At 71.3% G+C, this 56,267-nt stretch carries 50 protein-coding genes and 3 pseudogenes (1 of these 53 running past the window's edge); 24 read left to right on the top strand and 29 right to left on the bottom strand.

Annotated elements, in window-relative coordinates:
• The 9 genes from ABZ453_RS27650 to ABZ453_RS27610 form a co-directional block, all read right to left on the bottom strand.
• On the bottom strand, positions 1-431 hold the start of the coding sequence (locus ABZ453_RS27650; protein ID WP_359018781.1) for an aldehyde dehydrogenase family protein. 1,027 nt of this gene lie to the left of the window's left edge; 431 of the gene's 1,458 nt are visible here — the first part of the coding sequence; it begins with the start codon at positions 429-431; its stop codon lies off the left edge, out of view.
• The gene (locus ABZ453_RS27645) at positions 428-1,963 is read right to left on the bottom strand and encodes a GMC family oxidoreductase N-terminal domain-containing protein (RefSeq protein ID WP_359018779.1); all 1,536 of its coding nucleotides are present in this window, start codon (positions 1,961-1,963) and stop codon (positions 428-430) included. The genes ABZ453_RS27650 and ABZ453_RS27645 overlap by 4 nt, the downstream gene beginning before the upstream one ends.
• 136 nt (positions 1,964-2,099) lie before the next feature.
• Positions 2,100-3,053, bottom strand: coding sequence for a helix-turn-helix domain-containing protein (locus tag ABZ453_RS27640; protein ID WP_359018777.1), 954 nt, complete (start codon positions 3,051-3,053; stop codon positions 2,100-2,102).
• Positions 3,054-3,061: 8 nt separating this feature from the next.
• Positions 3,062-4,057, bottom strand: coding sequence for a 3,4-dihydroxyphenylacetate 2,3-dioxygenase (gene hpaD, locus ABZ453_RS27635; RefSeq protein WP_359018775.1), 996 nt, complete (start codon positions 4,055-4,057; stop codon positions 3,062-3,064).
• A complete protein-coding gene (gene hpaE / locus ABZ453_RS27630) occupies positions 4,054-5,535 on the bottom strand; it encodes a 5-carboxymethyl-2-hydroxymuconate semialdehyde dehydrogenase (RefSeq protein ID WP_359018773.1) in 1,482 nt (493 codons plus the stop codon). The genes hpaD and hpaE overlap by 4 nt, the downstream gene beginning before the upstream one ends.
• 2 nt (positions 5,536-5,537) lie before the next feature.
• Positions 5,538-6,473 (bottom strand): 4-hydroxy-tetrahydrodipicolinate synthase, encoded by a 936-nt coding sequence (gene dapA, locus ABZ453_RS27625; protein ID WP_359018771.1) that lies wholly within the window; start codon positions 6,471-6,473, stop codon positions 5,538-5,540.
• On the bottom strand, positions 6,470-7,900 hold the full coding sequence (locus ABZ453_RS27620) for a fumarylacetoacetate hydrolase family protein (protein WP_359018769.1): 1,431 nt from the start codon (positions 7,898-7,900) through the stop codon (positions 6,470-6,472). The genes dapA and ABZ453_RS27620 overlap by 4 nt, the downstream gene beginning before the upstream one ends.
• Positions 7,901-7,936: 36 nt before the next feature.
• Positions 7,937-8,728, bottom strand: a complete 792-nt coding sequence (locus ABZ453_RS27615) for a molybdenum cofactor biosynthesis F family protein (protein WP_359018767.1) — start codon at positions 8,726-8,728, stop codon at positions 7,937-7,939.
• 9 nt (positions 8,729-8,737) lie between these two features.
• A complete protein-coding gene (locus tag ABZ453_RS27610; RefSeq protein ID WP_359018765.1) occupies positions 8,738-9,562 on the bottom strand; it encodes an SDR family oxidoreductase in 825 nt (274 codons plus the stop codon).
• A 290-nt stretch (positions 9,563-9,852) separates the two neighbouring features.
• Between ABZ453_RS27610 and ABZ453_RS27605 the strand changes: the two genes are divergently transcribed.
• The 3 genes from ABZ453_RS27605 to ABZ453_RS27595 all read left to right on the top strand — a co-directional run bounded on the left by ABZ453_RS27605 (position 9,853) and on the right by ABZ453_RS27595 (position 13,826).
• A complete protein-coding gene (locus ABZ453_RS27605; protein ID WP_359018763.1) occupies positions 9,853-10,977 on the top strand; it encodes an ABC transporter permease in 1,125 nt (374 codons plus the stop codon).
• Positions 10,978-11,034: 57 nt separating this feature from the next.
• On the top strand, positions 11,035-12,141 hold the full coding sequence (locus ABZ453_RS27600) for a sugar ABC transporter substrate-binding protein (protein ID WP_359018761.1): 1,107 nt from the start codon (positions 11,035-11,037) through the stop codon (positions 12,139-12,141).
• A gap of 98 nt (positions 12,142-12,239) precedes the next feature.
• Positions 12,240-13,826 (top strand): sugar ABC transporter ATP-binding protein, encoded by a 1,587-nt coding sequence (locus tag ABZ453_RS27595; protein WP_359018759.1) that lies wholly within the window; start codon positions 12,240-12,242, stop codon positions 13,824-13,826.
• A gap of 21 nt (positions 13,827-13,847) precedes the next feature.
• Here ABZ453_RS27595 and ABZ453_RS27590 read toward each other — a convergent pair whose 3' ends face one another.
• Complete coding sequence (locus ABZ453_RS27590) at positions 13,848-14,846, bottom strand: helix-turn-helix domain-containing protein (protein ID WP_359018757.1); 999 nt, start codon at positions 14,844-14,846, stop codon at positions 13,848-13,850.
• 193 nt (positions 14,847-15,039) lie between these two features.
• Here ABZ453_RS27590 and ABZ453_RS27585 point away from each other — a divergent pair, with 193 nt between their 5' ends.
• The 3 genes and pseudogenes from ABZ453_RS27585 to ABZ453_RS27575 form a co-directional block, all read left to right on the top strand.
• Positions 15,040-15,426, top strand: a complete 387-nt coding sequence (locus ABZ453_RS27585; RefSeq protein WP_359018901.1) for a nuclear transport factor 2 family protein — start codon at positions 15,040-15,042, stop codon at positions 15,424-15,426.
• Positions 15,427-15,472: 46 nt separating this feature from the next.
• Complete coding sequence (locus ABZ453_RS27580) at positions 15,473-16,168, top strand: GntR family transcriptional regulator (protein ID WP_359018755.1); 696 nt, start codon at positions 15,473-15,475, stop codon at positions 16,166-16,168.
• Between the two features lie 425 nt (positions 16,169-16,593).
• A pseudogene (locus tag ABZ453_RS27575) lies at positions 16,594-16,728 on the top strand (ectoine hydroxylase); the annotation flags it as partial.
• Between the two features lie 73 nt (positions 16,729-16,801).
• Here ABZ453_RS27575 and ABZ453_RS27570 read toward each other — a convergent pair.
• The 4 genes from ABZ453_RS27570 to ABZ453_RS27555 all read right to left on the bottom strand — a co-directional run bounded on the left by ABZ453_RS27570 (position 16,802) and on the right by ABZ453_RS27555 (position 21,041).
• Positions 16,802-17,866, bottom strand: a complete 1,065-nt coding sequence (locus tag ABZ453_RS27570) for a maleylpyruvate isomerase family mycothiol-dependent enzyme (RefSeq protein ID WP_359018753.1) — start codon at positions 17,864-17,866, stop codon at positions 16,802-16,804.
• 86 nt (positions 17,867-17,952) lie between these two features.
• Complete coding sequence (locus ABZ453_RS27565) at positions 17,953-19,002, bottom strand: aminotransferase class V-fold PLP-dependent enzyme (RefSeq protein WP_359018751.1); 1,050 nt, start codon at positions 19,000-19,002, stop codon at positions 17,953-17,955.
• A 95-nt stretch (positions 19,003-19,097) separates the two neighbouring features.
• On the bottom strand, positions 19,098-19,814 hold the full coding sequence (locus ABZ453_RS27560; RefSeq protein ID WP_359018749.1) for a DsbA family oxidoreductase: 717 nt from the start codon (positions 19,812-19,814) through the stop codon (positions 19,098-19,100).
• A gap of 249 nt (positions 19,815-20,063) precedes the next feature.
• The gene (locus ABZ453_RS27555) at positions 20,064-21,041 is read right to left on the bottom strand and encodes a helix-turn-helix domain-containing protein (protein ID WP_359018747.1); all 978 of its coding nucleotides are present in this window, start codon (positions 21,039-21,041) and stop codon (positions 20,064-20,066) included.
• Positions 21,042-21,111: 70 nt separating this feature from the next.
• Here ABZ453_RS27555 and ABZ453_RS27550 point away from each other — a divergent pair, with 70 nt between their 5' ends.
• On the top strand, positions 21,112-22,500 hold the full coding sequence (locus ABZ453_RS27550) for an MFS transporter (RefSeq protein ID WP_359018745.1): 1,389 nt from the start codon (positions 21,112-21,114) through the stop codon (positions 22,498-22,500).
• On the opposite strand, the gene ABZ453_RS27545 is transcribed toward ABZ453_RS27550, so the two are convergent.
• Complete coding sequence (locus ABZ453_RS27545; RefSeq protein ID WP_359018743.1) at positions 22,460-23,068, bottom strand: DUF1349 domain-containing protein; 609 nt, start codon at positions 23,066-23,068, stop codon at positions 22,460-22,462. The two genes, ABZ453_RS27550 and ABZ453_RS27545, sit on opposite strands and share 41 nt — an antisense overlap.
• Before the next feature lie 26 nt (positions 23,069-23,094).
• On the bottom strand, positions 23,095-24,624 hold the full coding sequence (locus ABZ453_RS27540) for an aldehyde dehydrogenase (NADP(+)) (RefSeq protein ID WP_359018741.1): 1,530 nt from the start codon (positions 24,622-24,624) through the stop codon (positions 23,095-23,097).
• A gap of 130 nt (positions 24,625-24,754) precedes the next feature.
• Here ABZ453_RS27540 and ABZ453_RS27535 point away from each other — a divergent pair, with 130 nt between their 5' ends.
• The 3 genes from ABZ453_RS27535 to ABZ453_RS27525 all read left to right on the top strand — a co-directional run bounded on the left by ABZ453_RS27535 (position 24,755) and on the right by ABZ453_RS27525 (position 27,543).
• The gene (locus tag ABZ453_RS27535; RefSeq protein ID WP_359018739.1) at positions 24,755-25,528 is read left to right on the top strand and encodes an IclR family transcriptional regulator; all 774 of its coding nucleotides are present in this window, start codon (positions 24,755-24,757) and stop codon (positions 25,526-25,528) included.
• 18 nt (positions 25,529-25,546) lie between these two features.
• On the top strand, positions 25,547-26,017 hold the full coding sequence (locus ABZ453_RS27530) for a GNAT family N-acetyltransferase (protein WP_359018736.1): 471 nt from the start codon (positions 25,547-25,549) through the stop codon (positions 26,015-26,017).
• Between the two features lie 77 nt (positions 26,018-26,094).
• Positions 26,095-27,543 (top strand): penicillin-binding transpeptidase domain-containing protein, encoded by a 1,449-nt coding sequence (locus ABZ453_RS27525; protein ID WP_359018899.1) that lies wholly within the window; start codon positions 26,095-26,097, stop codon positions 27,541-27,543.
• Positions 27,544-27,582: 39 nt separating this feature from the next.
• On the opposite strand, the gene ABZ453_RS27520 is transcribed toward ABZ453_RS27525, so the two are convergent.
• A complete protein-coding gene (locus tag ABZ453_RS27520) occupies positions 27,583-29,034 on the bottom strand; it encodes an NCS2 family permease (protein WP_359018734.1) in 1,452 nt (483 codons plus the stop codon).
• A gap of 230 nt (positions 29,035-29,264) precedes the next feature.
• Between ABZ453_RS27520 and ABZ453_RS27515 the strand changes: the two genes are divergently transcribed.
• The 3 genes and pseudogenes from ABZ453_RS27515 to ABZ453_RS27505 all read left to right on the top strand — a co-directional run.
• Complete coding sequence (locus tag ABZ453_RS27515; protein WP_359018732.1) at positions 29,265-29,831, top strand: SigE family RNA polymerase sigma factor; 567 nt, start codon at positions 29,265-29,267, stop codon at positions 29,829-29,831.
• Positions 29,828-30,679 (top strand): hypothetical protein, encoded by an 852-nt coding sequence (locus ABZ453_RS27510; RefSeq protein ID WP_359018730.1) that lies wholly within the window; start codon positions 29,828-29,830, stop codon positions 30,677-30,679. Before ABZ453_RS27515 ends, ABZ453_RS27510 begins: the two co-directional genes overlap by 4 nt.
• A gap of 54 nt (positions 30,680-30,733) precedes the next feature.
• Positions 30,734-30,979 (top strand): annotated as a pseudogene (locus ABZ453_RS27505) (polysaccharide lyase family protein); the annotation flags it as partial.
• 199 nt (positions 30,980-31,178) lie between these two features.
• Here the strand turns inward: ABZ453_RS27505 and ABZ453_RS27500 are convergent.
• A pseudogene (locus tag ABZ453_RS27500) lies at positions 31,179-31,346 on the bottom strand (pectate lyase); the annotation flags it as partial.
• Positions 31,347-31,458: 112 nt separating this feature from the next.
• On the opposite strand from ABZ453_RS27500, the gene ABZ453_RS27495 reads away from it, so the two are divergent.
• Entirely contained in the window at positions 31,459-33,555 is a 2,097-nt protein-coding gene (locus ABZ453_RS27495; protein WP_359018728.1) for a family 43 glycosylhydrolase, read from the top strand.
• On the opposite strand, the gene ABZ453_RS27490 is transcribed toward ABZ453_RS27495, so the two are convergent.
• The 5 genes from ABZ453_RS27490 to ABZ453_RS27470 form a co-directional block, all read right to left on the bottom strand.
• Positions 33,548-34,345, bottom strand: coding sequence for an HAD family acid phosphatase (locus ABZ453_RS27490; RefSeq protein WP_359018726.1), 798 nt, complete (start codon positions 34,343-34,345; stop codon positions 33,548-33,550). The two genes, ABZ453_RS27495 and ABZ453_RS27490, sit on opposite strands and share 8 nt — an antisense overlap.
• Positions 34,346-34,566: 221 nt before the next feature.
• Complete coding sequence (gene araD, locus ABZ453_RS27485; RefSeq protein ID WP_359018724.1) at positions 34,567-36,303, bottom strand: L-arabinonate dehydratase; 1,737 nt, start codon at positions 36,301-36,303, stop codon at positions 34,567-34,569.
• Positions 36,300-37,211, bottom strand: a complete 912-nt coding sequence (locus ABZ453_RS27480; protein WP_359018722.1) for a dihydrodipicolinate synthase family protein — start codon at positions 37,209-37,211, stop codon at positions 36,300-36,302. Before ABZ453_RS27480 ends, araD begins: the two co-directional genes overlap by 4 nt.
• Positions 37,208-37,864: a GntR family transcriptional regulator gene (locus tag ABZ453_RS27475; protein WP_359018720.1), complete on the bottom strand. Its 657-nt coding sequence runs from the start codon at positions 37,862-37,864 to the stop codon at positions 37,208-37,210. The genes ABZ453_RS27480 and ABZ453_RS27475 overlap by 4 nt, the downstream gene beginning before the upstream one ends.
• 152 nt (positions 37,865-38,016) lie before the next feature.
• Positions 38,017-38,352, bottom strand: a complete 336-nt coding sequence (locus ABZ453_RS27470; protein ID WP_359018897.1) for a DUF6010 family protein — start codon at positions 38,350-38,352, stop codon at positions 38,017-38,019.
• Positions 38,353-38,404: 52 nt separating this feature from the next.
• Between ABZ453_RS27470 and ABZ453_RS27465 the strand changes: the two genes are divergently transcribed.
• Positions 38,405-39,640 (top strand): MFS transporter, encoded by a 1,236-nt coding sequence (locus ABZ453_RS27465; protein WP_359018718.1) that lies wholly within the window; start codon positions 38,405-38,407, stop codon positions 39,638-39,640.
• A gap of 508 nt (positions 39,641-40,148) precedes the next feature.
• Here ABZ453_RS27465 and ABZ453_RS27460 read toward each other — a convergent pair.
• Positions 40,149-41,312 (bottom strand): hypothetical protein, encoded by a 1,164-nt coding sequence (locus tag ABZ453_RS27460; protein WP_359018716.1) that lies wholly within the window; start codon positions 41,310-41,312, stop codon positions 40,149-40,151.
• Positions 41,309-42,250 carry a 5-dehydro-4-deoxyglucarate dehydratase gene (locus ABZ453_RS27455; protein ID WP_359018714.1) on the bottom strand — a complete coding sequence of 314 codons (942 nt, stop codon included), beginning with the start codon at positions 42,248-42,250 and terminating at the stop codon, positions 41,309-41,311. The genes ABZ453_RS27460 and ABZ453_RS27455 overlap by 4 nt, the downstream gene beginning before the upstream one ends.
• A gap of 220 nt (positions 42,251-42,470) precedes the next feature.
• On the opposite strand from ABZ453_RS27455, the gene ABZ453_RS27450 reads away from it, so the two are divergent.
• The 8 genes from ABZ453_RS27450 to ABZ453_RS27415 all read left to right on the top strand — a co-directional run bounded on the left by ABZ453_RS27450 (position 42,471) and on the right by ABZ453_RS27415 (position 50,168).
• Positions 42,471-43,280 (top strand): NAD(P)-dependent oxidoreductase, encoded by an 810-nt coding sequence (locus ABZ453_RS27450; protein ID WP_359018712.1) that lies wholly within the window; start codon positions 42,471-42,473, stop codon positions 43,278-43,280.
• A gap of 302 nt (positions 43,281-43,582) precedes the next feature.
• On the top strand, positions 43,583-44,350 hold the full coding sequence (locus ABZ453_RS27445; protein ID WP_359018710.1) for a DeoR/GlpR family DNA-binding transcription regulator: 768 nt from the start codon (positions 43,583-43,585) through the stop codon (positions 44,348-44,350).
• A 91-nt stretch (positions 44,351-44,441) separates the two neighbouring features.
• Positions 44,442-45,815 (top strand): sugar ABC transporter substrate-binding protein, encoded by a 1,374-nt coding sequence (locus ABZ453_RS27440; protein ID WP_359018708.1) that lies wholly within the window; start codon positions 44,442-44,444, stop codon positions 45,813-45,815.
• Positions 45,812-46,750, top strand: coding sequence for a sugar ABC transporter permease (locus ABZ453_RS27435; protein WP_359018706.1), 939 nt, complete (start codon positions 45,812-45,814; stop codon positions 46,748-46,750). Before ABZ453_RS27440 ends, ABZ453_RS27435 begins: the two co-directional genes overlap by 4 nt.
• Positions 46,747-47,598, top strand: a complete 852-nt coding sequence (locus ABZ453_RS27430) for a carbohydrate ABC transporter permease (protein ID WP_356761285.1) — start codon at positions 46,747-46,749, stop codon at positions 47,596-47,598. The genes ABZ453_RS27435 and ABZ453_RS27430 overlap by 4 nt, the downstream gene beginning before the upstream one ends.
• Positions 47,595-48,593: a zinc-dependent alcohol dehydrogenase family protein gene (locus ABZ453_RS27425; RefSeq protein ID WP_359018703.1), complete on the top strand. Its 999-nt coding sequence runs from the start codon at positions 47,595-47,597 to the stop codon at positions 48,591-48,593. Before ABZ453_RS27430 ends, ABZ453_RS27425 begins: the two co-directional genes overlap by 4 nt.
• Positions 48,594-48,658: 65 nt before the next feature.
• Entirely contained in the window at positions 48,659-48,892 is a 234-nt protein-coding gene (locus ABZ453_RS27420) for a hypothetical protein (protein WP_359018701.1), read from the top strand.
• A 73-nt stretch (positions 48,893-48,965) separates the two neighbouring features.
• On the top strand, positions 48,966-50,168 hold the full coding sequence (locus ABZ453_RS27415) for a TerD family protein (protein ID WP_359018895.1): 1,203 nt from the start codon (positions 48,966-48,968) through the stop codon (positions 50,166-50,168).
• Positions 50,169-50,238: 70 nt separating this feature from the next.
• Here ABZ453_RS27415 and ABZ453_RS27410 read toward each other — a convergent pair whose 3' ends face one another.
• Positions 50,239-50,814, bottom strand: coding sequence for a helix-turn-helix domain-containing protein (locus ABZ453_RS27410; RefSeq protein ID WP_359018699.1), 576 nt, complete (start codon positions 50,812-50,814; stop codon positions 50,239-50,241).
• 161 nt (positions 50,815-50,975) lie between these two features.
• Here ABZ453_RS27410 and ABZ453_RS27405 point away from each other — a divergent pair, with 161 nt between their 5' ends.
• Complete coding sequence (locus tag ABZ453_RS27405; RefSeq protein WP_359018697.1) at positions 50,976-52,406, top strand: MFS transporter; 1,431 nt, start codon at positions 50,976-50,978, stop codon at positions 52,404-52,406.
• A 13-nt stretch (positions 52,407-52,419) separates the two neighbouring features.
• Here the strand turns inward: ABZ453_RS27405 and ABZ453_RS27400 are convergent, their stop codons facing one another.
• From ABZ453_RS27400 to ABZ453_RS27390, 3 genes are all read right to left on the bottom strand, one after another.
• Positions 52,420-53,436, bottom strand: coding sequence for a 1-aminocyclopropane-1-carboxylate deaminase (locus ABZ453_RS27400; RefSeq protein WP_359018695.1), 1,017 nt, complete (start codon positions 53,434-53,436; stop codon positions 52,420-52,422).
• Positions 53,437-53,455: 19 nt separating this feature from the next.
• Entirely contained in the window at positions 53,456-54,151 is a 696-nt protein-coding gene (locus ABZ453_RS27395; RefSeq protein WP_359018693.1) for a GntR family transcriptional regulator, read from the bottom strand.
• Between the two features lie 84 nt (positions 54,152-54,235).
• The gene (locus tag ABZ453_RS27390) at positions 54,236-55,816 is read right to left on the bottom strand and encodes a TROVE domain-containing protein (protein WP_359018691.1); all 1,581 of its coding nucleotides are present in this window, start codon (positions 55,814-55,816) and stop codon (positions 54,236-54,238) included.
• Between the last annotated feature and the right edge of the window lie 451 nt (positions 55,817-56,267).

The following is a 56,267-nucleotide window of genomic DNA, read 5'->3' as shown; positions in this document are numbered from 1 at the left end:
GTGTAGTGGAAGACGCCCGGGACGGAGACGGGCTCCGTATCGCCGGAGATCTTGGTGACCCATCCGGCGAAGTAGCGGAAGTGCTCGGCGGCGCCGGCGACGCTGACGGCCTTCGCGATACCGATCGGCTGGCCCTGGTCGCGGGTCTCCAGGGCGGCGAGTTCCTCGGCGTGTTCCTCGATCAGGTCGCCGATCCGCCAGAGAATGCGGGCCCGCCCGGCGGGGGTGAGGCCCGCCCACCGTGGGTCGTGCAGGGCGGCGCGGGCCGCGGCCACCGCCGCGTCGGCGTCGGTGCCGTCGGCCTCGGAACAGCGCGCGTGCGGCTCGCCCGTCGCGGGGTCGAGGGTTTCGAACTCCGCGCCGGAGGCGGCGGGCCGCCACTGTCCGGCGATGAACAGGGTGCGCGCGGGGCTGGTGCTCAGGGTGCTCAAGACGGGTCTCCCAGGACGAAGGCGGCGCAGCGCTCGCCGATCATGACGGTGGGTGCGTGGGTGTTGCCGGAGGTGATGGCCGGCATGACCGAGGCGTCGGCGACCCGCAGCCCCGGCATGCCGTGCACGCGCAGGTGCGGGTCGACCACCGCGTCGGGGCCGGTGCCCATGCGGCAGGTGCCGACCTGATGGTGGTAGGTGAGCAGGTTGCGCTTGATGTAGGCCGTGATCCCGGCCCGGGTGACGACCCCGGGGCCGGGGCCGATCTCACGCCCCCGCCAGCGGTCCAGGGCCTGCTGGGCGCCGATCTCCCGGACCTGTTCGACCGCGGTGACCATCGCCCTCAGGTCGTACGGATCCGCGTAGTAGCGCGGGTCGAGGACGGGGGGCTCGGTGGGGTCGGTGGAGCGGAGTCGGAGGCGGCCGCGGCTCAGCGGGCGGATGGTGCCGGCGAGGACGGTGTAGCCGTCCCCCTCCTCCGGCACGTCCTCACCGGCCACGGGCAGCGGTGTGTGGGACATCAGCGGCTGGAGGTCGGGGGCGGGCAGCGCGGGGTCGGTCTTCGCGAAGTACTGCGCCTCCAGCTTGTTGGCGGTGCCCGGCGGCACCGGGCGGGACGACTCCCACACCACCGGGGTCAGCGCGTGGTCGTGCAGATTGGCGCCCACCCCGGGAAGGTCGGCGAGCACGTCGACGCCCAGGGCACGCAGCTCGTCCGCCGGGCCGATCCCGCTGAGGAGGAGGAGCTGGGCCGAGCCGATGGTGCCGCCGGACAGGATCACGTCGCCGGTACAGCGCACCGGGGTGACCCGGCCGGCCAGCAGCACCTCCACCCCGCGGGCCCGGCCGCCCTCGACGAGCACTCGGGCGACCGGGGAGCCGGTCAGCACCGTCAGCAGTGGGCTGTCGAGCACCGGCCGGACGAAGGCCGTCCAGGCGCTGACCCGTCTGCCGTCGCGGATGGTGCGGTGCAGCAGGCCCGCGCCGAGGCTGTCCTCGGCGTTGCAGTCGTCGTTGCGCGGGATGCCGTACTGCTCGCACGCCGCCACGAAGGCGACGGAGACCGGGTTGGGCGCGTGGTTGCGGGTGACCGGCAGCGGGCCGCCGGTGCCGTGGAAGCGGGAGGGCCCGTCCTCGAAGTCCTCCGAACGCCTGAAGTACGGGAGGACCTCGTCGTACGACCAGCCCGTGGCCCCGTGCACCTTGGCCCAGTCGTCGTAGTCGGAGCGGTGGCCGCGGACGTAGATCATGCCGTTGAGGGCGCTGGAGCCGCCGAGCACTCTGCCGCGCGGCCAGAACACCCGGGTACCGTCGGCGTGCTGCTGGGGTTCGGTGACGTAGGCGTAGTCCTCGGAGGTGTTCCACAACTCCCACATGCGGCCCGGATCGTGGATGGCCGGGTTGACGTCGCGGCCGCCGGCCTCGATCAGCAGGACCGTCCGGCCGGCGTCCGCGAGTCTGCGTGCGACGACGCAGCCGGCGGATCCGGCACCGACCACGATGTGGTCGTAGGTATCGCGTGCGGCTTCCATGCGGGAAGGGTGCGGCGCGGCGGCCGGTTCCGCTTGTGGCGCGGTGCACGGAGAAGTTGCGATGCCGTGCACGGGGACGGTGCGGTGCCGTGCGCGGCGCAGATGCGGTGCCGTGCGCGGGCGGTGACGGCGTCGGCTACGCGGACAGGAGCGCGCGTGCCTCACGCGGGCTGATGCCGTACGCCGTCTTGAACACATGACTGAAGTGGGCCGGGTCCGCGAAGCCCCACCGGCCGCCGATGGCGCTGATGGGCACATGGGCCAGCGCCGGGTCGGTGAGGTCCCCGTGGCAGCGGGCGAGCCGGCGCTCCCGGAGCCGGCCGGAGACCGTTTCCCCCTGCTCCGCCAGGAGTTTGTACAGGTAGCGGCGTGAGATGCGGTGGGCGGCCGCGATCCGGTCGGGGTCCAGCGTCGGATCGGCGAGGTGCTGTTCCATGTACGCGAGGATGCGGCCCGTGAGGAGCGCCGGACCCTCGTCGCCCGGGTCCGGGACGGCACCGGCGTGCTCCGCGAGGAGGGTGCCGACGACGTCCACCACGTTCTCGGCCAGCCGGGACGTACCGACGCTCTCCAGTTCGTCCACCTGCCGGGCCAGCCCGCTCAGGAACGGACGCACCAGCGTGCCCATTCCCTCCCGGCAGGACACGGTGGTCGCCGTCATGCGCCGCAGGTCGCGCTCGGGCAGCCGCAGCATGGCCCGCGGGAACATCAGCACGAGGTTGCGGGAGCGCCGGTCGGTGTCGAGGGCGTACGGGTACCGGGTGTCGTAGACCGCCAGCTCCCCCGGCGTCAGCTCGGCCTGACGGCCCGCCTGGGTGATCACGCAGTGCCCGGCGAGCAGCAGGCTGACCTTGACCACGTCGGGGGCGTCCGAGCCGATGAGGCGCCGGGTCCGGGCCACACGGTGCGCCTCGGCCGTCACGACCGAGACCTGCACCGCGCCGACCCTGGCGGTGCGCAGTTCGGCCCGGAAGTCGGAGCAGTCACCCGGCAGCGCTTCCAGCGGGACGAAGCTCCGGCTGACGACGTCACGCCAGAAGTCGAGCCGTCGGTCGGCCGTGCCGTCGGGGGGCGTGGTGATGGGCGTCATACGACGGTTCAGCCCAGTCCGTCGGCGCCGACCTGTACGGCGGATTCGTCGAGCAGGCCGTCGGTGACGGGCTGGAGGGTGCCGTCCAGGTCGAGGACGGGGGTGGCTTCCTTGTACCAGGACTCGATGACGGCGTTGCCCCAGAAGTCGCGGCGGCGGTCGTCGTGGACGTTCCAGCGGTAGGTCTCGTGGTCGGGGTCGCCGGTGTAGTAGTCGGAGGTGTAGATCTCGACGCGGTGGCCGTCGGGGTCACGCAGGTAGAGGTAGAAGGCGTTGGAGACGCCGTGCCGGCCCGGTCCGCGTTCGATGTGGTGTTCCTTGCGTACCGAGCCGAACAGGTCTGCGGCGCGCAGGATCTGGTGGGACTCGTGGGTGGCGATGCCGAGGTGGTGCAGGCGGGGTCCGGGGCCGCAGGTGAAGGCGACGTCGTGGACGGTCTGTTTGCGGTACATCCAGGCCGCGTACAGCTCGTGCTCGTCGCCCTCGATGGTCTCCGAGCAGCCGAAGCCGAGGGATGTGTAGTGGTCGTAGGCGGCGGGGATGTCGGGGGTGCAGATGTTGAAGTGGTCCAGGCGGGCGACCTCCGCGCCGCGGCGCAGGTCGTAGCGCTGGATGAGGCGTTCGGCTCGCTCGATGTCATGGAAGAACTCGACGGGGAAGCCGAGGGGGTCGACGACGCGGACGGCGTCGCCGACGCCGGGGGTGCCCTCGCCCTCGGCCACCCGCCTGACCGGCCGGCCCAGCCCGGTGAAGAACCGCTCCGCCTTGTCCACGTCCTCCGGGGTGCGCACCCGGTAGGCGAAGTGGTCGAGCGCGGCCACGGCGCCCTTTCTCAACACCACGGAGTGGTGGGTGAGTTCGTCGGTGCCGCGCAGGCAGAGGGTGCCGGGGTCCTCGTACTGGACGTGGAAGCCGAGCATGTCGACCCAGAACCAGCGGGCCGCGCCGAGATCGGTGACGGCCAGCTGGGCGTAGGCGGAGCGGATGACGTCGGGTGCGGTCATGAGGCGGCCCCGAAGCGGGGGGTGTGCACATGGCCGAGGGCGACGTGCACGATCTTCGACTCGGTGTAGAAGTCGATGGAGTGGGCGCCGCCCTCGCGGCCGACACCGGACGCCTTGACCCCGCCGAAGGGGGTGCGCAGGTCGCGGACGTTGTGGGAGTTGAGCCAGATCATGCCGGACTCGACGGCGTGGGCGATGCGGTGGCCGCGTTTGAGGTCGGAGGTCCAGATGTAGGCGGCCAGCCCGAACTGGGTGGCGTTGGCCAGCTCGATCGCCTCGGCCTCGGTGTCGAAGGGGGCGACGGCGACGACGGGGCCGAAGATCTCCTCCTGGAAGATGCGGGCGTCGCGTTCGACGTCGGCGAAGACGGTCGGCTGGAGGTAGTTGCCCTCGCTCAGGTGGCCGGGGCGGGTGCCGCCGGCGACGAGACGTGCCTCCTTGCGCCCGGTCTCGACGTAGTTCAGGACGCGTTGGTAGTGCTCGGGGTGGACGAGTGCGCCGACCTCGGTGGCCGGGTCGGCGGGCAGCCCGACACGGACGTTCGCGGCCCGCTCGGCCAGACGGCGGGTGAACTCCTCGTACAGCGGGCGCTCGACCAGAACCCGGGAACCGGCGGTGCAGCGCTCGCCGTTGAGGGAGAACACCCCGAACACGACGGAGTCCAGGGCGGCTTCCAGATCGGTGTCGGCGAAGACGACGACCGGGGACTTGCCGCCCAGCTCCATCGACACCGTCTTGAGGTGCTGGGCGGAGGAGCGGATGATGTGCCGGCCGGTGTCGGTGGACCCGGTGAAGGAGATCAGCGGTACGTCCGGGTGGTCGACCAGGGCCTGGCCGGCCTCCTCGCCGATGCCGTGGACGATGTTGACCACACCCGCGGGCACGCCTGCCTCCGCGAAGATCTCCGGCCACAGGGAGGCGGACAGTGGGGTCCACTCGGCGGGCTTGAGGACCAGCGTGCAGCCGGAGGCGAGTGCCGGGGCCAGCTTCCAGCTCTCCAGCATGAACGGAGTGTTCCACGGCGTGATCAGCCCGGCCACCCCGACCGGAGTGCGCACGACGTAGGAGAACTGCTCCTCGCCCTGCCGGAAGGCCTCCTCGCCGAGCGCGACGATCACGTCCGCGAAGTAGCGGAAGTTCTCCGCCGCCCGGCGTGCCTGGCCCTTGGCCTGGGTGATGGGCAGGCCGGTGTCGTAGGTCTCGAAGGCGGCCAGGCGGTCGTGGCGGGCCTCGACCGCGTCCGCGATCCGGTACAGCACGTCCGCGCGCTCGCGGTTCGAGATACCCGACCAGGCCGGGAAAGCGGCCCGTGCGGCGGTCACGGCCCTCTCGACGTCGGCCGCCGAACCACGCGCGGCCTGCGCGTACACGGTGTTGGACACCGGATCGGCGACGTCGAACGTACGGCCGTCCGCCGCGTCGACGAGGTCGCCGCCGACCCAGTGCGAGATGGCCGAGGGCAGGTTCTCGACGGTCATGTTCAGGCTCCGATCTGCTGGGTGAGGTCGCCGCCCTCGGCGAGCAGCCCTCGGACACGGGGCAGTCCCGCCTCGGTCTGGACGATCAGCGGCGGGCGCACATACGGGGAGGCGATACGGCCCTGCTGCGCCAGCACCCACTTGACCGGTGCCGGATTGGTCTCCACGAACAGCAGGTCCACCAGCGGGTGCAACCGGTAGTGCAGATCACGGGCCGCGTCCATGCTCTCGGCGTCTCCCGCCTCCCACAGTTCGTACATCCGCGCCACCGCGCCCGGCGCCAGATTCGCCACCGCCGAGACGAACCCCGCACCGCCCAGCGCCAGAAGCGGCAGACACAGCAACTCGATCCCGGACCACACCAGAAGAGAGCGTCCGCACGCGTGCAGCACCCGCGAGAAATGCTCGAAGTCCTTCGTGGTCTCCTTCACCCCGACGAAGTTCTCGAAGTCGGTGAACAGCCGCCTGACCGTCTCCGGGGCGATGTCCACGGCCGTACGCGAGGGCACGTTGTAGGCGACGACCGGCAGGTCCGGGAACTCCCGGGCCACCGTCGCGTACCACTGGTACAGCGCCTCCTGTGTGGGCCGCGCGTAGTACGGCGTGATCACCAACGCCGCGTCCGCCCCCAACTCCTGTGCTGCGGCGGTGAGTTCCAGGGTCTCGTCGAGCTTGTGCGAACCCGTGCCGGGCAGGAACGGTACCCGGTCCCCGATCACCTCCACCGCCGTACGCATCCCCGCGATCCGCTCCGCGACGCTCTGCGCGCTCGGCTCACCCGTGGATCCGCCGAGCGAGACACCATGCGAACCGGACTCCAGCTGAAAGCGGATCAGACCGGCCAGACTCTCGTGGTCGACGGCCCCGTCCGCCGTGAACGGGGTCACGACCGGGGCGATCGAGCCGCGGATGAGCGACGGATCACTGCGGAACTTCACTTCGCCTCTCCCTTGCACCAGTTTTCATAGGCCTGCCGCCAGGCCGGACCCAGCGGATACAGACCGTCGACGCTCTCGCCCGCGGCGACCTGCCCGGCGATGAACCGCTCCTGCCGCTCCTGCTCCCGGCAGTCCGCGACCAACTCGGCGGCCAGCTCCGGCGGTACGACGACCACACCGTCGTCGTCGCCCACGATCAGGTCACCGGGCTGGACGAGAGCCCCGCCGCAGGCGACCGGCACGCCCGTGTCCCAGGGCACATGCCGGCGGCCGAGGACGGAGGGGTGACTGCCCGCGGCGTAGACCGGCAGGCCCAGGCCGGCGACGGCGGCGCTGTCGCGGACGGCGCCGTCGGTCACCACCCCGGCCGCGCCCCGCCGCTGGGCACGCAGGGCGAGAATGTCGCCCAGAGTTCCGGCGGAGGCGTCCCTGCGGGCGTCCATCACCAGGACATGCCCCGGGCGCAGTTCCTCGATCGCCCGCTTCTGGGCGTTCATACCGGTGCCGTACCGCTGGAACAGATCCTCGCGCAGCGGCAGATAGCGCAACGTGTGCGCGACCCCCGCCATGCGGGTGCCGGGTACGGCCGGGCGCACGCCGTCGATCGACATGTGCGGCAGACCGCGCCCCCGCAACTGTGCGCTCAGCGTTGCCACCGCCACCGACCGCAGTCCCGCAGCGAGGTCTTCGTCGAGCACGGGTCCGGGCACGTACGCGCTCCCGTACGCCCCCTCCCGCTCGGCCCGATCGACCCTGGGCATCGCCCCCCAGGGGGCGAGCGGGGGGCCGTCGGTGATCGGAGTGCGCAGCCGTCCGGTCGTCGACTCCCCGCCGGTGACCTCGACTTCCACCACATCACCTGGCGAGACGACCGACGCCCCCGCGGGGGTGCCGGTGAGGATCACATCGCCCGGCTCCAGGGTGACCAGCCGCGAGAGGTCCGCGATCAGGTGCCCGAAGGGGAACAGCAGCGTGTCCGTCGTGTCGTCCTGCACGAGCTCGCCGTTGACCCAGGTCCGCAACCGCAGGGCGGCGGGGTCGAGTCCGGCGGCGTCCAGCAGACGCGGCCCGATCGGGGTGAAGCCGTCCGCCCCTTTCGAGCGGAGGTTGGAGCCGCGGTCCGCGTACCGCAGGTCGTACACGCCCGCGTCGTTCGCCGCCGTCACCCACCGGACGTACGACCAGCCGTCCTCGGGGCGTACCCGGCCGGCCCGGGTGCCGATGACGAGGGCGATCTCGCCCTCGAAGCTCATGAGTTCGCAGCCGTCCGGGCGGACGACCGCCTCTCCGGTGCCGGCCAGCGAGGACGGCGGCTTGAGGAAGTAGGAGGGATGGTTCGGTATCCGCCCGCGCTCCTTCGCGCGGCTGGGATAGTTCAGATGGACCGCGATGATCTTCGATGGGGTGCTGCCCAGTGGATGCGTCATCAGGCACCTTCAGCGGTCGTGGTCGAGGGCACGCGTTCAGACGGGCTGCTCGTCGGGGTAGGTCGCCCGGCCGAGGGGGACGATGACGGCACCGCCCGGCGCCACCTTGGCCCGGCCGTCCGCGCCGAGACCGAAGAACGTGCCGGTGGTGCGCAGGGCGCGCAGGTCGTACAGCCAGGTCGCCGCGACCGGGATCAGGAACTCCCGGAACGTGAAGACGTAGAGGTCGTCCCCCAGGCCCCAGGTGTCGGCCAGGTCCACGTCGCCGTGTCCGCGCTGCTCGCCGACCAGGCACTGCCAGGCGTAGCGCTCGCTGGACAGGTACACGTGCTCGTACAGGTGGTTCGGGCTGTAGCGGTAGAGCGCGCGCAGCCCGATCAGGTCCCGGCTGGGCGCCGGCTCGGCGCCCCTCGGCGACGAGCCGGTCAGTACGCCGGGGGTGAAGACCTGCCCCACCCGGGGGCGGCCGGGTGAGGGCGCGTCGGCGATGAGGGACTCCGCCGTCAGGGTCCGCCCGGTGTTGCGGTTGATCACGAGGACGACGGCACGCAGCGGGCGGTCCTCGTCGGTGACCGTCAGGTAGTGGACGCCGTCGCGCACCTCGACCGCCTCGTACCAGTCGGTGCCCTGCCGGCCCGCCCCGTCCCGCCAGGACACCTCCTGTCCGGTGCGCAGGTCCAGGTACAGTGCCCCGCCGTCGGCCTGGGCGATCGAGAGCGAGGTGCCGGCCAGCGCCTCGGTACGGGGCAGCCGATTGGCGTCGATGCCTGCCGCGAAGTCGTCCATGGCCTTCCAGTCGGAAGGTACGGCGGCGGTCATGTCGGTCATGAGAGTTCCTCAGTCCGCGAAGGCCAGCGTGGGCAGGTCCACACAGGTGGCGCCGCCGTCGGCCACGACCACGGCGCCCGTCATCACAGAGGCCTCGCGCGAGGCCAGGAACGCCACCAGGTCGGCGATCTCCTCGGGTTCGGCCGGGCGGCGCAGCGGCACGTCCTTGGTCACCAGCCGGTAGGCGTCCTCGCGGTCGATGCCGTACCGGGCGCCCAGGCCGTCCATCTGCTCGTCGGCCATCGGTGTGCGCACCCAGCCAGGGCACACCGCGTTGACCCGTACCCCTTGGTGGCCGTAGTCGCGGGCGACCGACCGGACCAGTCCGATCAGGGCGTGCTTCGTCGTCACGTACCCGGCCACGCCGGGGCCGGCGAACAGGCCCGCGATCGAGGACAGCACCACCGCGTTGCCCCCGCTCGCCATCAGGTGCGGCAGCGTCTCGCGGAGGGTGACGAAGGCGCTGTCCAGGTTGGCGCTCATGCTGTAACGCCACGCGTCGTCGTCGGTGTCGGCGACGGCTCCCGGGTGGTGACCGCCCGCGGAGGCCACCACCACGTCGAGCCGGCCGTACACCTCCAGCGCGGAGTCGATCACCCGGCGCATGTCCTCCTTGACGGCCGCGTCTCCCGCCACCACCAGGGCTCTGTCCCCGAGTTGCCCGGCGACCTTCCGCAGCGGCCCTTCGCGCCGTCCGCTGAGCACGACGCGGGCGCCCTCGGCGGCAAGGCGCCGGCAGACGGCCGCGCCGATCCCGGTACCCGCGCCGGTCACCAGCGCGACGGCGTCGGTGAAACGGGCGGCGTGGCCCGGGTGAGGTGGGGCTGCGGACATGGGTCCTCCTGGTGGGGCGAACGGCCCGGCGGGACACGGGGGGAGATGGGCCCACCCTAGGTACGCCGTGACGGGGACGGTGATCGGTGCCGCGGTTCGTGCATTGGCCGACAAGGCCTGGCGCCCCACAGACAAGTCGGCGGGGGCCGGCCTGGCGCAGCCTCGTAGCACCGAGGCCGGTCCAGCCCGGCCGATGGTCCGCAGCGGCCCGGCCACTGGATCAGGTCGTACCTGGCATCGGATTTTTGTCCGGTTCGGGCTGCCCGGCCGGATGAGAGATGAGGACGGACGTGACCACCGACGACATGGCCCAGCGCGGTACGGCGGAGCCCGGCGTCGAGCCGGGGCGACGGCTGCCGGAGCAGAGCCGGCGGCCGAGCCGCTCCCCTCTGCGCACACTGCAGCGGCTGGCCCGCGCGCCGTCCGTCAGCGTCATCGGAGCGACGCTCGTGCTCGTGTTCGCCATCGGCGCGCTGCACCCGACGTACCTCCGGAGCAACCAGTTGCTCGACACCCTTCAGGCCTCCGTCTACGTCGGCCTGATCGCGGGGGGCATGGCCTACCTCGTATCCATGCGGGAGATCGACCTGTCCGTCGGATCGATGTTCGGGCTGTGCCTGATCTCGGTCGCCATGCTCATCCAGTCCGGTTTCAACAGCTGGCTCGCGGCGGCCGTCGGGATCGCCCTGGGCGGTGTGCTCGGCGCCGTCAACGCGGTGATCGTGGCGACCATGCGGATTCCCACGATCGTCGCCACGCTGGCCACCCTGTCGGTCTTCCGCGGCCTGGCGATCGGTCTGACGGACGGCAACCAGGTGGTCAACCTCCCCATCGGGGACTCGTTCTTCTCCGTCGTCGGCGGCAAGGTCCTCGGCATCCCGTTCAGCGTCCTGGTGCTGCTGGTGGTCGCTGTGGTGGTCGGCGTGGCGCTGCACCACACCCCGTTCGGGTACCGGGTGCTGGCCATCGGGTCCAACCCCGAGGCGGCCGAGTTCTCCGGCATCTCGATCGCCCGGGTCCGCACGCAGGTGCTCGTTCTCGTCGGCCTGCTCGTCGGCGTCGCGGCGGTGCTGGGCCTGGCGTTCTTCACCTCCGGCGACCCGAACATCGGCAGCGGCTTCGAGTTGCAGGCGATCGCGGCGGCGGTCATCGGCGGTACCCCGCTGCGCGGCGGCAGCGCGACCGTGCTCGGCGCGGTGGTCGGCGCCATCCTCCTCAACGTGGTGGCGACCGGCCTGTCCTACTTCAGCGTGCCGGCCAACTGGAGTGCCTTCGCGACCGGCCTGGTGATCCTGCTCGCGGTCGGCATCGACAGCCTCGTGCGTCGCCGCCGTGCGGCCCGCCGGACCGCCAAGCCCCGGTCCGCCGAACCCCGGTCCGCCGAACCCCGGTCCACCGAGTCGGCCACCAGCTGAGCCCAGCGGCAGTCTTCCGCCCGCTGCCCACCCTCCGAAGGAGTCACTATGAAACCGTTGAGCAGAGCCGCGGGCACCCGTCGCCGGCGCACGGTGGCCGCCGGCGCGCTGTCCATGGCGTCGCTGCTGGTGATGAGCGCCTGTAGCAGCAGCGACTCGGGGTCGTCCCAGAGCGGTGCCGCGGGCGGCAGCTGCGGCACCGCCGACAAGAAGCTGAACATGGCCTTCGTCTACGCCGACACCACGCAGAACCCGTTCCAGGAGATGGCGCTGGGAGCCAAGGCGGCCGCCGACGACGACGGCAACGTCAAGCTCCAGCTGTCCGCACCCACCGGCATCGACGGACCCAAGGAGGTGTCGCTGTTCCAGGCCGTCGCGCGTACCGCGACCGACGGGGTGGCCTACGAGACGGTCACACCCGACCTGTTCGTCCGGCCGCTCAACTCGGCCACGGACGCCGACGTGCCCGTCATCGCCGTGGACGCCGCGCCGCCGCCCGGGACCAAGGTCAAGACGTTCGTCGCGAACAGCAACACCAAGCTCGGCGAACTGCTCGGGGACGCGTACGTGGCGCAGCACCCGAAGGCCGACGGCCAGATCGTGCTGGGCAACGACATCCCGTCGCTGCAGTTGCTCGTGCAGCGGCTCGACGGGCTCCAGTCGGTGCTGAGGGCCAAACTGCCGAACGCGAAAGTGGTCGGGCCGCTGGACTCCAAGTCCTCGCCCACCGACAACTTCAACGCGTGGAAGAGCATCGTGCAGGCGCACCCCGACGCGACCGCGTTCATCGGGGTGGGCGGCCAGGACGGCGTGTCGCTGCCGCTGATCGGCAAGCAGACCGGCCGCAGCTACCTGGCCGGCTCCGCGGACCTGCCGCCGGAGGCTGTGCAGGCGGTCAAGGACGGCAAGATCTTCGCGCTGTCCTCACCGGAGCACTGGATGAAGGGCTACATCGCCATGCATCTGCTGATCCAGGCCAAGCGCACCTGCAAGCCGGTGCCCGAGGGCTGGTGGAACTCCGGCAACCTGCTGGTCGACAAGTCCAACGTCGACAGCATCCTGGCCCGTCAGAAGAGCCCTGAGTCGCGCAGGGCCTGGTTCAAGAAGGAGATCGACAAGCAGCTGGCCGACCCGCCGCTGGCCCCGCTGGGCAAGGCCGACTGACATCACCCGTGCGGGTCCGGTGCGCCGGCCCCGCACGGCCTCACGCACAGCTCACAGCTCACAGCTCACAGCTCACAGCTCACAGGAGGACCGCCGACATGAACGTGCTCGAAACGTCCGGCGTGCACCGGTCGTACGGCGGGGTGGTGGCGCTGCGCCCCACGGACTTCGCGGTGGCGCCGGGCACCGTGCACGCGCTACTCGGTGAGAACGGCGCCGGCAAGTCCACGCTGGTGAAGATCCTCGCCGGAGCGGTCGAGCCGGACAGCGGCCGGATCCTGCTCGACGGTGAGCAGGTGCGGTTCCGCGACACCGCCGACGCGGCCCGGCACGGTGTCGCCGTGGTGTCCCAGGAACTGAACCTGTTCCCTGACCTGGACGTCCTGGCGAACCTGTTCACCAAGCGGGAGCGGTTGCGCCGTGGTGTGCTGTTCGACCGGCGCGCGATGGCCGCCCAGGCCGGGCCGGTCCTCGCCGAGCTCGGTCTCGATGTCCCGCTGCGCGCCCCCGTCGGCGACCTGACCCTCGCACAGCGGCAGTTGGTCGAGATCGCCAAGGCCCTGCTGACCGAGCCGCGCGTGCTCATCCTCGACGAGCCGACCTCCGCCCTCGACGACCACGGCAGCCGGCGCCTGCTCGACGTACTCGACGTGCTGCGCCGACGGCAGGTGGCGGTCGTCTTCGTCTCGCACCTCCTCGAAGAGGTCATGCACCTCAGCGACCGGGTCACCATCCTGCGGGACGGAGAGGTGGTGCTGGCCGGGGCCGACCGGGCCGGCCTCACCATCGACGGCATCGTCCGGGCCATGCTGGGCGACCGGCTCCTCGCGGAGGAGGCTTCCGCCTGGCAGGACCACGGCGCAGCACCAGCACCAGCACCAGCACCAGCACCAGCACCAGCACCAGCACCAGCGGCGGTACCGGTCCCCGTTCCGGATCCGGATCCGGATCCGGCCGCAAGCCTGGAGGTGCACGGTGTCACGGTGCCCGGCGTGCTCGACGGCGTCGGTCTCACCGCGCGGGTCGGCGAGATCGTGGGGCTGGCCGGGGTCGCCGGGGCGGGCCACCAGACGCTGCTGGAAGTCGTCTCCGGGGTCCGCTCACCGTCCGCCGCCACGCTGCGACTGCCCGGCCAGGCCGGGGCCGGGGCTCCGCCGCACGGTCTGCGGCAGGCGGTACGCCGGGGCGTGGCCGTGGTCTCGGGCGACCGCCGGCTCGGGCTGATGCCGGACAAACCGATCTGGCAGAACATCGCGCAGGTGCGCTCGGTCGCCCTGGCCCGCGACGGCGCCGTGGTGCGCCGGTCGGAGCTGCGCCGGCGGGCGGCCGACCGGGTCGCCCGGCTGGCGGTCCGCACCTCCGGTGTCGAACAGGCCGCCGGGCTGCTCTCCGGCGGAAACCAGCAGAAGGTGGTCCTGGCGAAGTGGCTGGAGGCGTCACCGTCCACCCTGCTGCTCGACGACCCGACCCGCGGCGTCGACGTCGGCGCCAAGGCCGAGATGCACGAGCTGATCCGGAGCGCCTGCCAGGACGCCGTGGTGCTGCTGTGCTCGACCGATCTCGACGAGCTGGTCTCGCTCTGCCACCGGGTCCTGGTGTTCCGGCACGGCAGGGTGGCCGCCGAGCTGTCCGGTCCTGAACTGACCCGGCACCGTCTGCTCACCGAGATGAACACGGCCGACTGAACGACGCCGTCACCCCCGGGCTCACACCCCTAAGCCCACGGCCTCCGCCGTGATCGCCGCGGTCGCGAACGGGTCCCGGCTCAGCCGGTACTCGCGGGGCGACACCCCGTACGCGGCCTTGAAGATCCGACTGAAGTGGGCCGCGTCGAGGAAGCCCCAGTGCGCGCCGATGGCACTCACCGCCTGGTCGCGGCTGGCCGGCGCGACCAGGTCGCGGCGGCACTGCTCCAGCCGCCTCTCCCGGATCACCCGGGAGACCGAGGTGCCCTCGGCCCGGAACAGCTTGTGCAGATAGCCGACGGAAATGTGGCAGGCCGCCGCGACCGTCTCCGGATCAAGGTCCGGGTCGTCCAGCCGGTCCTCGATGAAGCAGTGCATCTTGGCCATGAGGGTGCGCCGGGGGTCGGTCGGCCGATGCCCGAGGACGGTGAGCAGGTCGGCGTAGAGCGTGCCGAGCAGGTCGATGACGTTGTCGGCCAGCCGCGCCGACTGGGCCCCGCCGATCTCGTCCAGCCGCTCGGCCAGATTCACCAGCAGCGGGGCCACCAGTGCGCCGATCCCGGTGCGGCCGGACACCTGGCGGGCGGTGAGCCGGCTGACCGCGTCGTAGCCCAGGCGGAGGTCGCGGTGCGGGAACATCAGCACGAGCAGTCGGCAGTTGTCGTCGAAGGACACCTCGTACGGTCGGCTGGTGTCGTAGAGCGCCAGGTCACCGGGGAGGAGCGAGGCCTGGCGGCCCTCCTGGGAGACCAGCACGTAGCCGCGCAACGGCATGCTCAGCTTGTAGTACGGCGTCTCGGTCCGGGCGATCTGCTGTTCGGTGCGCAGCGCGCGGTGCGGGCCGGCGGTCACCCGGCACACCGCCACGCTGCCCAGGAGGTCGGCGGAGATCTCGCCGCAGAAGGTGGCGGGATCGGAGAAGGTGAAATCGAGTGGGACGAAAGCCTCGGCGACGGCCGCGCGCCAGGCCTCCTCACGCTCTCGGGCAGAGACATCAGCGGTTCTCACCAGCACAGTCATGGCTACCTCACGTCCCATGAGGCCGGAGTCGGATCATAGGATCGTATGCGATATCACCTAGGATTAACACCCCCGAAGCAGTTCACCCGACGACAAGCACCGGCGCCGGTGGCACAAGCCGACGGACGCGGGCGGCCCGACACTCGGAGCACGAGGTGCCCGCACACCGGACGAGGACGGCGACGTGACCGACATGACTCCCCTGCAGATCATCGAAGACCACTACGCCGCGTCGGCGCGGGGCGATCTGGACGGCATGGTCGCCCCCTTCGCCCCGGACGTGGAGTGGACGGAGATGGCCGGCTTTCCGTACGCGGGCACCTACCACGGTCCCGCCGCCGTGCGGGAGGCGGTGTTCGAGCGGCTGGGCGTGGACTGGGCGGGCTACGAGGCGGTGCCGGAGCAGTTGGTGGACGACGGCGAGAGCGTGGTCGCGTTCGGCACCTACTCGGGCACCTACCGGGCGACCGGAAAGGCGATGCGGGCCCGGTTCGTGCACCACTGGACGGTACGCGACGGCCGAGTGGTCCGGTTCGAGCAGTTCACCGACACCCACCTGGTCCGCGCGGCGATGAGCTGACCGGCCGACCCCCGTCACACGGTGTAATTCATATATGATTTACCCCATGACCGCCCGTCAGCCGGACGCCGGCTCACCGCCTCCGAAGTCCGCCTCCCGGGTCGAGTTCGCCTACACCACCATCCGGGAACGCATCACCAGTGGCGTCTACGGCCCCGGCTACCGGCTCGTTCTCGACGAGTTGGCGCGCGAGCTGGGGGTCAGCCCGGTCCCCGTCCGCGAAGCGGTACGCCGGCTGGAGGCCGAGGGATACGTGGACTTCCAGCGCAACGTCGGCGCCCGGGTCGCCACGTTCGACAAGCAGGAGTTCGTGCAGACCCTCCATGTGGTCGCGCTGCTGGAGGGGTACGCCACCGCGCTGGCCGCCCCCCGCATGCGGCGCACCGACCTCGCCCGGGCCCGGAAGATCAACGGCCGGCTGCGGACGTCGCTCGACGACCTCGACCCGATCCTGTTCTCCGCACTGAACCGCGATTTCCACTTCACCATCTACGAGCGCTGCCCGAACCACCATGTGCGGGGGCTGCTGGAAGCCCAGTGGGCCCGGCTGGACACCATCCGCCGCTCGGTGTTCCTCTACGTCCCCGGCCGGTCCGCCTCCTCGGTCGCGGAGCACGCCGAACTGCTCGACCTCATCGCCGCCGGCGCCCCGGCGGAGCGCATCGAGCAGAAGGCCCGTGCGCACAAGCTGCACACCGGCGCGGCGGTGTCCGAAGCCGACGGCGGCACACCGCCGGCCTGACCGAGGCGGGCCGCCCTCCCGCCGGACCGCTTCCGCCTCGTCGGCGCGGCGAAGGTTCTCGGCAGCCCGGTTTCCTCACCGCCGGCATACGGCCCGGTGCCGTCGGGTGCTCGGCGCCCGCTCTGCGCATCCGGCTGTACGCGTCAGCGAACACGCGGCGAACCAGGCCCTGTTCGTGACCACGCGGCACACCACCGGCGCCGGTCCGGACGGCACGCCCCGCCAGGTGCCGCCCGGCCTGCGGGTCAGCGGCGACCGGCCAAAGACCGACCACTCGGCGTGGGCCCGCCACCCGATGCCGTCGTACGGGCCGCCGACACCGCACTCCTTCTGCCACTTCGCGTACGCCTTGAGGGTGACCGTCCCACAGGATCCGTACCCGGCCAGCGGTTTCCTACCGCCGGTACGTTACGCGCCCCGGTGCCGACGTAACCCCATTCCCCCGCAGCAACGTCTTCATCGTGTTCAACAGCGTGGACAACCCGGCGGTCGAGCCCTTTGCGGCGCCCGTACGGCGACCGGAGTTCATCGGAGCACGGGACTTCACCCCGGTGCGCTGACGCGTCGTTGGACGCAACGAGTCGGCCCGGCCCCTGAGAGGGGGCCGGGCCGATCCGTGTCACACCGCGCCCGCTACAACCAGGACAGCGACGCGGCCCGTTCCAGCACGTTCCGTACGGCCTCCTCGTCGCCCGTGGTGCCGCGCGGGACATCGTCCGGTGCGTACCGGCCGCCCACCAGGAGGCAGAAGTCGACCGGATCCAGGGTGAGTTCGGCTCCCACGGGCTCGTCCTCGGAGCCCAGCACCCACTGTTCGCCCCCGGTCACCGCGAACAGCACCGGGGGCGCGGTGGGTCCGAGGGCGAGGCCGAGGATGCGGACGGCCAGCCGCACCAGTTGCCCCAGGTGGTCGGCGGGCGGGGGCGGCACGGCCAGGCCCAGGGCGCGTCCGATGTCGTCGGTGTGGATCCACGTCTCGAAGGCCCGCACCAGGAAGTGCTCGGCGACGGGCAGCCGGACGCCCATCAACGTCGTTGCCCGCGCCGCCAGTTCGGGGTCGTGGGCCTCCGGTGCGGCGAGCAGCGCGGCGGCCTGCGCGGACCAGTCGGCGACCGTCTCGGCGGGTGTACGGCCGTACTCGTGCGCGATGACCTCGGAGGTACGACGGTTCCAGGCGCCCGCCCAGTCCGCCTCGCCCTCGCCCTCGCCCTCGACGGGCGTGCCCGGGACGCGCGGCCCGATGCCCAGGCGCCCGGCGAGCGGCTCGTCGGCGGCCAGGAGATGGGCGAGGGTCGCGTGCACGTCCCAGTCGTGCACGACCGGCATCGACCAACGGCCCTCCGCCTCGGACAGCAGCGCCTTCAGCCCGGCGACCGCGGCGGCGTAGGGGACGGCGTGCCCCGCCACCCGGGGCAGTACGGGGCGGGCGCGCAGGGCCGCGGACAGCACACCGGAGAGGTCCTGCGCGGACTCGGCGTACAGGTCGGCGGTGGGCGCGGCGTCCGGCTGCCCGTCCGCGCCGCTGCCCACGGGCCCGTCCAGGAGCCGTACCGTCTCCCGCAGCCGTTCCGCCTCGGCCGCGCAGGTCCCGCACTCGGCCAGATGGTCGGCGACCGTCTGACGCTCCTCGGGCGGGAGGGTGCCGAAGGCCCAGGCCGCGAGCAGGTCGCGGACCCTCTCGTGGTCGTCCTCGGTCACCCTGCGCCTCCTGTCGCCGGCAAGCAGTCTGCCGCCATCATGCGCCCCTTGCGAGCGCCGGGTCCGGCGGGTCGGCCAAAGAGTCGTCAGCCGGACAGGGAGTCCAGCAGACGGTCCACGTCGGCGGGGGTGTTGTAGAGGTGGAACGCGGCGCGCAGATGTCCGGCGCGGTCGGAGACCTCGACTCCGGCGGCGCTCAACTCCGGCTGTCGATGGCCGAGTCCGGGTACGGAGACGATGGGTGAGCCCGGGGCGGGGACGGGTTCGTGGCCGAGGGCGGCGAGGCCGGTGCGGAAGCGGTCGGCGAGGGCGAGGTCGTGGGCGCGGATGGTGTCCACGCCGAGTTCCTCGAGGAGTTCGAAGGAGCGGCGGGCGCCGGCGTAGGAGAAGAGAGCGGGGCTCTCGTCGAACCGCCGCGCGGAGTGGGCGAGTTCGTCGATGGGGCCGTAGCACGCGTCCCAGGGGCGTTCGCCCGCCACCCAGCCGGCGAACAGCGGGGTGAGTCCGCCGAGGTCCTCCGGGACGACCAGGAAGGCCACACCGCGCGGGCACACGAGCCACTTGAAGGCGACGCAGGCGCAGTAGTCGTATGTGTCGGCGTCGAGGTCCAGCCAGCCGACGGCCTGGGAGGCGTCGACATAGGTGCGTGCGCCGTACTCGCGTGCCGCCTGCCGGATCGCGGGCAGGTCGGCGATCCGGCCGTCGGCGGACTGGGCCGCGCTCACGGCCACCAGGGCGGTGCCGGGGCGGACGGACTCGGCGACGCGCTCCAGCGGCACGGCGCGGACCTTGAGGTCGGGGCGGACGTGGAAGGGGTTCACCACGGAGCTGAAGTCGCCCTCCGCGGTGAGGACTTCGGCGCCCTCGGGAAGGGAGGCGGCGATCAGTCCGCTGTATACGGCGACCGAGGCGCCGGCCGCGACGCGGTGCGGCGGTACGCCGGCGAGCCGCGCGAAGCAGGCGCGGCTCGCCTCCACGTCCCCGAACATGTCGGTCGGCTCGCCCGCGGCCGAGGCCGCCACGGCGGTGCGCAGGGCGGCGACGGTGCGGGCGGGTACCAGGCCGGTGCTGGCGGTGTTTAGATAGGTGTTCTTCGGGGCGAACTCGGCTCGGACGAGGCTCTCGAAGGTCTCCATGGGTCCACTGTGGGCCCGGGAGAGGTCCCGGTCCATTGCCGCATTGTGCGTGGGTTCGCGAAGGAACCCTTATGGATCGCGGCTGACCTGGTGTTTCAGTGCTGAGGCACCGCGCAGCCGTCGGGGCCGCAGGCGTCCGCGTCACCCTGGTCGATCAGCTTCAGCGGTGAGCGCTCGCCCCAGGCCTGGGTCAGCGCCTGGGCGAAGACCTCGGCGGGCTGGGCGCCGGAGACGCCGTACTTGCGGTCGAGGACGAAGAAGGGGACGCCGTTCGCGCCGAGCTGGGCGGCCTCGCGTTCGTCGGCGCGGACGTCGTCGGCGTAGGCGGTGGGGTCGGCGAGGACCTTGCGGGTGTCGCCGGCGTCCAGGCCGGCCTCGACGGCCAGCTCGACGAGCCGCTCGTCGCCCTCGGTGAACAGGGAGCGCTCCTCGGCGAAGTTCGCCTTGTAGAGGATCTGGATCAGCTCGTACTGCCTGCCCTGTTCCTTGGCGAAGTGGAGCAGGCGGTGCATGTCGAAGGTGTTGCCGTGGTCGCGGCCGCGAGTGCGGTACGCCAGGCCCTCGGCGGCGGCCTGGGCGCCGAGGTTGTCCTCGCCGGCCTCGGCCTGTGCCTCGCTCATGCCGTACTTCTTGGAGAGCATGGAGATCACGGTCTGCACGTCGCCCTTGGCGCGGCCCGGGTCCAGCTCGAAGGAGCGGTGCACCACCTCGACCTGGTCACGGTGCGGGAAGGCCTCGAGCGCCTTCTCGAAACGGGCCTTGCCGACATAGCACCAGGGGCACGCTATGTCCGACCAGATCTCGACCTTCATGTTCTCTCCAGCAGCTACGGGTGTGTACGGAGGCCGCCTCCGCCCGATCCCTGAACATTCAAGCAGCGGGGATCATTCCCGGGGTGCCTTCGGCTGCTCCAGCGCGTACCGCGGCGAGGGGTGTCTGTCCTCGGTCGGGGGTTCCGCCGGTTGTGCGGTGCTCGGCGTTGACGCCCGCCGCTGCGGGCGGACACCCCCCGCCACGTCCCCTTCCCGCCGTACGCGGCTGCTGGCGCGTCGCGGTTGCCGTCACGCGGCTGTGTCCGACGGCACGCGGCTGAACTGCGCCCGGTACGCCGTCGGGGTCAGGCCGGTGCGGCGGGTTATGTGGGTGCGGAGGGAGTCGGCGGTGCCGAGGCCGCAGGAGCGGGCCAGGCTGTCCATGGGGAGGGTAGTGGTCTCCAGGAGTTCCTTGGCGCGTTCGATGCGCTGGTGGAGGAGCCACTGGAGGGGGCTCACGCCGCTCTCCGCGTGGAAGCGCCGGGTGAGGGTGCGGACGCTGACGCCGGCGTGGCGCGCCAGGTCGGTGAGGGTGAGGGGCTTGTCGAGGTTCCGCATGGCCCAGCCCCGGGTGTCGGCGCAGGCCGTGCCGCGTTCCGGCGGCAGTGGGGTCTGCGTGAACTGGGTCTGGCCCCCGGGCCGTACAGGGGCGACCAGGGCGCGGCGGGCCACCTCGTTGGCGACGGCGGCGCCGTAGTCCGTGCGGATGACGTGCAGGCACAGGTCGATGCCGGCCGCGTACCCGGACGCCGTGACGTACGGCCCGTCCTGGACGTACAGCACGTCCGGCTGCAGGTCGACCTGCGGGTACCGCCTGCGCAGTTCCTCGGCGTGCGCCCAGTACGTCGTGGCCCTGCGCCCGTGCAGCAGGCCCGCCTCGGCGAGCTGGAAGGCGCCGGTGCACAGGGACGCGATCCGCTTGCCGCCGTCGGCCGCCTCACGGACGGCGGCGACGATGCGCGCGTCCGGCTCGTAGGGCGCGCCGGTGCCGGCGACGACCACGGTGTCCGCCTCACGCACCGCCTCCAGTCCGTGGGGCACGTACAGGTCGAGCCCTCCGCCGGTCGGGACGGGCCCCGGCTCGGCGGCGCAGATGACCACGTCGTAGCCCGGCCGCCCGGCCACCTCGACCTTACCGAAGAGCATCTCCGGGATGGCCAGGTTGAACAGCGAGACGGGCGAGGGCGCGATCACGGCGATGCGGTGCGGGGCGAGCCGCTCGGTCATGGCCAGAACCTCCGGACACCTGGCATTCGGGCCACTACTGTACGACGGCACACCCCCGCAGCATGGACGCATGTCGACCGACCAGACCCTCAGTGGTGAGCAAATCACCCGTATCGAAGGCGAGTTGGCGCCCAAGAGGCCCTCCCCCGCCCTCACCCTCACGGCCGCGCTCCTCGGCTTCGCGCTGATCACCCTCGACGCGTCCGTGGTGAACGTGGCCCTGCCCGCGATCGGTTCGGACTTCGGCGGCGGGATGTCCGCACTGCAGTGGGTGGTGGACGCGTACACCCTCGCCTTCGCCGCCCTGATGCTCTCCACCGGCGCCTTCGCGGACCGGGCCGGCGCGAGCCGCGCGTACGCGCTCGGCACCTCGGTGTTCACCGTGGCGTCGGTGGCCTGCGGACTGGCACCGGGCCTGCCGACGCTGATCGGGGCTCGGGTGGTGCAGGGCGCGGCGGCCGCGGTCGTCCTGCCGGCGTCGCTGGCACTGGTGCGACAGGCGTACGCGGACCCGGCGCGGCGGACCCGGGCTGTCGCGGCCTGGGGAGCCGGCGGTTCGGCGGCGCTGGCGCTCGGCCCGCTGGCGGGCGGTGCGCTGACCACGGCGTGGGACTGGCGGGCGATCTTCTTCGTCAACCTGCCGGTCGGCGCGGCCATTCTGCTGCTGCTTCTGAAGGCCCCGCGGTCACCGCGCCGTCCGGCCCCGCTGGACCTGCCCGGACAGGCGACCGCGGTGGTGGGTCTCACCGCTCTGACGTTCGCCGTGATCGAGGGCGGTCCTGCCGGGTGGGCGGCGCTGGGGGTGGTCGTCGCCGCCGCCGTCGCGTTCCCGCGGATCGAGGCCCGCACGGCGCATCCGGTCGTGCCGCTCGGTCTGTTCCGCAACCGGACCGTGGCCGTGACCGTGGCGGCGGGGGCCGCGGTCAGTGTGGCCTTCTACAGCATGGTGTTCGTCTTCTCGCTCTTCTTCCAGCAGGTGCAGCACCGTTCCCCGCTCTCCGCCGGGCTGATGTTCCTGCCGATGACGGGCCTGATCGGGGTGACCAACCTCCTGTCGGGCAAGCTGGCGGGCCGGTACGGCCCCCGGCTGCCGATGCTGGTCGGCCAGGGACTGGCGGCGGCGGGCTCGCTGCTTCTGCTGTACGTCGACGAGGGCACGCCCGCGTCCCTGGTGGCCGTGCTCCTCGTACCGCTGGCGCTGGGCTGCGCACTGACGGTTCCGCCGCTGACCGCCGCCATGATGGACGCCGTGCCCGCCGAACGGGCGGGGCTGGCGGCCGGGGTGCTCAACTCGGCGCGTCAGGTGGCCGGCGGCCTCGGGATCGCGGTGTTCGGGGCGCTGGTGGCGGGAGACTTCACGGGCGGGATGCGGCTGAGCCTGGTGATCGGGGCGTGCGTGCTCCTGCTGACCTTCGGACTCAGCTTCCGTCTCGCAGGTCGCGCGGCCAGTTCGGCCTGAACTCGAGGTGGTCGTAGGTCACCACGCACCCCTCCCCCATCGGCGACTGGGTCATGAAGCCGACCAGGGCCGCGTCCGTCTCCTTCTCGCCGCCCAGGGTGAACAGACGGACGAAGGTCCAGCGCCTGCCGTCGCGGGAGGCGTGGAAGGCGAAGGCGCGTCCGGTGCGGCTCACCCGGAGCCACACCGAACTGCCCTCGACGGTGAAGGAGTTGGCGTCGTCGGAGTGGCCCCGGGTGACCACCGTGCAGACGGTGGGCACGTCCGGGGAGTACTCCAGGCACAGCTTGGCCCAGGCCCGTTCGCCGACATGGACGTAGAGAACTCCCGCGTCGAACGCCCCGGCGAAGCCGACGGTGACCCGGGCTATCAGCTGGAAGTCCCCCTCCGGCCAGCCGAGCAGCCTCGGCGCGTCGGAGGCCGGCTCCAGCGCCTCCCCGGTGGGCGGGACGAACCGGTCCTGCCGGGGCCCGGCCCATCCGGTGAGCACTCCGTCCTCGTAGGACCAGTTGCCCTCGGGACCGTATGTGCGCAGGGCGAAGGGGAGTTCGGGAAGTTCGACGTCCATCCGGCGATTGTGTCAGGTGGGGTCGCTCACCGTTCGAGGCGGCCGTCGTAGCGGCGCGGGAGACCGAGCGGGTTGTCGTCCCGCAGCTCGGGCGGCAGCAGCGCCTCGGGCGCGCCCTGGTAGACAACCGGCCGCATCCAGCGCTCGATCGCCGTACCGCCGACGGACGTGGACGTCGAGGTGGTCGCCGGGTACGGGCCGCCGTGGTGCTGGGCCGGGGCGACGGCGACGCCCGTCGGCCAGCCGTTGACCAGCACGCGCCCGGCGAGCGGCGTCAGCTCGGCCAGCAGCTCCGCGCCGCGGCCCTCCCCGGCCGCCTCCTCGCTCGAGAGGTGGACCGTCGCCGTGAGGTTGCCGGGCAGCCGGGACAGCACGGACTGGACCTCGGCCTCGTCCTCGTAGCGGGCCACGACCGTCACCGGCCCGAAGCACTCCTCCAGGAGCAGGTCGTAGGCCCCCTCCTCGGCCAGCTTGTCCGCCGGCACCGTCAGGAAGCCCGCGCTCACCGTGTGCTCGCCGCCCGCGCCCGGGGTCACCGGCGACTCGACCTCGGGCAGTTCCGCACGCTCGGACACACCGGCGATGAAGTTGTCCCGCATCCGGTGGTCGAGCAGCACGCCCGGGTCGGTGTCGCTGACCGCGTCCGTGAGCGACTTCAGCAGCCGGTCCCCGGCCGCGCCGTTCGGTGCCAGCACCAGGCCGGGCTTCACACAGAACTGGCCGACCCCGAGCGTCATGGAGCCGGCGAGTCCGGTGCCGATCGTCTCGGCCCGCTCGGCCGCCGCCGCCTCGGTCACGACGACGGGGTTCAGCGAGCCCAGCTCACCGTGGAAGGGGATCGGGTTGGGACGGGCCGCGGCCGCGTCGAAGAGGGCACGGCCGCCTCGTACGGAACCGGTGAAGCCGGCCGCGGCGACCAGCGGGTGCTTGACCAGCTCGACGCCCGCCTCGAAGCCGTGGACCAGGCCGACGACGCCCTCGGGGATGCCGTGCGCCGCGGCGGCCCGGCGCAGCACCTTGGCGACCAGCTCGGACAGGCCCGGGTGGTCGGGGTGCGCCTTGACGACGACCGGGCAGCCGGCGGCCAGCGCGCTCGCGGTGTCACCGCCGGCGACGGAGAAGGCGAAGGGGAAGTTGGAGGCCGAGTAGACGGCGACGACGCCCAGGGGGACCTTGTAGCGGCGCAGGTCCGGGATGGGCGGGGTCGCGGTGTCGTCGGGGTGGTTGATGATCACGTCGAGGAAGGCGCCCTCGTCGACGATGTCCGCGAAGGCCCGCAGCTGGAAGCAGGTGCGGGCGAGTTCGCCGGTGAGCCGGACCGGGCCGAGCGCGGTCTCCGCGTCGGCGGTCTCCACGAGGCCGTCCCTGGCCGCCTCGAGCTGCTCCGCGGCGGTGCGCAGGAACGCCGAGCGGACGGCGCGGTCGGCGAGGGAGGCGCGTGCCGCGTGGGCGGCGCGGACGGTGGCGTCGACCTCCTGTGCTGTGGCCTCCACCGCAACCTGTTCACGCTGCTTCCCGGTTCGGGGGTCGACACTCCAGACTGGTGCTGCTGCCACCGCGGGTCCCTCCAGGTATATCCGGGTCATTCACCAGGGTCGTTCGATATACTGAACGCTGTCTCTGATGATGAATATGCTGTTGGAGACTATATCTTCGGTTTCTCGTCCAACGAAGGGGTCAAGGGCGATGTCGGCAGCCGAGACAAACGGCGGGGCGCAGGTCAAGTCCGCGGTGCGGACCGTGGAACTGCTCGAATACTTCGCCGGTCGTCCCGGCATGCACTCACTCGCGTCGGTCCAGGAGGCCGTCGGGTATCCCAAGTCCAGCCTCTACATGCTTCTGCGCACGCTGGTGGAGCTGGGCTGGGTGGAGACGGACGCGACGGGCACGCGGTACGGCATCGGGGTGCGGGCGCTGCTGGTCGGCACGTCGTACATCGACGGCGACGAAGTGGTCGCGGCGGCCCGGCCCACGCTGGACCGGCTCTCGGACGACACCACGGAGACCATCCACCTGGCGCGGCTGGACGGCACCAACGTCGTCTACCTGGCCACCCGCCAGTCGCAGCACTACCTGCGCCCCTTCACGCGCGTGGGCCGCCGCCTCCCGGCGCACTCGACCTCCCTGGGCAAGGCGCTGCTGAGCACCTACACCGACGAGCAGGTCCGCAAGATGCTCCCGGAGACGCTGCCGGCGCTCACCGAGAACACCATCACCGACCGGGAGAGGCTCATCGAGGAGCTGCACCAGGTGCGGGAGCAGGGCATCGCCGTCGACCGCGAGGAGAACACGCTGGGGCTGCGCTGCTTCGGCGTGGCGATCCCCTACCGCACCCCGGCCCGTGACGCGATCAGCTGCTCGGTTCCGGTGGCCCGTCTCACCCCCGCCCACGAACAGATGGTCAAGGACGCCCTGTTCGACGCCCGCGACCGACTCACCCTGGCGACCAGGAGGCTCTGACACCTAGGCTCGGGGCCCATGGATGTCGTACTGCGGGACGTGCACGACAGTGATCTGCCGGTCTTCTTCCGGCAGATGAACGATCCCGAGGCTCTGTGGACGGCCGCGTTCACGCCGAAGGATCCCGCCGACCGGGAGGCGTTCGACGCCCACTGGAAACGGGTGCGGGCCTCCGCGGACGTGCTGCGGACCATCCTGGTCGACGGTGACGTGGTGGGCAGCGCGGCGGTGTACGGGGAGCCGGGCGAGCGTGAGGTCACCTACTGGGTGGACCGGGCGTACTGGGGGCGCGGGGTGGCCACGGCGGCGCTGAGGGGGCTGCTGGCCGAGGTGCCGGAGCGGCCGCTGTACGCCCGCGCGGCGGCGGACAACACCGGATCGCGGCGCGTGCTGGAGAAGTGCGGCTTCCGCCTCACGTCGACGGCGACGGGCTTCGCCAACGCGCGGGGCGAGGAGATCGACGAGGTCGTGATGACGCTGCGCGGCTGACCGCGCTTCCTGAGCGTCCGATGAGAATCCGGGACGGAGGGAACGTCCGCTCCGTCCCGCTCGTCTTCCTGACCGGGATGAACAAGACGATCAGGCGGACCTCCGTCTTCGTGCTGCTCCTGGTGTGCGCTCTGCTGATCAGGGCGACCTGGGTGCAGTTCTACGACGGCAAGGCCCTCGCGGACGACAAGGACAACCGGCGCAACGCGATCGAGACGTACGCGGAGCCTCTCGGGAACATCATCGTGGCCGGCGACTCGATCACCGGCTCCGCACGCACGACGGGCGGCGACCTCGCGTACAAGCGCACGTACAGATACGGCCCGCTGTACGCGGCGGTGACCGGCTATGCCTCGCAGGCCTACGCGCCGACCCAGCTGGAGGGCATCTACCAGGACCTCCTCAACGGCACGGACAGCCGGCTCAAGACCGTGATGGACACGGTCACCGACCAGCGGGCCGCACCCGGCAACGTGGTCACGACGATCGACCCGGACGTGCAGAAGGCGGCGTACGACGCGCTCGGCGACAAGAAGGGCGGGGCCGTCGCGATCGACCCGTCCACCGGCAGGATCCTCGCGGTCGTCTCGACGCCGTCGTACGACCCGACGTCACTCACGGACGCCAACACCGCGGGGACCGCCTGGAAGAAGCTGAACGCGGACCCGGACAAGCCGCTCACCAACCGCGCGCTGCGCCAGCCCCTGCCGCCGGGCTCGACGTTCAAGCTGGTCGTCGCGGCGGCCGCGCTGGAGGACGGCCTGTACTCGTCGGTGGACGTGCGCACGGACAGCCCGGATCCGTACACGCTGCCGGGCACCACACGCGACCTGTCCAACGAGAACCCGTCCGCGCCCTGTACGAACGCCTCGATCCGCACCGCGCTGGAGTACTCCTGCAACAACGTCTTCGCGAAGATGGCCTTCGACCTGGGCCAGGACAAGGTGCGGGCGATGGCGGAGAAGTTCGGCTTCAACGACACGAAGCAGGACGTACCGGTGCGGGCATACACCAGCGTCTACCCGTCCGACATGGACAAGTCGTCCACGGCCCTGACGGGCATCGGTCAGTACGACGTCACCGCGACCCCGCTCCAGATGGCCATGGTGTCCGCCGCCATAGCCGACGGCGGCAAGCTGGTCTCGCCGCACATGGTCTCGCAGATCACCGACAGCGGCGGCGACGTGCTGAAGAACTACGACGACGACGCCGGAACGAAGCGGATCATCAGCTCCTCCACCGCCGCCCAACTCCAGTCCGCCATGCAGACGGTGGTGGACAAGGGCACGGGTACGAACGCGCAGATACCGGGCGTGACGGTGGGCGGCAAGACCGGCACCGCCCAGCACGGCGAGAACAACAGCCAGACCCCGTACGCCTGGTTCACCTCCTACGCCAAGGCGGGCGGAAAACAGGTCGCCGTGGCGGTGGTCGTCGAACAGTCCGACGCGGCCCGCTCGGAGGTGAGCGGCAACGGCCTGGCAGCCCCCGTGGCGAAGGCGATGATGAAAGCAGCTCTCCGCTAGAAGACGCCGTGAACTGGGGCGCCCCGCAAGGGGCGCTCTTCACTTCACTCCGAGAACCTGCTCCACAGGGTCGATCGCGAAGTACAAGACGAACAGCGCCGTAACCCCCCACAACAGCCAGTGCACCTCCCGCGCCTTCCCGAGCACCGCCTTGATCAGCACATACGCGATGAACCCCGCCCCGATGCCATCCGTGATCGAGTAGGTGAACGGCATCGCGGCGATGGTCAGGAACGCCGGGATGGCGATCTCGTACCGGTCCCAGTCGATGTGCTTGACGTGGGTCATCATCAGGAAGCCCACGGCGATCAGCGCGGGCGCGGCCGCCTGGAGCGGCACGATCGTCAGCAGCGGCGTGAGGAAGAGCGCGAGCCCGAACAGCCCGCCCGTGATCAGGTTCGCGAACCCGGTCCGCGCCCCCTCGCCCACACCCGCCGCGGACTCGATGTACGCGGTGTTGGAGGAGGCCGACCCCAGGCCGCCGGCGACCGCCGCCGCGCCGTCGATGAACAGCACGCGGCCGATCCCCGGCACCTGCCCCTGCTCGTCCAGCAGCCCGGCCTCCGCGCTGATGCCCACGATCGTGCCCATGGCGTCGAAGAAGTCGGACAGGATCAGCGTGAACACCAGCAGGACGGCCGTGAGGATGCCCGCCTTCGCGAACCCGCCGAACAGGCTGAAGTGACCGATGAGTCCGAAGTCGGGCGTGGAGACGATCTTGTCGGGCACGTGCGGGGTGGTCAGACCCCAGCTCTTGATGTCGGCCACCGCGTCGATGATGATCGCGACGATCGTCATGGTCACGATGCTGATCAGGATCGCGCCCTTCACCTTGCGCGCGAGCAGCGCGATGGTGAGGAGCACGCCGAGGCAGAACACCAGCACCGGCCACCCCGTCAGCCGGCCGACCGCGCCCAGCTGCACCGGCACGGTGGTCCGGGCAGCGTCGGGGATACGGCTGACGAATCCCGCGTCGACGAACCCGATGAACGCGATGAAGAGCCCGATGCCGACCCCGATGGCCTGTTTCAGCTGCTGCGGGATGGCGTCCATGATCGCCCTGCGGAGCCCGGTGACGACCAGCACGCAGATCAGGATGCCCTCGAGGACGACGAGGCCCATCGCGTCGGACCAGCTCATCAGCGGGGCCAGCTGGAAGGCGACAACGGCGTTGAGGCCGAGGCCCGCGGCGATGGCGAGCGGAAGGTTGCCGCCGACGCCCATGATGATCGTCATCACACAGGCCACCAGCGCGGTGGCGGTGACGAGTTGGCCGGTGTCGAGCTGGTGGCCGAACTTGTCCTTCGCGCTGCCCAGGATGATGGGGTTCAGGACAAGGATGTAGGCCATCGTGAAGAACGTGGCGAAGCCGCCGCGTATCTCCCGGCCGAAGGTGGATCCCCGCTCGGAGATCCGGAAGAACCGGTCGACACCGTTCGCCCCTGGCGGCGCGGCACTTGGCCGGTCGGCCGCCTTCTTCGTGTCGGACATGGCGGGTGCTCCTCGTGGGCTGATTGATCGTGTGCGGATGCTGGCTGGAGTGTTCCCGCGTTGAACCTCTTTCAGGTCCCTTTCGGGTTACGGAATCGATCGCCCCGTCACACCGTGTTCGAAGCCCCGTACGAAACCGGACAACGACCACTGCTACGCTTCCGGATCTCGCCCGGGCGCGCCCCGGAAGATCACATGTCATTCACGTGACACACACAGGAAGGGTGCCCATGGGCACTGTCGTCGACGACGCGGCCTCCATGGAGTTCCATGCCTTCTTCGAGCGGCACTACGCCGAACTGTCCCGGCTCGCCCATCTGTTGACCGGCGAGGCGGACGCGGCCGACGATCTGACCGCGGACGCGCTGCTCGCCCTGTGGCACCGCTGGGACCGCGTGCGCGCGGCCGATCACCCGGTCGCCTACGCCCGTGGAGTCGTCGCCAACCTGGCCCGCACCCGGATCCGCGGTGCCGTGCGCGAGCGCCGGCGGATCTCGCTGTTCTGGTCGCAGCGTGAGGAGAAGACCGAGAATCCGGACATAGCCGGCGTGGTCGATGTGCGGGAGGCCCTGCGCAGGCTGCCGTTCCGCAAGCGGGCGTGTGTGGTGCTGCGGCACGCGTTCGATCTGTCGGAGAAGGACACCGCGCTCGCCCTGGGTGTTTCCGTGGGTACGGTTAAGTCCCAGACGTCCAAGGGAATGGCCGAGCTGCAGAAGATCCTCGGTTCCCGGGGCGCTCCACAGAAGGTGCACGCGGCGATGACGCGCGGTGGCGAGACCGGAGGAACGGACCGATGAGGCAGCAGGACGTGCACGACGAGCTGCGCGCCCGGCTGCACGAGGCGGCCGACGCGCACGAGCCGGACCGGGCCCGCATCCTGGCCCGCGTCGAGCGGGGCATGACCCGCCAGGACCGCCGCGACCACCGGGCGACCCGTCCCCCGGTGTGGGGCTGGGCCCGGGTCGTGGGTGCGACGGCCGCGGTCGCCGGCATGCTCGCCGTCGGCGGGTACGCGGTGGCGTCGGCAGTCAAGGACGACCGGCCCACCCGGCAGCAGACGGTCGAGACCTCGCCGACGCCCACACCGTCACCGGACGCCTCCAGTCGGGCCCCGCTGCCGCCGGTGGACCCGGGCCCGAGCCGGGCCTCGGGGACGACGCACCGGCCGAGCGGCACCCCGTCCACCGCGCGGCCCTCGGCCTCGGTCTCCGTCCTGCCGTCCGCCGGCGGGGAGAGCGACGGCCCGCTGTGGTCGGACGGTTCGGTCAACCCGCACAGCAACGACTTCTGGGCGCAGAGCGACGTCACGCTCAAGACCCAGGAGCAGCTCACCGCCCTGACCATCCGGTTGAAGGTCGCTGAGAGCGGCGGGGTGAGCTCGACCGGGGCCTGGCGCTCGCTGCCGGAACAGGACTTCACCTTCACGGTCGGCGAGCAGGACGGGTTCCTGGTCTACACCTGGGTGCTCAAGGCAGGCCGTACGGTCCCCAAGGGCGAGTGGGTGTTCGCCGGGCAGTACAACCACCAGCGCGGCGGCCGGGACGCCAGGGGCGACTCGTACACGATCAACGCGACGGCGGACGGCGATCGGCGGGCCGTGGGCGGCGACTTCGCGGCGCACACCTCCGGCGAGGGCGACTCGTAAGAAAACCTGCGACGGGCGGCAACCCTTTTGCTCCGCTGCGGCAACCAGGAAGCGCAAGGGTCCCTCGACGACTGGGTTTCGGCCATTCCCACAGCGCCCTCACAGCCCTCGACGCGCTCTCTCACCACGGGTTCGTACCGGGGAAACAACCACACCTTCACTTTCAGCGTCCCTTCCAGTGCGTGGAAGACGGACGTACGTCAGTACAACGTACTGAAGCTTGACGTGGTGAGCGGTTCGGGCGGCACAGGGTTTCTGAGCGCCGGGACCTCGTTCGACTGCATGGACCTGCTGGCCTGAGCCCCCCTCGGCCAGCAGCCGCCGACTGAGCCCCCATCGTCGGCGAAGGGACGCCCCGCCGGTGACGACCGGCGGGGCGTCCGTGTCTCCACCGGCGCGTCCGTTCATGCCCGCGCCGATGGCGGGGCCCCCGTGGTGAGGAAGGTGGTCGCCGGGACCCAGTTGTTCGCGGCGGAGACGGTGTGGGAACTCAGCTTGCGGAGCCGGCGGGCAGCCGGGAGCCGTCGATCCGCACCTTCTCGCTGCCGTGAGCACGCAAGGTGATCCGGTCCGAACTCGTACCGCTCGCCGCGTTCCTCACGGCCGCCTCCAGTTGCGCGGTCTTCGCCACGGTGACCGTCGTCGTCGCGGCCTGGGCACCGCCGTTACGCGCTCCGGTCGCCTCCGTGGCCGAAAGAGGTTGCCGTGGAACAGGAAATCCCTTGAAACTCTCATGGAGCCACATCGCACCGAACAGAAACAGTCACATTCCGACAGGATTGCCTGTGAACCACCCCAAGTACGCCGGCTACCTCTTCGTCTACTTCACCGGCGAGGACACCGCCGACGGCGAACAGATCCGCTACGCCCTCAGCCGTGGCGACGACCCGCTGCACTGGCGGGAGCTGAACCAGGGCAGGCCCGTCCTCGCCTCCGACGTCGGTGAGAAGGGTCTGCGCGATCCGTTCGTGATCCGCTCTCCCGAGGGCGACAGGTTCTACCTGATCGCGACGGACCTGCGCATGTACGGCGACAGCAGCGGAAGCTGGGACGAGGTCCAGCGGCACGGCAGCACGTCGGTCATGGTCTGGGAGTCCACCGACCTGGTCCACTGGACCGACCGGCGCCTGGTGCGGGTCGCCCCGGACAACGCGGGCAACGTCTGGGCACCGGAGGCCTGCTGGGACGACTCCCTCGGCGAGTACGTCGTCTTCTGGGCGTCGAAGCTGTACGCCGACGACGATCCGGCCCACACGGCCGACACCCACAACCGGATGATGTACGCGACCACGAAGGACTTCCGCACCTTCGGCGCGCCCCGGATCTGGTCCGACCCCGGCCACTCGGTGATCGACTCGACGGTGATCCGGCACGGGGACACCTACTACCGCTTCACCAAGGACGAGCGCGACCCGTCCTCCGGCTCCCCCGGCTCGAAGTTCATCACCGCGGAGAAGTCGACGAGCCTGACGGCGACCACGTACGACTTCGTCGGTGACCGCATCGGCGGTGGGTCGATCGAGCATGGTGAGGGGCCGACGGTCTTCCGGTCCAACACCGAGGAGAAGTGGTACCTGTTCGTCGACGAGTACGGCGGGCGCGGTTACGTCCCCTTCGAGACCACCGACCTCGACTCCGGCACCTGGACGATGTCCGTCAACCACCAGCTGCCCACAAGTCCCCGCCACGGCACGGTACTTCCGGTGACGCGCGAGGAGTACGACCGGCTGCTGGCCGCGTACCCCGCCACTCCCGCGTCGGTGGTGGACGTGACGGCGGCGGGTCAGCGGGCGTACGCCGTCCTCACGGAGGCGTCCTCGAAGGTCGTGCTACCGATGGAGCCGGACGCCGAGCTCTCCCGTCTCGCACCGGAGTTGGCGGTGGCCGAGGGTGCGACCCTGATCCCCGCGTCCGGTACGGCCCGCGACTTCCGCACCCCGCGGACGTACACCGTGACCGCCGCCGACAACAGCACCCGCACCTGGACCGTCGAAGCCGTCCGCACCGGCGGTCCGCTTCTGCCCGGCCTGACCGCCGATCCGGACGCGCACCATCTGGACGGCCGGTACTGGATCTTCCCGACGACGGACGGCAACCCGGGCTGGGGCAGCACCAGTTTCCGGGCGTACTCCTCGCCGGACCTGGTCCACTGGGAGGACCACGGGGTCGTTCTCGATCTGGGGACGGACGTCTCCTGGGCGGACTCGTACGCGTGGGCGCCCACGATCGCCGCGCGCGACGGCAGGTACTACTTCTACTTCTGCGCCGAGCAGCAGATCGGCGTTGCGGTGGCCGACTCGCCGGCCGGCCCTTTCACGGACGCACTGGGTGAACCGCTGGTCGCCAAGGGGCGGTTCAGCGGCCAGATGATCGACCCGGCCGTCTTCACCGACGACGACGGGACGTCGTACCTCTACTGGGGCAACGGGCACGCGTACGTCGTGCCGCTGAACGACGACATGACCTCCTACGACCCGTCGAAGGTCGAGGAGATCACCCCGCGCGACTTCCGCGAGGGTTCCTTCGTCGTCAAGCGCGAGGGCACGTACTACTTCATGTGGTCCGAGGACGACACCCGCAGCGAGGACTACCACGTGGCCTACGCGACGGGACCGTCCCCGCTCGGCCCGTGGACCGAGCGGGGGACGATCCTGTCCAAGCGCCCCGAGTACGGCATCCTGGGCACCGGCCACCACTCCGTGGTGAAGGTGCCCGGCGCCGACGAGTGGTACGTCGTCTACCATCGGTTCGCCCTGAACGGCCCCGGAAGACCCGGCGGGGACGGCATGCACCGGGAGACGACCGTCGACCGGCTGTGGTTCGCCGCGGACGGTACCCTTCAGCCGGTCGTGCCGACCCTGGAGGGCCTCAGCTGACGAAGTACGTCGGGTTCGGCAGCTTGTACGTGCGGTCGGCGTAGCCGCCGTCCAGGTCGGAGTACTGGTCGCCGAAGTTGGCGACGATCTCGTACCCGAGGTCGTCCTCGATGTGCTTGCGCGTGCCGGACTTGTACTGCACGGTCGTGCAGGTCCAGGTGGCGGGGGTGGCGCAGGAGCTCAGGTAGGACGGCGGGTTGGCCTTGTCCTTGAGGAACATGTGCGCGGCGTCGAGGTTCACGTCGGCGCCGATCTTCTTCAGGTTCTCGACGGCGGCCGCACGCTGCGCCTCGCTCAGACCGGAGTTGTAGAAGACCTCGACCCCCTTCTTCGCCGCGTACTGGACCAGCTCGGCGCTGCCGAACACGCCCGGGCGGTCCGCCTTGTTCACGTAGTCGGCCCAGGTGGTGCCGTTGTACGTGTAGTTGTAGCGCTTCTCGTAGTCGAGGCTGAGCAGCAGCGTGTCGTCGATGTCGAAGACGACGGCGGGCTTCTCGCCCCGGTGGTGCGCCTTGCGGGCCGCCTGGTCGATGTACTTGCGGGCGGCGGCGTCGATGTGCGCCAGGTCCGTGGCGTACGGGCTGGTCGGGGACGCCTGGTACACGCCCCCCGCGTCCGCCGTGGTGCCGTAGTAGGTGTCGATGTCCTTCACCAGGAGCCCGATGTTGTAGGGCTCGTGCGTGGAGTTCGCGGTGGACTGACCGGCCGTGGCCGCGCCGGCGCCGTACAGGGCGGCACCGGCGAGGGCACAGGTGGCGGCGACGGCCACGAAACGCAGTGACTTATGCATGACAGGTTTCTACGCGCGTCACCGACCTTCCGTCAACGTTCAGTTCATCGTGGCACCGCGTACTGCCGGTGGTCAGGAACGTGGTGGCCGGCAGGGAGCCGTCCGACGTGCGGGCGTTGTAACAGCTCGACGCCTCCGTCGAGCTGAAGGCCGGCGTCGAGATCCTTGATCGCGTTGGTCAGGTCGGTCGAGTTGCGACCGCCTGGGTGCCGGTGATGGAGTCAGCCCGCGTACGGGTCGGCGACCTTGCCGGGACGGGCCAGGAACTCGAAGTCGCAGCCCGTGTTCGCCTGGGTGATCTGGTCGTTGTAGAGCGCGCCGTAGCCGCGCTCGTACCGGGTGGGCGGCGGCGTCCACTCCGCCCTCCGGCGCTCCAGCTCCTCGTCGTCCACGTTGAGCTGGAGGGTGCGTGCCTCGACGTCGAGGGTGATCGAGTCGCCGGTGCGGACCAGGGCCAGCGGCCCGCCGACGTACGACTCGGGCGCGATGTGCAGGGCGCACGCGCCGTAACTCGTGCCGCTCATCCGGGCGTCGGAGATCCGGACCATGTCCCGCACGCCCTGCTTCAGCAGGTGGTCCGGGATCGGCAGCATGCCGTACTCGGGCATACCGGGGCCACCCTTGGGTCCGGCGCCCCGCAGCACCAGCACGCTGTCGGCGGTGATGTGCAGCCCGGGGTCGTTGATGGTGCGTTGCATGGCCTTGTAGTCGTCGAAGACGACCGCGGGGCCGGTGTGCTTGAGCAGGTGCGGCTCGGCGGCGATGTGCTTGATGACGGCGCCGTCGGGGCAGAGGTTGCCACGCAGGACGGCGACCCCGCCCTCGGCGGCGACCGGGTTGTCGCGGGTGCGGATGACGTCGTCGTCGTGGACGGCGGCGCCCTCGATCTGCTCCCCCAGGGTGCCGTTGACCGTCGGCCGGTCCAGGTGCAGCAGATCGGTGATCCGGGAGAGGAAGGCGGGCAGACCGCCGGCGAAGTAGAAGTCCTCCATGAGGTACGTCCGTCCGCCGGGCCGGACGTTCGCCAGCACCGGCACGGTCCGGGCGATGCGGTCGAAGTCGTCCAGGGTGAGCGGCACTTGGCAGCGTCCGGCCATCGCGATCAGGTGGATGACGGCGTTGGTGGAGCCGCCGAGTCCGAGCACCGTGGTGACGGCGTCCTCGAAGGCGTCAGGGGTGAGGATCTCCGACGGCTTCAGCCCCGTCCAGGCGAGCTCCACGGCCCGGCGTCCGGAGGCGGCGGCCATCCGCTCGTGCCCGGAGTCGACGGCCGGGATGGAGGATGCGCCCGGCAGCGTCATGCCGAGGGCCTCCGCCGCCGCGGTCATCGTCGACGCGGTCCCCATGGTCATGCAGTGACCGGGCGAACGCGCCAACCCGCCCTGCAGCTCCCGCAGTTCGCAGTCGGTCAGATTGCCGGCACGGTGCTCGTCCCAGTACTTCCACATGTCGGTGCCGGAGCCGAGGGTCTCGCCACGCCAGTGCCCGGGCAGCATCGGACCCGCGGGCACGAAGAGGGACGGCACGTCGGCGGAGGCGGCGCCCATGAGCAGCGCGGGTGTCGACTTGTCGCAGCCGCCGAGCAGAACCGCCGCGTCGACCGGGTAGGAACGCAGCAGCTCCTCCGTCTCCATCGCGAGCAGGTTGCGGTAGAGCATCGGCGTCGGCTTCTGGTACGTCTCGGAGAGCGTGGCGACCGGGAATTCCAGCGGGAACCCGCCGGCCTGCCACACGCCCCGCTTGACCGCCTCGGCCCGCTCGCGCAGATGGACATGGCAGGGGTTGATGTCCGACCAGGTGTTGAGGACGGCGATCACCGGGCGGCCCCGGTACTCCTCCGCCTCGTAACCGAGCTGGCGCATCCGGGCGTTGTGCGACCAGGTGCGCAACTGGCCCTCGGTGCCGTACCACTGGTGGCTGCGCAGGTCCTCCGGGCTCAGGCGCGCTCTGCCGGTCATATCGACCACCCCGCGGCGATCGCGGCGACCTCGGCGCGCTCGTCCTCCGGGAGCGTGCGGCTCGGCGGGCGGACGTCCCGGCGGCACAGACCGAGGGAGGCCAGGGCCTCCTTGACGACGGTGACGTTGTTGGCGGAACCGTGGGCCGCGCGCAGTTCCTCGAAGCGGCGGATCTGCTCCCAGACCTTCATGGCGGCCGGGTAGTCACCGGATCGAAGCGCTTCAATCATGTTCAGCGAAACGGACGGGGCGACGTTCACCAGGCCGGAGGTGAAGCCGGTGGCGCCCGCCGAGAAGTACGAGGGCGCGTACGGCTCCGCGAGCCCCGCCACCCACACGAACCGGTCGAGCCCCGCGTCCCGCGCGAAGGCGGCGAACCTGGCGGCGTCCGGCACCGCGTACTTGACGCCGATGACGTTCGGGCAGTCATCGGCGAGCTCGGCGAGGCGGAAGCCGGACAGCTGGGCGTTGCGGATGTAGGGGACGACGCCCAGTTCGGGGACGGCCGCGGCGATGGCGCGGTGGTAGTCGACCCAGCCGGCCTGGGAGACGTACGGGTGGACGGGCTGGTGGACCATGACCATCCGGGCGCCCAGCTCCCGGGCGTGGCGGGCGGAGGCGACGGCGGTGGGGACGTCGTGGCCGACGCCGACGAGGATCGCGGCCCGGTCGCCGGCCTCCTCGACGGTCAACTCGGTGACCAGGCGGCGCTCTTCGGCGGTGAGCGCGTAGAACTCGCCGGTGTTGCCGTTCGGGGTGAGGATCCGCACCCCGCCCTCCAGCAGCCGACGCAGCAGGGCCCGGTGGGCCTCCTGATCGACGGAGCCGTCCGCGGCGAACGGGGTCACCGGGATCGCCACCACGTCGGCCAGGGCCGCCCGCGCGGTCTCGAACGTCACGCTGCTCATGCCTGCCCTTCCTCTTCCGTCGCCTGGGGGAACGCTCGCCGCACGAAGGACGCGATGTGCTCGTGGAGGGCCCGCGCGGCGCCGTCCGCGTCACCGTCGAGGGCGAGCCGAAGGATCTCCCGGTGCTCGCCGGCCTCCCGCTCCCAGGAGGGCGAGGCGGCCCAGGCCACGGCCGAGACGAGGGCGGCCTGGTCGCGGACCTCGTCGAGCATGCGGCCGAGCAGCGGGTTGCCGCAGGGCAGATACAGGGCGCGGTGGAACTCCCGGTTGGCCAGGGACCGTTCGGCGGTGTCGGTCGCGTCGTCGGCGCGGGTCAGCGCGTCCCTGGCGGCGTCGAGGGGGGCGCCCCGGCGCACGGCCCGATTGAGCGCCTCGGGTTCGAGAAGCAGTCGTACGTCGTAGACCTCGCGCGCCATGTCCGCGTCCACCATGCGCACCGTGACGCCCTTGTACTGGCTCATCACGACCAGTCCGGTCCCGGCCAGGGTCTTGAGCGCCTCCCGCACCGGGGTCTTGGACACCCCGAACTGTGCGGCGAGTTCGGTCTCCACCAGGGCCTGACCCGGCGTCAACCGCCCGGTGAGGATGCGGCGTTTGATCTCCTCCAGCACGAACTGCGTGCGGGAGGGGATCGGCGTGGGCACAGAGGTCATGCGCGCCTCTCGGAAGTCACGTATCAGATCTCGGGTATCTGATCTCGCGTATCACGTCTCATATATGACGTACGAAGTACGACGCGTTGAACGTAGGAGGAGGCACCGGGTTCGTCAATGCTACGGACAGAACTGCCTCTGACTGAGCGGGACTACGGCGTCCAGCCCGGGTCCCGTCCGCTGAGCCCCACCGCCCGGTCGAACAGCGAGCAGTCGGGACAGGGCGTCCGCGCCGCCGGCTCACGGTTTCCGGGTTCTGAGGGGTGGACCGCCCGTCCCGCGGAAACTCGTCGCACGCCGGGCGCCGTCCTCGCCGTACGGATTCCCTCGGCGGTCGTCCGGCCCCGGTGCACGACGTTCCACGCGGTGTGCGGCAGCCGGCCGATGCCGACGATCGTCCAGGAGGCGAGGCCGCGGTAGGCGACGTAGGTGCAGCCGCCGCCCCGGGACCGCCGACAGGTTCCGACGAGTTTCCGCCGCCGCGCGATAAGGCACTTGCCTCATGCCTCTTCCGGGGCCTTAGGCCCACGATGGCCAGGCATGACGGCATCGACATGGGCGGTGACACGGGGCCTCGGGGACCGTGACGCGCGGCTGTATCTGACCGGGGTCGTGGTCTCCGGGTTCGGGACCTCGGCGCTGTGGCTGGCGGCCGGGGTGTGGGTCAGGGACCTCACCGGATCGGACGGGCTGGCCGCGCTGTGCCTGCTCGCCATGTGGGCGCCGACCCTGGCCGGCCCGGCGCTCGGCACACTCGCCGACCGCGTCCGCCGCAAACTCCTGCTGATCGGCGTGAACCTGCTGATGGCGGCCCTGTTGCCGGTCCTGCTCACCGTCGACTCCGCGAGCGGACCCTGGCCGGTGTACGCGGTCCTGTTCGGGTACGGCGCCGTCGGCGTCGTCCATGACGCGGCCGAGTCCGCCCTGGTCGCCGCCGCCGTCGACCCGGCCCTGCTCGGCGACTTCAACGGACTGCGCATGACCGCCACCGAGGGCATGAAGCTGGTGGCGCCGCTCGCGGGCGCCGGCCTGTACGCGGCGTACGGCGGCGCGAGCGTGGCCCTGTTGGACGCAGGGACGTTCGTGCTGGCCGCGGGGGTTTACGCCCTGCTGCGCGTCCGCGAGGAGAAGTCCGCCCCGCCCACGCACGGCTGGTGGGCGCGGACCGCGGAGGGCACCCGTTTCCTGTGGGGGCACCCGCGGCTGCGCCCCCTGGTCGTCGCCGGCGGCACCACGATGCTCTTCGCGGGACTCAACGGGGCGCTGATCTACGCCGTGATCGCCGGCCTGGGCCACTCCCCCGCCTACTCCGGAGTCCTGTACGCCGTCCAGGGCACCGGCTCGGTGGCGGTCGGGCTGCTGTCGGGCACCGGGCTGCGGCTGCTCGGCGCCCGTCGGTTCGCGGCGTGCGGCATCGGCCTCACGGCGGTCGCGGTGGCGCTGCGGGCCCTGCCCTCGGACCCGCTGACCCTGGTGTGCGGCGTGGGGATCGGCGCGGGGCTGCCGTGTGTGCTGATCGCCGCGACGACCGCCGTGCAGCGCGAGACGCCGGACGCGCTGCTCGGCCGTACGGCCGCCACGGCGGGCACGCTGATGTTCACGCCGAACGTGCTCGGCCTGGCCCTCGGCGCGGCGCTGGTGGAACTCGCCGATTACCGGCTGGTGTCGGCCGCCCTCGGCGCCGCCCTGCTGCTGACGGCGGCCCCGCTGCTCCAGCGCCCGACGCGCCCCGACCGCACCGCCGCCGAGCCCCCGTCCGACGCCAACCCGGTCTGACTCGGGCCCGTTGTCACTCAGGCGGGTCACCCACACCGACGCGCCGCATCCGCCCGCCAGCTCAGCCACCGCGCCGCCACACCACCCCGACGACAGCGCCACTCGCGGCCCGGCGGCCCCACCCCCTCAGCGCCCTCCGCCAAACGCCGACCACACCACCCCCGAGCCCCCGTCCGACGCCAACCCGGTCTGACTCGGGCCCGTTGTCACTCAGGCGGGTCACCCACACCGACGCGCCGCATCCGCCCGCCAGCTCAGCCACCGCGCCGCCACACCACCCCGACGACAGCGCCACTCGCGGCCCGGCGGCCCCACCTCCTCAGCGCCCTCCGCCAAACGCCGACCGCACCGCCGCCGAGCCCCCGTCCGAGAGCAACCCGGTTTGGTACAGCGCCAGTTGAGAGTCGGGCTGGTCACACCGGCGCGCCGAGTCCGTAAGCCGGCGCGACCGCCGCGAGATCCCCCGGCTACAGCGCCCGTTCGCGCCGCCGACGGCACTCCCGACCCCTCAGCGCCGCGCCAGCGCCGACCGCACCGCCTCCAGGTCACCGTCCGACGCCAACCCGGCGTGATACAGCCGCACTTCGGTGGCTCCCGCGTCGCGGGCCTTCGCCATGTCGGCGGCCAGGGTGCCGGGGCTGCCGCCCATCCCCGCGACCACGGGGAAGTTGGCCGCGACCACGGCCCCCTCCCGGCCCTGCTGGGCGAACGGCGCGAGCAGGGCCGTACCGCCCGCGCACGGTACGACCACGCCGTCGGCGACGGACAGGATGTGCTCGGGGTCCACGCCCGCGTTGGCGCCCACGTGATAGGCGACCGGGTCGGCGTGCAGCAGCACCTGGAAGCCGCCGGGGGCCGCCTCGCGCACCGCGCGGACCGCCGTCTCCTGAAGGGTGCGGGCGGTGTCGTCGCGCCACACGCGCGTGGCGGCCGCCGTCGTCTCGCCGAGCAGCTTCTCGACCCCGGCCCAGCCTCCGTCGTCGGGCGCCCCCTGCCACAGCGGCTCCAGCGCGTCCCGTACGGCGGCCGCCAACTCGTGGGCGTCCAGGCCCTGTTCGCCGTACCCCTCCCGGCAGACGGGACAGAAGCACAGTGCCATCAGGTAGTGGCCGGCGTCCCCGAGGCCGATGCCGCCGGTCTTGTCGTGGGCGTGCAGGTGCTGCAGGCCGTACCAGCCCAGCGACTCCAGCTCGGTGCCGCGCGCGCCGGGCCGGACGGCCGCCTCGGCGGCGAGGTCGACGAGGTACGCGCGCGTGGCGGGCTGCGCGATGCAGGGGGCCCAGGGGTAGCGGTCGCCGTAGGCGTTGACGACGGAGGTGTCCGGATGCTCGGCGCCCAGACGGGAGTTGTGCGCGAGGACGACCCAGGTATGCACCTCCAGGCCGGCCTCCGCGAGGGACTTCGCGGCCTCGCCGTAGGCGTCACCGGGCGCCCAGTCGCCGGCCGCGTACGGGCGCAGCCCCGGCCCCTCCCAGCGGCCACCGGCCGGGTACAGCACCGCCGCGTGCTCGGCGGTGACGATGCGGTGGCGCGGGTGGCGGGGGGTGAGCGCGCGCGTGGAGTGATAGGCGGCGGCCAGCGTCACCTGTTCCACGCCGAGCGCGGCGATACGGCCGGCGGCCTCCGGGTCCCCGTTGACGTCCCAGGGGTAGACGAATGTCGACGCCTTCACTTGCCGTCCTCCAGCAGCGCGTACCCGCGGTCGATCAGCTCGGCGAGCCGCTTCACATGGTCCTCGGTGGGTTCGTGCAGCGGGGAGCGGACCTCCCCCACGTCCAGCCCGCGCAGCCGTACGCCCGCCTTGACCAGGGAGACGGCGTAGCCGCGGCCCTGGGCCCGGAGTTCGACGAACGGCCGGTAGAAGCCGTCCAGGAGACGGTTCGCGGTGCTCTCGTCGCCGGTCCTGAGCGCCTCGTGGAAGGCGAGGGCGATCTCCGGGACGAAGCAGAAGACGGCCGAGGAGTAGAGCGGGACGCCGATGGCGCGGTAGGCGAGCTGGGTCTGCTCGGCGGTGGGCAGGCCGTTGAAGTAGAGGAAGTCGCCGGGGACCTCGGTGCGCACGGCGCTGACGATGCGCTGCATGAGGTCGAGGTCGCCGAGGCCGTCCTTGAAGCCGATGATGCCGTCCGTACGGGCGAGCGCGACGACGGTCTCCGGGGTGAACACGGCGTTGTCGCGCTGGTAGACGATCACGGGCAGCGCGGTCGCGGCGGCCACCTCCCGGTAGTGCCGCAGCAGCCCTTCCTGCCCGGCGACCACGAGGTAGGGCGGCATGGCGAGCAGCCCGTCCGCGCCGGCGGTCTCGGCCACGCGCGCGTACCGCGCGGCGAGCGCGGTGCCGTACCCGGCGCCGGCGACGACCGGCACCCGTCCGCCGGTCGCCTCGACGGCCGCCCGGACGCACGCCTCGAACTCCTCGGGGGTGAGCGCGTGGAACTCGCCGGTGCCGCAGCACGCGAAGACCGCGGCGGCCCCGTTCTCCACCCCGCGGCGCACATGGGCGCCGTAGACCTCGAGGTCGACCGAGCCGTCCGGTCCGTAGGCGGTGACGGGGAAGAACAGCGGCCCGCTGGGGTTGCTGAGCCGAGCGGCGAGGGGGGCAGGCGTCACGGGCTCTCCCGGTTACATGTTTATGATCGGCGTCTATATCTCTGAACGACACCACGCTAAAGTGCCCCATCCTGGCCGGTCAAGCGCGTCCACGGCCTCGTACCAGCAGATTTCCGGCCTCCGTGGGACACTTGACGGGCTCTGCCCCGGATCCTTAGCGTGTCCACGAATGTGAATATCGTGCATACACGCGACCCCGCCGACCGAAGGAGAAGCGAGGATGCCAGCCCCCCGCACCGTTCTGCTCACCGGCGCCGCCGGCGGGCTCGGCACCCTGATGCGGAACCTGCTGCCCGCCTTCGACTACGAGCTGCGCCTCCTGGACATCCGTCCGATCGAGGGCGACCCGGACGCGATCACCGCCGACCTCGCCGACAAGAAGGCCCTGCGTGAGGCCGTACGGGGCGTCGACGCGATCCTCCATCTCGCGGGCATCTCGCTGGAAGCCCCCTTCGAGAAGATCCTCAAGGCGAACATCGAGGGCACGTACAACCTGTACGAGGCCGCGCGCGAGGAGGGAGTGGGCCGGATCGTCTTCGCCTCCTCCAACCACGCGGTCGGCTTCACCCCGCGCCCCCAGGGCGACGACCCGCTGATCCCGATCGACACCCCGCGCCGACCCGACACCTTCTACGGCCTGTCCAAGTCCTTCGGCGAGGACCTCGCCCAGCTCTACTGGGACAGGCACGGCCTGGAGACCGTGTCGGTGCGCATCGGCTCCTGCTTCCCGGAGCCGACCAGCGTGCGCATGCTGTCGGTCTGGATGAGCCCGCCGGACGGCGCCCGCCTCTTCCACGCGGCCCTCACGGCCGAGAACGTGGGCCACACGGTCGTCTACGGCTCCTCCGCCAACACCCGCCTGTGGTGGGACCTGTCCACCGCCCGCGCCCTCGGCTACGAACCGCAGGACGACTCCGAGCAGTACGCGGAGAAGCTGATCGCCGAACAGGGCGAACTGGAACCGGGCAACATCGCGCACGACTACCTGGGCGGCGCCTTCGTCAGCGACCCACCGATCTGGCCGTACTGACCGAGTTGCACACCGGGCGGGCACCGAACGGGCCCGCCCGCCGCCATATTCGGGCATGCGGCGGCCTCCGGGAGTGGCGCGCCGGCGCCCACCCCAGGGGTGCGGGGAACCGCGCGACCAGCCACGACGGCTCCGCAGCCGCACACCAAAGCCACCCCCCGAGCTCCTGGGCGCACCTCGCCCGAACGGGCACACACGGACAGGATCCCTCCAGCAACAGACCTGGTCACCGCCACCCACCCGCTGTAGAACTTCCCCCAACGGCCCGAACGGGCAACAGCGCAGCAAAAGGCGGGTGACAAATGACCGGCACCGCGGAGGACCGCCAGCGGCACATCGTGCAAGCGGCGCGAGCCACTGGCTCGGTCGACGTCAACACCCTCGCCACCGAACTCGGCGTGGCCAGGGAAACCGTGCGCCGAGACCTCCGCGCCCTGGAGGACCACGGCCTGGTCCGCCGTACCCACGGCGGCGCCTACCCCGTGGAGAGCGCCGGCTTCGAGACGACCCTCGCCTTCCGCGCCACCAGCCACGTCCCCGAGAAACGCCGCATCGCCACCGCCGCGGCCGAGTTGCTCGGGGACGCCGAGACAGTGTTCGTCGACGAGGGCTTCACCCCGCAGCTCATCGCCGAGGCCCTGCCCGGGGACCGACCGCTGACCGTGGTCACCGCGTCCCTGCCCGTCGCGGGCACCCTGGCCGAGGCGGACAACATCTCCGTGCTGCTGCTCGGCGGCCGCGTCCGCCCCGGCACCCTGGCCACCGTCGACCACTGGACGACGAAGATGCTGGCCGGTTTCGTCCTCGACCTCGCCTACATCGGCGCCAACGGCATCTCCCGCGAGCACGGCCTGACCACGCCCGACCCCGCCGTCAGCGAGGTCAAGGCACAGGCGATCCGGGCCGCGCGGCGCACCGTGTTCGCAGGTGTGCACACCAAGTTCGGCGCGGTCAGCTTCTGCCGGTTCGCGGAGATCGGCGCGCTGGAGGCCATCGTCACCAGCACGCTGCTGCCGTCGGCGGAGGCCCATCGGTACTCACTGCTGGGACCACAGGTCGTGCGGGTCTGATTCAGGGAACGGCTTTCGAGCTGCCAAGCACCACAGGGGTTCTCCGCACGGACTGGTGCCCCTTATATCCAACTATGTCCAGGAGCGATCCATGCGCACCCAGAGCCGACGACGGCCGTCGCGAGCCACGCTCGCGCTGGCCGCCGCAGGGACGCTGCTCACCCCGCTGCTCTCCGGCTGTTGGGTCGGGGCGGGCGGGTCCGGTTCCGGCGGCGACTCCGTCAACGTCCTGATGGTCAACAACCCGCAGATGGTGGAACTGCAGAAGCTGACCAAGGCCCACTTCACCAAGGAGACCGGCATCAAGGTGAACTTCACCGTGCTGCCGGAGAACGACGTCCGCGACAAGATCAGCCAGGACTTCGCCAACCAGGCCGGCCAGTACGACGTGGCGACGCTGTCCAACTACGAGATACCGATCTACGCCAAGAACGGCTGGCTGCACGAGATGAACTCGTACGTGGCCAAGGACCCGGCGTACGACGAACAGGACGTGCTCAAGCCGATGCGGCAGTCCCTGACCGCCGACGACGGCAGGCTCTACGGGCAGCCCTTCTACGGCGAGTCGTCCTTCCTGATGTACCGCAAGGACGTGTTCGCGGCGAAGCACCTCACGATGCCCGCGCACCCGACCTGGGACCAGGTGGCCGACCTCGCCGCGAAGGTGGACGGCGCCGAGTCCGGCATGCGGGGCATCTGCCTGCGCGGACTGCCCGGCTGGGGCGAGCTGATGGCGCCCCTGACCACGGTCGTGAACACCTTCGGCGGCACCTGGTTCACCAAGGACTGGAAGGCCCGACTGGACTCCCCCGCCTTCGAGAAGGCGACGAAGTTCTACGTGGACCTCGTTCGCAGGCACGGTGAGTCCGGCGCCGCCCAGTCCGGCTTCGCCGAGTGCCTCAACAACATGACCCAGGGCAAGGTCGCCATGTGGTACGACGCCACATCGGCCGCCGGTTCCCTGGAGGCCGCGGGCTCCCCGGTCAAGGGCAAGCTCGGCTACGCGCCGGCCCCCGTGGAGAAGACCGACAACTCCGGCTGGCTCTACACCTGGGCGTGGGGCATCCAGAAGGCCTCCCGCAACCCGGACAAGGCATGGAAGTTCGTCTCCTGGGCGTCCAGCAAGCAGTACGAGCAGCTGGTCGGCGAGACCAGCGGCTGGCCCAACGTACCGGCGGGCAAACGCGCTTCGACCTACACCAACGCCGAGTACGTCAGGTCCGCGGCCTCCTTCCAGGAGATGACCAAGGCCGCAATCGAAGGCGCGAGGCCCAATGACCCCGGGGTGCAGCCGCGTCCCGCGCCCGGCATCCAGTTCGTCGGCATCCCCGAGTTCACCGATCTCGGCACCAAGGTCTCCCAGGAGATCAGCGCGGCCATCGCCGGACGCCAGTCCGTCGATTCGGCCCTGAGGAAGTCCCAGAAACTCGCCGAGAAGATCTCCAAGGAGTACGAGGGACGATGACCGCGACAACGACGGCTCCGATAGCCGCGACTCCCGCACGCACCAAGGGCGTTCCCTCCGCCCGGCTGAAGGCCTGGGCGACCCGCGCGCCGCTGCTGCCCGCCCTGGTCTTCATGATCGTGGTGACCCAGCTGCCGTTCGTGGCCACGCTGGTGATCTCGTTCTTCGACTGGAACGCCCTCTACCCGAAGGCCCGTCACTTCACCGGCTTCGACAACTACCAACAGGTGCTCACCGACGCCGACCTGCGCCACTCGGTGTGGACGACGATCCTGCTCACGGCAGCCGTGGTCGTGGTCAGCCTGGTCCTGGGCCTGGCGCTCGCGCTGCTCCTGGACCGGAGATTCCGCGGCCGGGGCGTCGTCCGCACCCTCCTGATCGCGCCCTTCCTGGTGGTCCCCGTGGCGGCCGCCCTGCTGTGGAAGCACGTCCTCTACAACCCCGAATACGGCCTGCTGAACGGTCTGTTGCACTACGTGGGCGGTCCGCAGCCGGACTGGATCTCGAACACCCCGCTGCTGGCGGTCGAAGCCTCCCTGGTGTGGCAGTGGACGCCGTTCATGATGCTGATCCTGCTGGCGGGCCTGCAGAGCCGTGACCACCAGCAGATCGAGGCCGCTCGGGTGGACGGCGCGAGCGACTGGCAGATCTTCCGCCACCTCACGCTCCCGCACCTGCGCCGCTACCTCGAACTCGGCGCCCTGCTGGGGTCGATCTACATCGTCCAGAACTTCGACGCGGTCTTCACCATCACGTCCGGCGGGCTGGGCACCGCCAACCTGCCGTACACCGTCTACCAGAGCTTCTACCAGGCCCATGAGAACGGCCTCGCCTCGGCCGCGGGCGTCCTGGTGGTCATCGGCTCGATCGTCATCGCGACCTTCGCCCTGCGCGTGGTGTCGTCCCTGTTCCGCGAGGAGGTGGCTCGAGGATGAGCACCGTCGCCGTACGACTGCGAGGCGGCCGCCGCAAGGGCGCCGGACTCGGCCTGGTGGCCTGGCTGCTGGGGATCGTGTTCTTCCTGCCCATCGCGTGGATGGCCCTGACGTCCTTCCACTCGGAGGCGGACGCCGCCACCAACCCGCCCTCCTTCGGGGCCGCCCTCACCCTGGACGGCTACCGCGAGTTCTTCGGCACGGGCGGCGGGGCGAGTCCCTGGCCGGCCCTCATCAACTCGGCCGTGGCGTCGGTGGCGTCGACGCTGCTGGTGCTGCTGCTGGCGCTGCCGGCGGCGTACGCGCTGTCGGTGCGCCCGGTGAAGAAGTGGACCGATGTCCTGTTCTTCTTCCTGTCCACGAAGATGCTCCCGGTGGTCGCGGGTCTCCTGCCCATCTACCTGTTCGCCAAGAACACGGACATGCTGGACAACATCTGGCTGCTGGTCATCCTCTACACCTCGATGAACCTGCCGATCGCCGTGTGGATGATGCAGTCCTTCCTGGCCGAGGTGCCGGTCGCGGTGATCGAGGCGGCCCAGATCGACGGCGCCCGGCTGCCGACGATCCTCGCCCGTGTGGTGGCCCCGATCGCCCTGCCCGGCATCGCCGCCACCGCCCTGATCTGCTTCATCTTCAGCTGGAACGAGCTGCTGTTCGCCCGGGTGCTGACCGGCGTGGTCGCCGAGACCGCCCCCGTGTTCCTGACCGGCTTCATCACCAGCCAGGGCCTGTTCCTGGCGAAGGTGTGCGCCGCGTCGCTCGTCATCTCCCTGCCGGTGCTCGCCGCGGGGTTCGCCGCCCAGGACAAGCTGGTCCAGGGCCTGTCGCTGGGAGCCGTGAAATGAAGGCCGCCGTCATCGAGTCCGTGGGCCGTGCCGTCGTCGCCGAGGTCCCCGACCCGGCGCCGGGCCCCCGCGAGGTCGTCGTCGAGGTCGCCGCCTGCGGCCTGTGCGGCACCGATCTGCACATCCTGCAGGGCGAGTTCGCGCCGAAGCTGCCGATCGTGCCGGGTCACGAGTTCGCGGGCGAGGTGGTCGGGGTCGGCACCCAGGTCACCGAGGTCGCGGTCGGCGACCGGGTGGCGGTCGACCCGTCCCTGTACTGCCACGAGTGCCGTTACTGCCGTGACGGCCACAACAACCTCTGCGAGCGCTGGGCCGCGATCGGCGTGACCACGGCGGGCGGCGCGGCACAGTTCGCCGTCGCTCCGGTGGCCAACTGCGTGAAGCTCCCCGAGCACGTCCGCACCCAGGACGCGGCCCTGGTGGAGCCCCTGTCCTGCGCCGTGCGCGGCTACGACGTGCTGCGCTCCCGCCTCGGCGCGCACGTGCTGATCTACGGCTCCGGGACGATGGGTCTGATGATGCTGGAACTGGCCAAGCGGACCGGGGCGGCGAGCGTGGACGTCGTGGACCTGAACCCGGCCCGCCTGGAGACGGCCGTACGCCTCGGCGTCTCGTCCTCCGCGCCGAACGCCGACGAACTGGAACGCCCGCAGGGCTGGGACGTCGTGATCGACGCGACCGGCAACGCGGCGGCCATCCAGGACGGCCTGGGGCGCGTGGCCAAGGCGGGCACGTTCCTGCAGTTCGGGGTGGCGGACTACGCGACGCGGGTGACGATCGACCCGTACCGGATCTACAACCAGGAGATCACCATCACCGGATCGATGGCGGTGCTGCACAGCTTCGAACGCGCGGCCGAGCTGTTCGCGAACGGCGTCCTCGACCCGGAGGTCTTCATCAGCGACCGGATCCCGCTGGAGCGCTACCCGCAGGCGCTGGAGCAGTTCGCCGCGGGGGTGGGACGGAAGATCGTGGTGCTCCCCCAGAGCGCCTAGCCGGTCGCCCGGACCGCGGGAAAATCCAGTGGGGGCGCGGCGGACCGGGGCCGTACCATCCCGTCATGCCGCACCCCCAGGGATTCTCGTACGAGGAACACGCCGACGGCACCGTGCGCATCACCCATCACGGCCGTCCCGCGACCCTGCTGCGCGCACCGCGCTCCACCCGGTTTCTCGCGGAGGTGGCGGCCGGCGACCCGCAGCTCGTCATGGCCCGCTGGACCGGGAACTACAAGCGCGGCAACGAACGGACCGCCCGAGACCACCCGCGCAACGGCGGCCGCGGCCGCCGCTGAACCGATCCACTCGATCGGCCGCCGGGTAAGGGAACGGCAAAGTGGTCTCGTTCGTTGTCCCGGCATGACAGCTATGACCCCTGGCTCGAACATCCCTCTCCCCGTCACCCGTGTGACGGTGGACGTCGCCGCCCCGGTGCGGCTCGACGTATCGGGCCTGCTGCTCACGGGCGACGGCAAGGTGCGCTCCGACGACGACTTCATCTTCTACAACCAGCCGGCGGGGCCGGGCGTGACCTACCGCTCCGGCGGCGGTACGGCGCCCGACGCGATCACCGTCGACACCGCCGCCCTGCCCCCCGGTATCGAGAAGGTCGTCGTCACGGCGAGTCCGGACGCGGCCGGGCAGACCTTCCAGGGCATCGAGCCGACGGCCACGATCCGCGGCGCGGACGACAACAGCGTCCTCGCCACCTTCACACCCCCGCAGCTGGGGACGGAGACGGCGCTGGTGATCGTCGAGATCTACCTGCGCAACGGCGCCTGGAAGGCACGCGCGGTCGGCCAGGGGTACGCCAACGGGCTGGCGGGCATCGCGACCGACTTCGGGGTGACGGTCGAGGAGCCCGCCCCGGCGCCCGTCGCTCCGCCCCAGCCCGCGATGCGGCCCCCGGTGGCGCCGCCCGCACCGCCGCTGTCCACCACGCCGCCTGCCCCGCCCGCACCTCCGGCTCCCGCCGCGCCCGCTCCCGGTGCCGGGAAGATCAACCTCGACAAGGGCCGGGTGAGCCTGCAGAAGAACCAGACCGTCTCCCTGGTCAAGGGCGGCCGTCCGCTGCTCGCCCAGGTCAAGATGGGCCTCGGCTGGGAGCCTGCCTACCGAGGCTCCGACATCGACCTGGACGCGTCGGTCATCGCCTACGGCCCGCAGCGCAACCACATCGACAGCTGCTACTTCGGCAAGCTGTCCATCCTCAACGGCGCGATCAAGCACTCCGGCGACAACCTCACGGGCGAGGGCGCGGGCGACGACGAGGTCATCGTGGTCGACCTCGGCCGCATCCCGCAGGAGGTGACCGGCCTGGTCTTCACGGTCAACTCCTTCTCCGGCCAGAAGTTCACCGACGTGGCCAAGGCCTACTGCCGCCTCCTGGACGCCGCGACCGGCGAGGAGTTGGTCCGCTTCGACCTGACCAACGCGGAGGCCCAGACGGGCGTGATGATGGCCAAGCTGATCCGTCAGTTCTCCGGCGAGTGGGACATGACGGCGATGGGCGAGTTCGTGAAGGCCCGCACGGTCCGGAACATGGTGAAGCCGGCCGCCCAAGCGCTGTAAGCGGTCGTACGACGTTCACGGGCGCCCCCTCGGGCGGGGGCACCCGACGTCTCAGTTCTCCGCCGACCGCTCAGTTCTCCGCCGACCGCAGCCCTTCGGTCAGCAGGGACAGATAGCGGCGGATGCGCGGCCGCCCGCCGTTCGCCAACTCCGCGGCGGAGGACACCCCGTGGGCCAGCCGCAGCACGTCGATCGGCTCGAGGTCCCGCCGCAGCGTCCCCTCCCTCTGGGCCGCCTCGACCAGCCGCCCGGCCGCGCCCTTCATGTGCGTGGCGCAGGCGGTGAGGGCCGCGTTGCTGCCGTCGGTGACGGCCGACCCCAGCAGCGCCTTCAGACCCCGCACCTCGATCGTGCGGACGCAGACCTCGTAGAGCCACTCCTGAAGGGCCTCGCCGGGCGGCAGTTCCTTCGCGATGTCGTCGGCACGGTCGCCGAGCGCCTCGATGGCGTCGACGTACACCGCCTCCAGCAGCGCCTGCCGCGTCGGGAAGTGCCGGTACAGCGTCCCGGAACCCACCCCCGCCCGCTTGGCGATGTCGTCGAGGGACGCGTTCTCCCCGTGCTCGGCGAAGGCGTCCGCCGCGCTCTTCAGCAGCCGCTCATAGTTCCGCCGGGCGTCCGCCCGCATGGGCTTGACCTGCGCCATCCAGATACTCCTTGCGAACCGGGGACCGTCTCCGTATCTTAGCGAGAGTTAAACGGAGACAGTCCCCGGTTATCTCCGCGGGCCCTTCCACCTGCCCACACTCCGTTGCTTCGTGCTGCCCGCGCACTTCCCACCGAGGACGTTCGAAACGGGAGAACTCCATGTCCGGCCCGTCCACGACCACCGAAACACGCCCCGCCCTCCAGCACCCCGCCCGCCTCGGCACCGCCCTCTTCGTCATCGTCACCGCCTACCTGATGGTCGGCGTCGACTCCACGGTCGTCAACGTCGCGCTGCCCGACATCCAACACGACCTCCATTTCAGCCGCACCGGCCTGTCCTGGGTCCTCAACGCCTACACCCTCGCCTTCGGCGGGCTGCTGCTGCTCGGCGGCCGCGTCGGCGACATCGTCGGCCGCCGCCGCACCCTCGCCACCGGTGTCCTGCTCTTCGCCGGCTCCTCCCTGCTCGGCGGTCTCGCGACCGACAGCCTCTGGCTGCTCGCGGCCCGAGCGCTCCAGGGCGTCGGCGCCGCCCTCATCGCGCCGAGCACCCTCGCCCTGATCACCACCAACTTCCCCGAAGGCCCCCGCCGCCACCACGCGCTCGGCGTCTACGCCTCCATGGCCGGCATCGGCGCCTCCGTCGGCCTGGTCGTCGGCGGGATGCTCACCTCCTGGGCCTCCTGGCGCTGGGCCCTGCTGATCAATGTGCCGATCGGGCTCGGCGTGGCCCTCGCCCTGCCCCGCTTCGTCACCGAGACCCCGCGCCACGCGGGCCGGTTCGACGCGGCCGGCGCCCTCACCGGCACGGGGGGCATGACCTCGCTGGTGTACGCCTTCATCCGGGTCTCGGCGCAGGGGTGGAGCGACACCCTCGCCCTGCTCGCGTTCACCACGGCGGCCGCCCTGCTCGCCGGGTTCACCCTCGTGGAGTCCCGGGCCGCCCAGCCGATCATGCCGCTGCGGCTGTTCTCGGACCGCAACCGCGCGGGCGGCTACGCGGGCGTTCTGCTGCTGCCCGCGGGCATGTTCGGCGCCTTCTACTTCCTGACGCTGATCAGCCAACAGGTGCTGAACTACAGCCCGTTGCGCGCCGGGTTCGCCTTCCTGCCGATGACGCTGGCGATGTTCACGACCGTACGCTTCGTGCCGCGGCTGGTCGGCCGGCTCGGCGCCAGGCCGATCCTGCTCACCGGCATGGCCCTGCTGACCACCACCACCGGATGGCTGTGGCGGCTGCGGCCGGGCGAGGGCTACGCGGCCGGTCTGCTCGGCCCGCTGCTGCTCATCGGCGTCGGCGTGGGCCTCAGTTTCATGCCGCTCAACGCGACCATCCTCGCCCGCGTCCAGCCGCGCGAGGCGGGCGCCGCCTCCGGACTGCTCCAGACCCTTCAGTGGCTCGGCGGCACCCTCGGACTGTCGGTCCTGGTCACGGTGTTCGGCACGGCCACCCGGCACGCGTCCGGCACCCCGGCCGAGATCCTCACGGCGGGCTCGGCACGCGCCTTCGGTGCGGCCGCCCTGATCGCCGCCACGGCCCTGGCGGTCTGCGCGACGGTGATCAGGACGGAACGCCCGGGAAGGACGTGATCGGGGCGTACGACTAGAACAACGCGCTGTAGGCGTTCAGTGCGGGCTGTCCGCCGAGGTGGGCGTAGAGCACCGTCGACTCGGCGCCGATCTCCCCGCGCCGCACGAGATCGATCATGCCGGCCATCGACTTGCCCTCGTAGACAGGGTCGGTGATCATCCCCTCCGTGCGGGCGGCGAGGCGCATCGCCTCCAGGGTCGTCTCGTCGGGGACGCCGTACGTCCCCGCGTGGTAGCGCTCGTCCAGTTCGACGTCGTCCTCGGTCAACTCACGGCGCACGCCGATCAGCCGGCCGGTATGCGCGGCGATCCGGGCGATCTGCTCCCTGGTCGCGGCGGGCTTGGCCGAGGCGTCGACGCCGAGCACCCGGCGCCGCCGTCCGCCCGCCTCCTCCAGCGCGGCGAACCCGGCGACCATGCCGGCCTGGGTCGAGCCGGTCACCGAACAGACGACGACGGTGTCGAAGAAGACACCCGACTCCCGCTCCTGCTCGGCGACTTCGTAGGCCCAGCCGGCGAACCCTAGGCCGCCGAGCGGATGGTCGGAGGCGCCCGCCGGAATGGCGTACGGCTTCCCGCCCCGCTCCTCGACCTCCCGGAGCGCCTGCTCCCAGCTCTCCTTGAACCCGATCCCGAACCCGGCCTTCACCAGCCGTACGTCGGCCCCGGCGAGTCTGCTGAGGAGGATGTTACCGACCTTGTCGTACACGGAGTCCGGCCAGTCCACCCAACTCTCCTGCACCAGCACGCACTTGAGTCCGGCACGCGCGGCCACGGCGGCGACCTGACGGGTGTGGTTGGACTGCACCCCGCCGATCGAGACCAGGGTGTCGCAGCCCTGGGCCAGCGCGTCGGCGACCAGGTACTCCAGCTTGCGCGTCTTGTTCCCGCCGTAGGCGACACCGGAGTTGCAGTCCTCCCGCTTGGCCCAGAGGGAGGCGCCACCGAGCTCGGCGGTCAGCCGCTCCAGGGGGTGCACCGGGGACGGGCCGAACAGGAGGGAGTAACGCTCGTACGAGGAAAGAGACATGGGTCCTCCGGGGTCGGGATCAGTCGCCGTCGGTCCGGTCGCCGCCGGTGGGGTCGGTGGGGTCGATGTCGGTCAGCTCGACCAGGTCGGCGAGGCTGCGCCAGATCTCCGCGGTGACCCGCACCGCCGTCTGCGCGTCACCGGCCGCGCAGGCCTCGATCAGCCGCTCGTGCAGGCCCGCGGAACGGCAGGTCCCGCCCTCGCCGAAGCGACGGCGCTCCAGGCGGCGGATGAGCGGGGTGTAGCGGGCGATGGTGGCGGCGGCCGCATGGTTGCCGGCGACGCGGACGAGGACGTCGTGCAGGGCGTCGTCGGCCCGCAGCGCACCGTCCACGTCACCCGCGCCGACGGCCGCGGCGAACCGCTCGTTGGCCGCGCGCATGGTCTGCACGTCGGCGGCGAAGAGACACGGTACGGCGACCCGGGTCACCAGCTCGTGCATGGCACCGACCACGGCGGCCGCGTCCCGCACATCGGCGGCCACCACCGGGGTCACCCGCGTGTAGCTCTGCGGCTTGCTCTCCAGCAGTCCCTCGTCCACGAGCCGCGCGAACGCCTCCCGCACCGGCGCCCGGGACAGCCCCATGCGCTCGGCGAGTTCGGCGTCCCGCACCACCGCACCGGGCTCCAGCTCCCCGGCCACGATGGCGTCCCGGATGGATGCGTAGGCGCGGTCCCTGAGGAGGGTGCGCTGGACGGGTCGTATGGCCTCCACAACTGAAATGTTAGATGTCAGCCAGGAGCGGGGGCAAGGGTGTGGCCCGCACCCCCCGTAGAAGTGCGGGCCACGATCATGGGCTCAGGCGGCCCAGGGCCAGTCGGCGTCCTGGGCGGCCTCGAGCAGCGGGACCATCCGGAAGGCCGCGTCCGTCAGACCCCCGAAGGTGTGCCGGTTCGCCCTGCCCGAGGGGCCGTGGCCCACGCGGTACCCGGCGAGGTTCCAGGTGTAGACCGGCACCTGGGCCGGGACCTGCTCCGTCGGGTCGCCGTGGTGGTTGAAGGCGTACTGCTCGTCGGTGACGATCAGCACCCGGTCCTGGCCCCGGTAGTGCGCGCGCACCGCGCTGGTGGTGTCGGTGCCGCCCAGGTCGCCGAAGCGGTCCAGGATTCCCAGCACCGACTCGCCCCTGCGGAACGTCAGGCGCCGGCTCGTGGTGCCGAACTCGACGAGATCCGCGTCGCCCGCCCGCAGCGCGAGCGCCGTGCCGAAGATCGCCGCCGCGTCGGCCCGGTTCAGCTCGGAGCGGTCCGACAGCCGCGCCCACATCGAGCCGGAGCGGTCGACCAGGATCAGCGTGCGGCCCGGCAGCGCGGGCACGTTGGCCAGCGAGTGCCCGATCGCCTGCTCCAGCGGGTACGACCAGCGCAGCGAGGGCGCGTGCCGGTACGCGGCGAGATACCGGAAGGGGAACTGCCGCGAGCGCGCGACCTCGGCCGCGTCACTGATCTTCGCCGCCACCCGGGCCGCGACCTCGTCCGAGACCCCCGCCTGATCGAAATTGCGCAGGTTACGGACGAGCGCCATCGCCCCCATGGACGGGATCACGGCCTCCCAGGCCGCCTTGTCCATCGGGCCCTGGAGCCAGCCGGCCAGCGCCTCCCAGGTGATCCCGGCCGCCGCCAGCCGCTCGGCACCGCCCGCGGAGGTCACCACCGCACGGCGCTCCCGCACCGGCAGCGCCATCAGCTCACGGTGCGCGGTCAGGCCGCCGTCCGCGACGGGCGGTACCGCCGTGTCCGGGTGGTGCCGGCGGTCGAGGGCGTACCGGAACAGCTCACCCTGCCACGGCTTGTCCGGGTCCGGCGTCGCGTGCACCAGGTTGAGGATGTCGCCGAAGCGGTACCCCTTGGACGCGGTGTCGTACTTCAGCAGCGACCTGCCGCTGTAGAGGCGGCGTACGGCATCGGCGATCCCGCGCTTGACCGGCTTGGGGACGTTACGGCCGTAGGTCGCCGTCCAGTACGCGAGCAGTTCGCCGGGCTCGTCCGGGCGCTGCAGCACGGAGGCGACGACCTGCCGGTTGGCCGGGCCGTCGGTGGCGCCCGCGTCGAGGCGCGCCTTCACGTACTCGGCGGCACCCACGAGGGAAGCGGTACGGAGGTTTCCCTCGCCGCGCAGCCAGCCGAGCAGACCGGCCGTCCACGCCGGGTCCTCGACGGCGAGCTGCCGCACGAGCCGCGCGAAGCGGTCGTCGCGGTCGGTGCCGCTCTCGTAAAAGGTCTTCTGCGAGACGAAGTTGGCGATCGCGAGCAGAAACAGCTCGGAGCGCGCGTCGCGCTCCCGGCCGCGGCCGCCCTCGTAGGTGCGGAGCACTCGGCCCGTGGAGGTGACGCGGGAAGTGGGCTGTGCCTTCGCGCCCTTGGTGTTGAATCGCGCCATGAGGAATTCCCCCGAATTCTGAATGGGTTTCGGAGGGAGGCGCGGCAGAAGGCGGGGGCCTGAGATCAGGGGGCGGCGACGGCCTTATCACCTGGCGCGTCTTCCAATTTCCGCCACACCGGCCCTTCGGCCGGCGACGGGATTCGAACCCGCACGCTCACCTGGAGCACCAGATCCCTGAAGTATCCGCTGCCTGCGCACCGGGCACCCACCATGAACTGCGCCTCCCGAGATCAAGGTCGGCGGCGGCACTGATTCTCTGAGAAAGGGAAGTAACCGCAGCCTGCGCACCGGGAGGTGCATGAAGTTGTGGTGTCCAGAGAACAAGGTCGGCGGAACCGACAAAGGTGCTCTAATACTCCAGCTGTAGATCGTGATCTTCATGTCTGGGATGCGGCTTGCTGCCGGTAGTGACTGGTGCGTGATCGTGCCTGGTGACGGCGACGCCAGT

This window comes from Streptomyces sp. NPDC005799, assembly GCF_040630525.1.
In the GTDB taxonomy this organism is placed as follows: domain Bacteria; phylum Actinomycetota; class Actinomycetes; order Streptomycetales; family Streptomycetaceae; genus Streptomyces; species Streptomyces griseorubiginosus_B.
The sequence above is the reverse complement of the archived record's forward strand: the minus strand, read 5'-3'. Positions and strand labels throughout refer to the sequence as shown.

Coding starts and splice junctions, on each gene's coding strand:
- ABZ453_RS27580 (WP_359018755.1), top strand. CDS start 15,473: ATGACCGCCCGTCAGCCGGACGCCGGCTCACCGCCTCCGAAGTCCGCC.
- ABZ453_RS27560 (WP_359018749.1), bottom strand. CDS start 19,814: ATGAAGGTCGAGATCTGGTCGGACATAGCGTGCCCCTGGTGCTATGTC.
- ABZ453_RS27435 (WP_359018706.1), top strand. CDS start 45,812: ATGACCGCGACAACGACGGCTCCGATAGCCGCGACTCCCGCACGCACC.
- ABZ453_RS27525 (WP_359018899.1), top strand. CDS start 26,095: ATGAACAAGACGATCAGGCGGACCTCCGTCTTCGTGCTGCTCCTGGTG.
- ABZ453_RS27410 (WP_359018699.1), bottom strand. CDS start 50,814: ATGGCGCAGGTCAAGCCCATGCGGGCGGACGCCCGGCGGAACTATGAG.
- ABZ453_RS27615 (WP_359018767.1), bottom strand. CDS start 8,728: ATGACCGACATGACCGCCGCCGTACCTTCCGACTGGAAGGCCATGGAC.
- ABZ453_RS27645 (WP_359018779.1), bottom strand. CDS start 1,963: ATGGAAGCCGCACGCGATACCTACGACCACATCGTGGTCGGTGCCGGA.
- ABZ453_RS27445 (WP_359018710.1), top strand. CDS start 43,583: ATGACCGGCACCGCGGAGGACCGCCAGCGGCACATCGTGCAAGCGGCG.
- hpaE (WP_359018773.1), bottom strand. CDS start 5,535: ATGACCGTCGAGAACCTGCCCTCGGCCATCTCGCACTGGGTCGGCGGC.
- ABZ453_RS27480 (WP_359018722.1), bottom strand. CDS start 37,211: ATGAGCAGCGTGACGTTCGAGACCGCGCGGGCGGCCCTGGCCGACGTG.
- ABZ453_RS27515 (WP_359018732.1), top strand. CDS start 29,265: ATGGGCACTGTCGTCGACGACGCGGCCTCCATGGAGTTCCATGCCTTC.
- ABZ453_RS27555 (WP_359018747.1), bottom strand. CDS start 21,041: ATGACCGAGCGGCTCGCCCCGCACCGCATCGCCGTGATCGCGCCCTCG.
- ABZ453_RS27595 (WP_359018759.1), top strand. CDS start 12,240: ATGAACGTGCTCGAAACGTCCGGCGTGCACCGGTCGTACGGCGGGGTG.
- ABZ453_RS27535 (WP_359018739.1), top strand. CDS start 24,755: ATGTCGGCAGCCGAGACAAACGGCGGGGCGCAGGTCAAGTCCGCGGTG.
- hpaD (WP_359018775.1), bottom strand. CDS start 4,057: ATGACCGCACCCGACGTCATCCGCTCCGCCTACGCCCAGCTGGCCGTC.
- ABZ453_RS27430 (WP_356761285.1), top strand. CDS start 46,747: ATGAGCACCGTCGCCGTACGACTGCGAGGCGGCCGCCGCAAGGGCGCC.
- ABZ453_RS27590 (WP_359018757.1), bottom strand. CDS start 14,846: ATGACTGTGCTGGTGAGAACCGCTGATGTCTCTGCCCGAGAGCGTGAG.
- ABZ453_RS27440 (WP_359018708.1), top strand. CDS start 44,442: ATGCGCACCCAGAGCCGACGACGGCCGTCGCGAGCCACGCTCGCGCTG.
- ABZ453_RS27530 (WP_359018736.1), top strand. CDS start 25,547: ATGGATGTCGTACTGCGGGACGTGCACGACAGTGATCTGCCGGTCTTC.
- ABZ453_RS27640 (WP_359018777.1), bottom strand. CDS start 3,053: ATGACGCCCATCACCACGCCCCCCGACGGCACGGCCGACCGACGGCTC.
- ABZ453_RS27620 (WP_359018769.1), bottom strand. CDS start 7,900: ATGACGCATCCACTGGGCAGCACCCCATCGAAGATCATCGCGGTCCAT.
- ABZ453_RS27585 (WP_359018901.1), top strand. CDS start 15,040: ATGACTCCCCTGCAGATCATCGAAGACCACTACGCCGCGTCGGCGCGG.
- ABZ453_RS27405 (WP_359018697.1), top strand. CDS start 50,976: ATGTCCGGCCCGTCCACGACCACCGAAACACGCCCCGCCCTCCAGCAC.
- araD (WP_359018724.1), bottom strand. CDS start 36,303: ATGACCGGCAGAGCGCGCCTGAGCCCGGAGGACCTGCGCAGCCACCAG.
- ABZ453_RS27545 (WP_359018743.1), bottom strand. CDS start 23,068: ATGGACGTCGAACTTCCCGAACTCCCCTTCGCCCTGCGCACATACGGT.
- ABZ453_RS27420 (WP_359018701.1), top strand. CDS start 48,659: ATGCCGCACCCCCAGGGATTCTCGTACGAGGAACACGCCGACGGCACC.
- ABZ453_RS27490 (WP_359018726.1), bottom strand. CDS start 34,345: ATGCATAAGTCACTGCGTTTCGTGGCCGTCGCCGCCACCTGTGCCCTC.
- ABZ453_RS27400 (WP_359018695.1), bottom strand. CDS start 53,436: ATGTCTCTTTCCTCGTACGAGCGTTACTCCCTCCTGTTCGGCCCGTCC.
- ABZ453_RS27450 (WP_359018712.1), top strand. CDS start 42,471: ATGCCAGCCCCCCGCACCGTTCTGCTCACCGGCGCCGCCGGCGGGCTC.
- ABZ453_RS27510 (WP_359018730.1), top strand. CDS start 29,828: ATGAGGCAGCAGGACGTGCACGACGAGCTGCGCGCCCGGCTGCACGAG.
- ABZ453_RS27550 (WP_359018745.1), top strand. CDS start 21,112: ATGTCGACCGACCAGACCCTCAGTGGTGAGCAAATCACCCGTATCGAA.
- ABZ453_RS27520 (WP_359018734.1), bottom strand. CDS start 29,034: ATGTCCGACACGAAGAAGGCGGCCGACCGGCCAAGTGCCGCGCCGCCA.
- ABZ453_RS27415 (WP_359018895.1), top strand. CDS start 48,966: ATGACCCCTGGCTCGAACATCCCTCTCCCCGTCACCCGTGTGACGGTG.
- ABZ453_RS27465 (WP_359018718.1), top strand. CDS start 38,405: ATGACGGCATCGACATGGGCGGTGACACGGGGCCTCGGGGACCGTGAC.
- ABZ453_RS27390 (WP_359018691.1), bottom strand. CDS start 55,816: ATGGCGCGATTCAACACCAAGGGCGCGAAGGCACAGCCCACTTCCCGC.
- ABZ453_RS27565 (WP_359018751.1), bottom strand. CDS start 19,002: ATGGAGACCTTCGAGAGCCTCGTCCGAGCCGAGTTCGCCCCGAAGAAC.
- ABZ453_RS27475 (WP_359018720.1), bottom strand. CDS start 37,864: ATGACCTCTGTGCCCACGCCGATCCCCTCCCGCACGCAGTTCGTGCTG.
- ABZ453_RS27425 (WP_359018703.1), top strand. CDS start 47,595: ATGAAGGCCGCCGTCATCGAGTCCGTGGGCCGTGCCGTCGTCGCCGAG.
- ABZ453_RS27610 (WP_359018765.1), bottom strand. CDS start 9,562: ATGTCCGCAGCCCCACCTCACCCGGGCCACGCCGCCCGTTTCACCGAC.